Origin of the sequence: Enterococcus timonensis, assembly GCF_900104595.1 — a bacterium.
Classification (GTDB): domain Bacteria; phylum Bacillota; class Bacilli; order Lactobacillales; family Enterococcaceae; genus Enterococcus_J; species Enterococcus_J timonensis.
The window spans coordinates 288,358-345,200 of record NZ_FNVY01000004.1; the positions used below are offsets into that span (position 1 = coordinate 288,358).

Genomic DNA, 56,843 nt, shown 5'->3' on the forward strand with positions numbered 1-56,843 from the left:
CACGATTGGTTTGATGACAAAAGTTGTCTTACCAGGAGAAGTTACACTTTGGAAATCACCCACTGCCGATCCAATGGTGACCTTAACGTTGTCCATGACAGTTATTTTATTAAGTAATTTCTTTGGATTGAAACGCTTTGGAGCAAAAGGTTATTTTATCAATAGTTTCATTAAACCCGTCAGCTTTTTATTCCCTATTAAAATAATGGAGGAATTTACCAACGTATTAACACTTGGTTTACGGTTGTACGGAAATATTTATGCTGGAGAAGTGCTACTGACTTTGGTGGCCCAACTGGCGATGCAATTTCCACCATTCGGCTTTATTTTTGCGCTACCTTTAGAAATGATTTGGATAGGTTTTTCCATTTTCATCGGTGCCATTCAAGCCTACATTTTTACCACCTTGTCCAGTGTGTACATCGGACACAAATTGGAAGTTACCGAAAGTTAATTTCTATTGAATAACGTTTATCCATGATTTGCAAAATAAAAAACATTTTCTAGGAGGAAATTTTACATGAATTACATCGCAGCATCTATCGCCGTTTTTGGTTCAGCCATCGCGGCCGCATATGGTAACGGAAAAGTTATTTCCAAAACTTTGGAGTCTATGACTCGTCAACCAGAATTAGCTGGTCAATTAAGATCCACCATGTTCATCGGAGCAGGTATGATTGAAGCCGTGCCAATTTTAGGAATCGTTGTTGCCTTACTACTCGTTTTACAATAAGCATTTGCTAAAGAGAGCAGGGGTCACTCCTGCTTTCTTTTACTTGTGCAGAAATTTTTAGCGCGTAATTTTTTTACGTCAGAAAGGAGTAGGGACAATGTTTACTTTTTTAAAATTAGGAGAAGCAGGTCCTTCCACCACTTTAGGCACCATTATTTTTGTGCTCTTAGCCTTTTCTATTTTGATGTATCTCATCAAAATTTTTGCTTGGAAACCACTGATTGCCATGATGGAGAAACGGGAAAATAAAATTGCCAATGATTTAGATTCAGCTGAAATCGCGCGGACTTCTGCGCAAAAATTGGAACAGGAACGTCAAGCTGCTTTGCAAAATTCTCGTTCTGAAGCCATGAATATTGTCAATACCGCCAAAACGTCCGGCGAACAAAGTCGTCAAAACATTTTGCAAGAAGCACGAGCTGATGCCGAAAAAATCAAAGAGAAAACGACAGCTGATTTAACTCGCGAAAAAGAACAAACGATGCGAGATATGCAAAAAGATGTCGCTAATATTTCTTTAGAGATTGCCGGCAAAATTTTAAATCAAGAATTAAGTAGTGCCAATCACACCGCTTTAATTGATGATTTTATTGCTCAGTTAGGAACTGACCATGAAACTCGATAAATATATGGTAGGTCGTAGATACGGAAAAGCGTTGTTTGAAGTTGCTGAAGAAAAACAATTGCTTCCGGTGGTCTATGCAGATTTGCGCGAAGTTCGTAAGATTTTTGTTGAACTTGACGATTTAGGAAATATTTTAACTGATGCTCGATTAGAACCGAATGAAAAAGATCATATTTTTGATGCGTTAATTCCACATTTTCAAGGAATCGTTGAAGATTTCTTAAAAGTTGTTTATGAATATAAACGGATGGATGACGTGGTCTTAATGATTGAAGAGTTCGAACGGCGTTATGATGAGTATCGCGGTATTTTATATGGAACAGTGAAAAGTGTTGTCCCATTAACGGATGAACAATTAGCACAACTTCAAGTAAAACTCGCCCCGGTGACGCATTCCAAAGAAGTGAAACTCACCAATCAAATTGATTCATCAATTTTAGGCGGTGTCGTGGTGGAAGCCAGCGGTCGCGTATTAGATGGAAGCTTAAAAACAAAATTAGAAAAAATGAAATTATCATTATTAGACTAAGATTTATGGAAACTAAAAGAGGTGAAAGATTTGGCCATCAAAGCAGAAGAAATTAGTGCATTGATCAAGCAACAAATTGAAAACTATAAGAGCCAACTTTCCGTTGATGAAGTGGGTACAGTTACTTATGTCGGTGACGGAATCGCCCGCGCTCACGGTTTAGAAAATGCGATGAGTGGTGAATTGTTGGAATTTCCAAACGGTTCATACGGCATGGCACAAAATTTAGAAACAAACGATGTTGGGATTATCATTTTAGGTAATTTCGATAACATTCGTGAAGGCGATAAAGTAAAACGGACTGGTCGAATTATGGAAGTACCAGTTGGCGAAAGTTTAATTGGACGCGTGGTAAATCCTCTTGGGATGCCCGTTGATGGTTTAGGCGAAATTAAAACGACGAAAACTCGTCCAGTCGAAGCTATGGCTCCTGGCGTTATGCAAAGAAAATCCGTTAAAGAACCACTTCAAACGGGACTAAAAGCAATCGATGCTTTAGTGCCAATTGGTCGTGGCCAACGGGAATTAATTATTGGCGACCGGAAAACCGGTAAAACTTCGATTGCTATTGATACAATTTTGAATCAAAAAGACGAAAATATGATTTGTATTTATGTCGCTATTGGTCAAAAAGAATCCACTGTTCGCTCGCAAGTAGAAACTTTGCGGAAATTTGGCGCCATGGATTATACCATTGTTGTGACTGCTTCGGCCTCACAACCAGCACCATTATTATATATCGCACCTTACGCTGGAACAGCAATGGGTGAAGAATTCATGTATAACGGCAAACATGTTTTAATTGTTTTTGATGATTTATCAAAACAAGCCGTGGCTTATCGTGAAATATCTTTGCTTTTGCGTCGTCCGCCAGGTCGTGAAGCTTACCCAGGGGATGTTTTCTATTTGCACTCTCGTTTATTAGAACGGGCTGCAAAATTATCCGATGAATTGGGCGGTGGCTCCATGACGGCCTTACCATTTGTGGAAACACAAGCCGGGGATATTTCCGCTTATATTCCAACGAACGTTATTTCCATTACTGATGGACAAATTTTCTTGGAATCAGATTTATTTTATGCTGGGATTCGTCCTTCCATTGATGCCGGACTTTCCGTATCACGGGTTGGTGGTTCAGCACAAATTAAAGCGATGAAAAAAGTAGCTGGGACATTGCGTTTGGATTTAGCTTCTTATCGTGAACTAGAAGCGTTCACCCAATTTGGTTCTGATTTAGATGCCGCAACCCAAGCTAAATTAAATCGTGGGAAAAGAACAGTGGAGATTCTGAAACAAAAACTTCACTCACCAATTCCTGTTGCAAAACAAGTGTTGATTTTATTTGCCTTAACACGGGGATTTTTAGATTCTATTCCTGTTGACGATATTTTAACTTTTGAAAGTCAATTGTTTGGTTTCTTTGATGATAACCATGCCGATTTACTGAATGAAATTAAAACGACTGGCGACTTGCCTGCTGAAGAAAAATTATCAGCTGCGATTAATGAATACAAACAAATGTATTCCGCTGGTAAAAAAACACAGATGTCTACTAGCGAAACAGTTCAAACAATCGAAAAAGCTTAGAAGGGGGACATTGTTATGGCCGGTTCATTAATTGAAATTAAACGGCGGATTGCTTCCACCAAAAAAACAAGTCAAATTACCCACGCCATGCAAATGGTGTCTGGTTCTAAATTAACCCGTTCTGAAGCTGCTTCGAAAAATTTTCAAGAGTATGCCGGAAAAATTCGCTCAGTGGTCACTCATTTAGTTGCTAGCCAACTTCAAGAGATGAACGCCGAAGAAGAAGAAGATCCAGAAAATCCACCGCTTTTTCATCGAAAAAAAGAGGAGTCACCATATCATGATATGCTGACGGATCGTCCCGTGAAAAAAACGGGCTATATTATAATCACTTCAGATAAGGGTTTGGTTGGTGGCTACAATTCGGCGGTCATTAAACAGACGCTACAAATGATTGAACAAGACCATCAAAGCCCCGATGATTATGTTTTAATGTGTATTGGCGGAGTTGGAGCTGACTTTTTTAAAGGTCGAGGTTTCCAACTAGCATATGAACTGCGAGGGCTGACTGATTTCCCTTCATTTGATGAAGTGCGAAAAATTGTCACCACCGCTACAAAAATGTATTCTACACAAATTTTTGATGAGTTATATGTTTGTTACAATCACCACATCAATTCATTAACAAGTCAATATCGGGTTGAAAAAATGTTACCCATTTCTGATCTGGATCCAGCTGAAGCAAAAACGTATGAGCAAGAATATATTTTGGAACCATCGAAAGATGCGATTTTAGATATTTTATTGCCTCAATACGCTGAAAGCCTGATTTTCGGGGCGATTGTGGATGCCAAAACGGCAGAACATGCAGCTGGGATGACGGCTATGAAGAGCGCTACTGATAATGCTAAAAACATTATTAACGGCTTGACTATTACCTATAACCGCGCTCGTCAAGCTGCCATTACTCAAGAAATTACAGAGATCGTCGGCGGTGCCGAAGCGCTCGAGTAGAAATAGGAGGAAACAAGGATGAGTACAGGGAAGATCATTCAGGTCATCGGACCCGTCGTGGATGTAGAGTTTCCACTAGATCAATCATTACCCGATATTAATAATGCCTTAATTGTTTATAAAAAAGATGAACACAAATCAAAAGTTGTTTTAGAAGTTGCTTTGGAACTAGGGGACGGCATGGTCCGGACAATTGCCATGGATTCAACAGATGGCTTGCAACGTGGCATGGAAGTATTAGACACTGGAAATCCGATTATGGTGCCAGTTGGTGAAAAAACTTTAGGACGGGTATTTAACGTTTTAGGTGAAGCTATCGACTTGCAAGAAGATTTTCCAGAAGATGCGAAACGTTCATCTATTCATAGACAAGCGCCAACTTTTGACGAATTATCTACAAGTACAGAAATTTTAGAAACCGGGATTAAAGTTATCGACTTACTTGCTCCTTACCTTAAAGGTGGGAAAGTTGGTTTGTTTGGTGGTGCCGGTGTTGGTAAAACTGTTTTAATTCAAGAATTAATTCACAATATTGCTCAAGAACACGGTGGACTTTCAGTGTTTACCGGTGTTGGTGAACGAACTCGTGAAGGGAACGACCTTTATTTTGAAATGAAAGAGTCTGGCGTAATCGAGAAAACGGCCATGGTCTTTGGACAAATGAATGAGCCGCCAGGTGCCCGGATGCGGGTGGCCTTAACTGGTTTAACTTTGGCTGAATATTTCCGTGATGAAGCTGGTCAAGATGTGTTACTCTTTATCGATAACATTTTCCGTTTTACTCAAGCAGGTTCTGAAGTGTCGGCTTTACTTGGTCGGATGCCATCTGCTGTTGGGTATCAACCAACGTTAGCTACTGAAATGGGCCAATTGCAAGAACGGATTACTTCTACTAAAAAGGGTTCCGTTACTTCGATTCAAGCCATTTATGTACCAGCCGATGACTATACTGACCCGGCACCAGCGACAGCTTTCGCCCATTTGGATGCTACAACCAACTTGGAACGACGCCTAACTGAAATGGGGATTTATCCAGCTGTTGATCCATTGGCTTCTTCTTCAAGTGCTTTAACGCCAGAAATTGTTGGGGAAGAACATTATGAAGTAGCCATGGAAGTCCAACGCGTATTACAACGTTACCGTGAATTGCAAGATATTATTGCTATTTTAGGGATGGACGAATTGTCTGACCAAGAAAAAATCTTAGTGGCTCGCGCCCGCCGTATTCAATTTTTCTTATCACAAAACTTTAACGTGGCTGAACAGTTTACTGGTTTGCCAGGTTCATATGTGCCGGTAAAAGAAACTGTCCGCGGTTTTAAAGAAATTTTAGCTGGTAAATATGATGATTTGCCTGAAGAAGCATTTCGTGCGGTTGGACCAATCGAAGATGTAGTGGAAAAAGCAAAACGGCTTGCCCAATAAGGAGGGAAAAAATATGGCTGAACTCATTAAAGTGAATGTCGTAACTCCTGATGGCATCGTGTATGATCACCATGCACGCATTGTCGTAGCGAAAACGTTAAATGGCGAGCTAGGTATTTTGCCAAAGCATGCGCCAATTATTGTCCCTCTGGAAATTGATGAAGTACGGGTGAAACGCAGCGATGCCGATACCCATGTGGACTGGATCGCCGTTAACGGTGGTATTTTAGAAGTCCGCGATAATGTGGTTTCGATTATTGCCGACTCTGCCGAACGGGAACGCGATATTGATGTTTCCCGGGCGGAACGAGCACGGAAAAGAGCAGAGCGATTAATTGAAAAAGCCAAAGAAACTCAAGATGCCGATCAATTAAAACGCGCAACAGTAGCCCTACACCGCGCAATTAATCGAATAAACGTCTCCAAACATCTATAGAACAAGGTTGTGTTTTGAACGGTTAATGGCGTAGAAAATTAGGAAAATGGTGTATGACTGCAAAACAGTCAGAAAGCATTTTGTCTATTTTCTACGCCATTGTTCAAAACACACCGTCTACTAAGGTTGTGTTTCAGTCGGTTTGCATCGTAAGAAAATAGAAAAATCGTTACGAATGTTTCATTCGGAAAAGATTTTATCTTTTTCTCTAGGTGCAGACTGCAATACACCGTCTATCAAGCTCGTCCACATCTCATCTTTTCCAATCAAAATCGTTGTTTTTATGGATTTTTCCTTAAAAACAACGATTTTTTTTAGAATGATTTTTAGCTATTTTGTTGCCATTTGTAAAGCTACTTTTTAAATCGCAACGAATTTCGGTTGGTTTTCCCGCTATTTTATGGTATGCTAATTCAGTCTTTAAAAATCAGGAGGATGAACGATGAATAGTTTCGGCGTAGATGCAATTGTGCGGATTGTCTGTCACTTTGCTTTTATCTACTTAACGTTTTGGTCGTTACAGGCCTTGCGCATTGATCAATTTTTCAAAAAAAATAATCAACCGCAAATTCGCATGTTCCTCGTTTTAATATCAATAGGAATTGGCTATTTAGCCTCAACTTTTTTCTTAGAAATTTTAGCATTGTTTCGCAATCTTTTTGCAAGCGCGCAAAATTTATTTTAGAAAATTGTTTACTCATTTTCAAAAAATGACCGAAAAATAAAAATGAATGAACTTACTTTAAAAATACAGTAAGCTAAACTTTTCTTGAGTTGCTGGAGGGAAATTATGGAACAAATTGTTGTTCGTGGTGGAAAAAAATTAAAAGGTACCGTTGCAATAGAAGGTGCTAAAAATGCTGTACTGCCGATTTTAGCTGCTGGCTTGTTAGCAGATCAAGGCGTTAGTAAATTTTCAAATATTCCAATCTTGTCTGACGTTTTTACGATGAATGAAGTGATTCGACATTTAAATGTGGATTTGCAATTTGATGAAGAAAATAAAGAAATTACTTTTGATGCCACGCATCCGTTAAATTTTGAAGCGCCTTATGAATTTGTTAGTCAAATGCGGGCTTCGATTGTTGTGATGGGGCCTCTTTTGGCGCGTAATGGCCATGCTCGGGTAGCTATGCCTGGTGGATGCGCGATTGGCAAGCGGCCAATTGATTTACATTTAAAAGGATTCCGGGCGTTAGGTGCGACGATTAAGCAAACTAACGGCTATATTGAAGCATATGCGACCCAATTGAAGGGCAGCCGGATTTATTTGGACTTTCCTAGTGTGGGCGCTACACAAAATATTATGATGGCTGCTGTAAAAGCAGTCGGTACGACAATTATTGAAAATGTCGCTCGCGAACCGGAAATTGTTGATTTAGCGAACGTGTTAAATAAAATGGGCGCGCGAGTTTATGGCGCCGGGACTGAAACAATGCGGATTGAAGGTGTGACAGAGATGCACGCCGTTGAACACGCTATTGTCCAAGATCGGATTGAAGCTGGTACATTTATGGTAGCCGCCGCTATGACTCAAGGCGACGTGTTAATTGAAGATGCTATTTCTGAACACAATCGTCCATTGATTTCAAAATTACGGGAAATGGGTGCTGAGATCACTCAAGAAGAAGAGGGTTTGCGAGTTATCGGACCTGTAGAAATTAAAGCGACCGATATTAAAACCATGCCTCACCCAGGATTTCCAACAGATATGCAAGCGCAAATGACAGCCATTCAATTAGTTGCTTCTGGAACTTCCGTCGTAACAGAAACTGTCTTTGAAAATAGATTCCAACACTTAGAAGAAATGCGCCGGATGAATGCCGAAATTAAAATTGAAAATAATACCGCCATGATTTACGGACCTACTAAGTTACAAGGCGCCCAAGTGGAAGCTACGGATTTGCGGGCAGCAGCGGCTCTTGTTTTGGCCGGACTTAGAGCAGAAGGCATTACGCGGGTTACTAATTTACAATTTTTGGATCGAGGGTATTATCATTTCACGGAAAAATTACAACAACTGGGCGCTGACGTTGAAAGAATTAATGCAACGACAGAGTCAACAGCAGTGGGTGCTTTAGCATAGAGGTGAGCCATGAGTTCAGATAATGTTCGCTACATTTTAGTCACTATTATAAAAGTTTTATTGCTTTTGGTGGGCATGCTCCTTTTTTTCTTAGTCGGAGCGGCATTAGGTTACGGTGTCTTTGGCGACCAACAGGCAATGGATGTTTTTGACGGTGCTGTTTGGCAACATATTTTTAGCTTTTTACAATAAAATGAGAACAAATAAAAATCCCTGGACAGAAATCTTTATTTTTGTCCGGGGATTTTTGTCTTATTTGTTACCTCGTTGTTAAATAAGAGCTGAATAACTGGTAAAAATGGTCAAATATTACAAGAAATTGTCAAAAAATCCAGCAAAAAAGATTAAATTTGACATTATTTTCAAGAAACGTTGTTAAAACAGTGAAGTAAGCGACTAAAAAAAACATCCTTTTAATTTTACAAAATGTTTACAAAACGGTCTGGATTAGATTTTCCTGTCACATAGCTTTAAAGAGTTAGTAATCTACTGCCTCCTCCTTTCTGTTAATCTTTAATTAAGTTATTTCTAGGGAGGAAATTTTACACGATGCGAAAAAATATAATACCATTTGCCATGCTGGGAGCTTTGATGGCTGTTGGTAATACATTAAATGTTTATGCTGAACCACTTCAAAATGAAGCTAATACAACTATTCAAGTAGTTGAAACAAAAGCGAGTGCTACTACTTTAGGTGTGAGCTTAGTTGACTCAGTGAGCCAATCAAAAGCGTTTGTTACTTTAAAAGAAGATGTAGCTGAAAAAGAACGAATTGCCCAAGAGAAAGCAGAAGCTGAGAAAAAAGCCGCCGAAGAAAAAGCAGCAGCAGAACAAGCAGCAGCAGAACAAGCGGCAGCTGCAGCTAAAGCACAAGCAGAAAAAGAAGCAGCAGCCGCGGTTGAAGCAGCACGTTTGGCAGCGAGCCAAAGCAGTCAAAGTATGTCATTGAGCACCTTTTTAAGTACTGGTGTTGTTAACTCCGGTGGCTACAAATTTACTTATTATTCACAATCTGTTTTACCTGGTGGAGGCTTAAGTATCCCCGGGCGCCACGTGAATAGTAATGGATATGTATGTGACGGAGATGGTTATATTGTTGCTGCTAGTTCTTTACCAAAAGGAACTATAATTGCAACGCCTTTTGGCAATTCGGCTAAAGTTTACGATCGAGGTACAGTAGGCAACCACATTGATATTTATATCCGTTAATTTAAAAGACAAACCACGTTAGATTGTGGTTTGTCTTTTTTGTTACATAGCTGTAAATTATGGCGAGTTTTTCCGGATTTTTCCGAGAAATATTTCAACAGAGAAATTTTGCGATTTAAATTTGAAAATAAAAAAACGATAAATATTTATGTAATGCTGTTAAAACGGGGGAATTAATCAATTAAATAACACGATTATTTTTTAAAACGTATGTTACAAAAAATGAATTTCGCTCATTTGTGTTACAAAGCTTTAAATAAACTGCAACCTTCTGCCCGGTTTTCTTTGTTAGGATATGAAAGTACTGAAAGGGAGGATTCTATTTGAAAAAAAATTTAATTGCCATTGCAATGACAGTTTCATTATTTGTTTTTGGACATGTCATCCCGGCTTATGCAGACACCTTGCAAAATGAACCATTACATACTGTCCAAGTGGAAAGTGCTGAAATTCTGGGAGAGAATTTATTAAGTGCTATTGCCAAATCAAAGGCCGTGGATACATTAGAAGCGGATCTTGAAACGAAAGCTGCCGAAAAAGCTGCCGCTGAAAAAGCCGCTGCCGAAAAAGCCGCTGCTGAAAAAGCCGCTGCTGAAAAAGTCGCCGCCGAGAAAGCCGCTGCTGAAAAAGCCGCTGCTGAAAAAGCTGCTGCCGAAAAAGCTGCTGCTGAAAAAGCCGCTGCACAAGAAGCTGCCGCCGAGAAAGCTGCCGCTGAAGAAGCTGCTGCCCAAGAAGCTGCCGCCCAAGAAGCTGCTGCACAAGAAGCGTCCGCACCATCTGGAAGAACTTTGGTGATGGAATCAACTGCTTATTCTTATGCAGAAGGAGCAATTGGTGGAGGAACAGTGACCGCTTTGGGACAAGATTTAACTCAAAATCCAATGGCTGTAGCGGTGGATCCTAATGTGATTCCGCTGGGAACTTTATTATATGTCGAAGGTTATGGACAAGCCGTAGCCAGTGATACAGGTGGTGCAATCAAAGGAAATATTATTGATGTCCACTTTGCTGATCCAAGTCTTCTTGACTCTTGGGGTCGACGGACGGTAACAGTAACTATCTTAAGCTAAATTTAAACACAAGCCAATTCAGATTCATGAATTGACTTGTGTTTTTTGGTATACTAAAGGCAGTTTGAAAAAGAAGGAAAATAGATGAAAAAGATAATTGTTACACTCGTTCACGGTTACCAACGTTTTATTTCGCCAGCGATTCCTAGTCGCTGTCGTTATTATCCTACCTGTTCGCATTATATGGAAGATGCCGTTTTGACCCATGGCGCTTTTAAAGGATTTTTAATGGGAAGTGCGCGGATTTTGCGGTGCCATCCTTTTGTTCCAGGGGGGATTGACTATGTTCCGTTGAAATTTTCGCTAAGACGTAATCTTGATGAAACCTATCATGGACCGTATACGTATCGCCGGAAATAAATTGCTGAAGGTAAATTTTTCATTCAAATAAGTAAATTGATACTAGGTTTAAAGCGAATTCTACGGTACAATAAAGAAAAATATATGGACAATCGAGGGGATTTTTATGCTATTGGTTTTTGACTTAGGGGGATCGGCAGTAAAATTTGGTTTGTGGGACGGAGAAAAGTTAAGTCAGCAAAGTGAATTTAAAACGCCAACAACTTACGATGGTTTGAAAAAAGAAATGTTAAAAGTTAAGGAACAATTTAAAGATTATGGTTTGCAAGGTATTTCCCTAGCAGCGCCTGGCGTGGTGGATGTGGAAAAACAAATGATTCGGGGGATTTCAGCTATTCCTTATATTCATTTTTTCAATATTTTTGAAGATTTAACCCAGACATTTGGCTTGCCAGTTAAAATCGAAAATGATGCCAATTGCGCCGGACTTGCAGAAGTCTATCAAGGCGTTGCTAAAGGTAAAAAAGATGTTCTTTTTGTCGTAGTAGGCACCGGTGTCGGTGGCGCAGTTTTTAATCAAGGGCAATTGTTAAAAGGCGCGCATTTATATGGTGGCGAATTTGGCTTAATGATTTTAGATCAAGGATTTACTTTTTCAGAATTAGGGACGGCTGTGCGCATGGGCTGGCGTTATTGTGACGCAAAAAATGTTTCACACGATCGTTTCACAGGAAAACAAGTCTTTGATTTAGCCGAAGCTGGCGACAAGTTGGCACAAGTTGAAGTCGAAAAATTTTATAATTATTTGGCTCAAGGACTTTTCAGTTTACAATTCACTTTGGATCCAGAAGTTTTAGTGTTGGGCGGCGGGATTTCAGCCAAACCAGGATTAATTGCTGAATTGAATAAACGGGTGAAAGCTTTATGCATTGAAAAAGAATTAACCGATATTACCCCGGAAATTGTCGCTTGCCAATACCGCAATGACGCTAATTTAATTGGGGCAGCGATGAATTTTTCCATCGCTAATAATTTTGAATGGGAGATGCCACATGAGTAAAAAAAATCCACAAGTTGAAGTAAAAGCCAATACGATTACTGAAAAAATTGATGGCCTAGATCAAGAAGTGACAGAGTTAACGATTGGGAAAAAAAGTATTGGGAAAATTATTCCAGTGGAGAAAGGTTTTACCGTTCAATTTCCTAATGCGCAAAGTATTTTTGTCAAAACAGAAGATGAAGGATTTGAAGCTTTGATTCGCAGTTGGAATTTACAAGATTAATTTTCTGAGAAAAAATAAAAAAAATCTTTTAAAAGACTTGAAAACTTTTTTGAAATTCGGTATATTTATAAAGTCGAGTCTGACTCGACTCTTGGAAGAATAGCGAAGTGGCTAAACGCGGCGGACTGTAAATCCGCTCCTTCGGGTTCAGTGGTTCGAATCCACTTTCTTCCACCATTGGGGTATAGCCAAGCGGTAAGGCAAGGGACTTTGACTCCCTCATGCGTTGGTTCGAATCCAGCTACCCCAGTCATGATTAAGATAAAATATTATTTTAAAAAAAAGCAGCCCATGGGTTGCTTTTTTTGTTGGCTCTTAAAACAAAACGATTAGAAAAGAATAATTGTTGAAGCGTTGTTATTTTTGTAAGGAGCAGATTTTCTTTTGAGGAATGTTGAATTCTAGCCGTTTTTCGGCAGTTGAAATCATATCGTTGGTTAAAGATCGTAGTCGATGTTACGCTATTTATATAATAAAAAATAAAGGAGCGGATTATTTATGGTAAACGAGGATAAAATCAAAGGTAAATTGAACGAGCTTAAAGGGAAAGTAACGAACGATGCATCAGAAGAATTAAAAGGGAAAGTACAACAAAAAGTTGGCGATGCAAAAGAAGATGCCGATAAGAAAAAAGATGAAGCCGCAAAAAAAGCAAACGATTATCTAGATCGAAACGATAACAACTTATAAAAAAGAGTGGCCCTCAAGAAATTTGAGTGGCCACTTTTTTTTGATTGCGTTAACGCTTGAACTTTCTAAATTTATCGTGTAAATTAAGGTAGACCAATAATTTTTTTGAGGAGGCCGGCAAAGTGGCTAAAGGAGCAGTTCCAGTATATATCAAAATTCACGATCAGCTTAAAAATGAAATTGAAAAAGGTCTTTGGCAAGTAGGCGATCGTCTGCCCGCAGAACGAGAGCTTGCGGTGCGCTTTAAAGTATCGCGGATGACCTTGCGCCAAGCGATTCAAACTTTGGCTGATGAAGGAATTCTAGAGCGAAAAGTCGGTTCTGGGACTTTTGTCGCCTCAGAAAAAGTCCAAGAAAAAATGACTGGTACCACAAGTTTCACTGAAATTATGTTGTCGCAAAATAAAAAGCCGTCCTCTAAGACGATTGCTTATTATTTGACGAAACCTTCCAGCTCAGAAATGGAGCGACTCCAACTGACTGACGAGTCGAACATTATTCGCATGGAACGGATTCGTTATGCCGATGGAGTGCCGATTTGTTTCGAAGTGGCCGCCATTCCAGCTGATTTGGTGAAAGATTTTAGTAAAAGTGAAGTCACCAATTCTTTTTACCAAAGTTTAGCCAATCATGGATTTACAGTGGGGCATGCGGAACAAACCATTTCAGCGATTACGGCAGCTGAACAAATCGCCGACTACTTAGATATGAAACGTGGCGAAGCTATTTTACGGTTGCGACAAATTTCTTATTTTGAAAATGGTCGACCATTTGAGTATGTGCGGACACAATACGCTGGTGGACGGTTTGAATTTTATTTAGAAAAATAATCAAGTGGAAGGTCCCGTTCAAAATTTTGAGCAGGGCCTTTTTTAATTGTTACCGAACCTTGCAGCAAGTTGGTGAGTTCATTGGCAAATAATTCTTGTTCATTTTCTTTTACCATAATAGTTAAGGTGACGTCGGCTAAATATTGGGTATCTTGCAAATAAAATTCGAGATGCTGGTCAAGAAAATTCGTGACCGTCGCATGCTGACTATAAGAAATTGTTACAATTTGTGCGAAAAAAAGTTCTCTTATAACGAGAGTGGTGGTGGCCAAACTTTCTGAAATACTACCGGCGTAAGCGCGGATTAATCCGCCACTTCCTAGTTTTATACCACCAAAATATCTAGTAGTTACCGCTAAAATATTGGTGAGTTGTTTTTTTCTAAGAACTTCCAACATGGGAAGCCCCGCAGTACCACTAGGCTCGCCATCATCACTGGAGCGTTCCGTAACCGGAATCGTATTAATGATTACAGCCCAGCAAGAATGATTGGCTTTAAGATGATTTTTTTTAATTTCTGCCAAGTGTTCTTGCGCAGATTCGAGATTTTCTACCCGGATAAGTTGCGTGATAAAACGAGATTTTTTGATTATCATTTCATTAGTACTATTTTCTTTAATTGTAATAAATGGTGTCGGCATGATTTCCTCCAGTCATTGGCTCATTTTAAGTTGAAAGATGGTTAAAGTGTTGAAATGAAAATAATTTGTCAAGGGGAAATATTTGACACTGAAGCTGAGGGTTCTATAATTAAAGTAGAAATGAAAAGGAGAGGATTTATTATGGCAAAGAAAACAATTATGTTAGTTTGTTCAGCAGGGATGTCCACTAGTTTATTAGTAAGTAAAATGCAAAAAGCAGCAACTGCTGAAGATTACGATTCAGATATTTATGCAATTTCATCATCAGAATTTGAGGAACAAATGGAAAAACACCCAGCTGACGTTGTTTTATTAGGGCCACAAGTGCGCTTTTTAAAAGATGATTTCACCAAAAAATTGGCACCAAAAGGGGTTCCAGTTGATGTTATCAACATGGCCGACTATGGTTTAATGAATGGCGAAAAAGTTTTGGCACAAGCGAAAGGTTTAATGAAATAATACCTTGCACAGCTAAATTTTTCAAATGCGCAGTCGTGTTAGCTTACTTTAAATAATTTCTTAAGATTCCGTCTAGTTCAATAGGCGGAATTTTTTTTGCGTATTTTTTAGTAAGGAGGTTTTTTATGAAACGATTGCTAGGGCGAAGATTATTAACGGCAGAAATTTCTGATGAAGGATTAAAAAAGCTTGATCAATCAGTCCAAAAAATTCCCGGACTAATCATCGAAGGAAAAATTGCTATTTGTCAGCGTTGTGGATCACAATTTTCCAGCACACTATTTACTTTAGCTGATGGACGGATTTATTGTCCTTATTGTGTGAATTTAGGGCGAGTGACGCAAGGGGATTTTTTGTGGCAACTGCCAAGAGAAAAATATCTCCTCCAATCGGTTCAACCACATTATCCGCATCCCTTAACAAAAGCACAAGCGAAAGTCAGCGAATGGCTACTTGGAAAAGAAAAACAGTCGCCCGCTTGTTTAGTTTGGGCCGTAACTGGCGCTGGAAAAACAGAGATGACTTTTGCATTAATCGCTAAAGTGCTAGCTTCAGGCGGGCAAGTGGCCTGGGCGTCGCCAAGAATTGATGTATGTTTAGAAATCGCCCCAAGATTGAAAAAAAGTTTTCCATCTGTCCCGCAAGTCGTCTTATACGGTCAAAGTCAGGAAAAATATCAAGGAGAAGCGCTAGTCGTTTGTACTACGCATCAATTGGTACGTTTTTACGGAAGTTTATCTTTGTTAATTATTGATGAAGTGGATGCTTTTCCTTTTGCCAATGATGATCTTTTGCAACGAGCGGCACTTACCGCGCTAAAAAAAGAAGGACGATTGGTCATGTTAACGGCCACGCCCACGAAAAATCAACTAAAAAAAATGAACACCGGGGATTTAGCTTATACGATTTTACCGGCTCGTTTTCATCAAAAATCATTAAGCGTGCCAACATTTTTTTGGTGTTGGCGCTGGTCCGAAAAATTATTAAAAAAAATTCCCGCAACAATTTGTCAGCTGCTAGCACAAGATTGCTGGTTGATTTTTTGCCCAGAAATTCTTTGGATGGAGAAATTTTTATTGTGTTTACAAAAATATTTCCCTGAAAAAAAGATTACATCTGTCCACGCCAAAGATCCTTTACGCCTAGAAAAGGTCTTACAAATCCGCGCCCAACAATTTGACCTGATTTTATGCACAACGATTTTGGAACGCGGGGTCACTTTGCCAGGGATTCAAGTATTAGTAATCGGAGCGGAAGAAAGAATTTATCAAAAAGAAGTCCTCGTCCAAATTGCAGGCCGTGTGGGAAGGAGCATAGACGAGCCCACCGGTACAGTTTGTTTTTTACACGGTGGGAAAAGTGCGGCGATGGTCGCGGCCAAACAAGAAATTATTCAGCTCAATCGAATGGCCCAAAAGGAAGGACTACTTAATGATTTGTTGTAATTGTCTAAAAGAGAGTCCTACGCAATTTGCTTTTTTTGAGCTGTTTACAATTCGCAATAAACCGCCGTTTCAGTTATGTTCAAGCTGCCAAAAAAAATTCACTGAAATTCCCCAACCAAGATGTCCTGGCTGTGCCCGCAGCCAAACAACAAAGGAAATTTGTTCTGATTGTTTAAAATGGCAGACTGTCTATAGCCAAAAAGTGCCTCATGAAGCTTTTTTTATGTATGATGCAGATTTTTCGGAGTGGATGGAGCAATTTAAATTTAAAGGGGCGTATCATTACCGCTTTGCTTTAACGGAAATGCTCGCTGGGAAAATCACGATTCCTAAAAACCATCTTTTAGTGCCGATTCCGCTCAGCCGTCAGCGTTACGAAAGTCGCGGATTTAATCAAGTAACTGCCGTATTGGAAAGTGCAAAATTTGCTTACACGCCACTCCTAAATAGAAAAGTAGATTTTACAGCCCAAAGTTTTCAAAAAAAGAAAGAACGGATGAATTTGCCACAAGTTTTTGAAGTGAATGAAAAATTTGCCAATAGCTCTCAAAAAATTATTTTAATTGATGATGTTTACACGACTGGCACCACCTTAGTTAGAGCCCAACAAGCTTGTGAAGGACAAAATTTAAAGGTTGTAAAAACCTTAAGTTTCGCCCGCTGAAAAATTAATTTGCCGATTTGATAGCGATTTACTTTCCAAATCAGTTCCCATTCGCTATAATTGAGTCAAGAAAGGAAAAATAAAGAGTGGTCCTTTATTTTTCCTTCGATTTGGTAAACGAAAGGGGAAATTGTTATGTTCAGATACAATGTCCGAGGCGAAAATATTGAAGTGACTCCAGCGATTCGTGAATATGCCGAAAAAAAAGTCGGTAAGTTGGAACGCTATTTTACTGATGTACCAGATGCAACTGCACATGTGAATTTAAAAGTTTATTCTGAAAAAACTGCTAAAGTGGAAGTTACGATTCCTTTGCCATATATTGTACTCCGTGCTGAAGAAACGTCACCTGATTTGTATGCAAGTATCGACCTTGTAGTGGATAAACTAGAACGACAAATCCGCAAATTCAAAACGAAGATCAATCGTAAATCTCGTGAAGGTGCTGATATTCCAGTACCAACAACTGAGGTGGAAGAAGAAGTCAATGAGTTAGATGTTGTGCGGACCAAACGCCTTTCTTTAAAACCAATGGATTCAGAAGAAGCCGTTTTACAAATGAATATGTTAGGCCATAGTTTCTTTATTTTCGAAGATTCCGAAACGAATGGAACAAGCATTGTTTATCGTCGTAAAGATGGTAAATACGGTTTAATCGAAACGAATTAATTAAAAAAAATTGAGGCAAGCTGTTCTTCTAGTCAGCCATTGACTAAAAGAACAGCTTGTTTTTAAGTTGGATCAAAAATTCAGCTTTATTTTTACATATAAAAATGCTAAACTTAAGCAGATAATGCTACCAGTCTAAAAATTTAGACCGGTCATTGATGAAATTCAGGATAGGAAGGATCATTCCATGGCGAACTTTTTAAAGAAAATAATTGAAAATGATAAAAAAGAACTAAAACGCCTCTCCAAAGTAGCAGACGAGGTGGAAACATTTGCTTCACAGATGGCCGATTTAACCGACGATCAATTACGAGAAAAAACAGAAGACTTCAAAAAACAAGTTGCTGAAGGTCGCGATCTCGACGATTTATTACCAGAAGCTTTTGCCGTTGTTCGTGAAGGAGCTAAGCGGGTTTTAGGCTTGTATCCATATCATGTGCAAATCATGGGTGGACAAGTGTTGCATAATGGCGATATCGCCGAAATGAAAACAGGTGAAGGTAAAACTTTAACCGCCACCATGCCAGTTTATTTAAATGCGCTATCCGGTCGCGGCGTGCACGTAGTTACCGTCAATGAATATTTGGCCACTCGGGATGCCGAAGAAATGGGCGAACTTTATCGTTTCTTAGGATTGACGGTGGGTCTGAATTTAAATGCCTTGTCTTCTGAAGAAAAGCGTGCCGCTTATGCTTGTGATATTACTTATTCTACTAATAATGAATTAGGATTTGACTATTTGCGGGACAATATGGTTGTTTACCGCAATCAAATGGTTCAACGTCCGCTAAATTTTGCCGTTGTGGATGAAGTCGATTCCATTTTAATTGATGAAGCGAGAACGCCATTGATTATTTCTGGTCAAGCTGAAAAATCCACTGCTTTTTATACAAGAGCCGATAATTTCATTAAACGGTTAAAAGAAGACGAAGATTATAAAATCGACGTCCAATCTAAAACAATTACTTTAACTGAAGAAGGTATTGATAAAGCCGAAGAAAATTTTGGCGTGCCGAATTTATACGATGTGGAAAATACTTCTTTAACGCATTATTTAGATCAAAGTTTGCGGGCTAATTATATTATGCTTAACGACATTGACTATGTGGTCCAAGAAGGTAAAGTGCTGATTGTCGATCAATTTACTGGTCGGATTATGGATGGCCGTCGTTATTCTGATGGGTTGCACCAAGCGATTGAAGCTAAAGAAGGCGTGGAAATCGAAGATGAAACCAAAACTATGGCGACAATTACTTTCCAGAACTATTTCCGGATGTATGCCAAACTTTCTGGGATGACCGGGACGGCAAAAACGGAAGAAGAAGAATTCCGGGAAATTTACAATATGCAAGTAATTCAAATTCCAACCAACCGTCCGATTGTGCGTGACGACCGTGCGGATTTATTGTATCCAAACTTGTCATCTAAATTTAAAGCTGTTGTTGAAGACATTAAAGCACGCCACCAAAAAGGGCAACCTCTTTTAGTCGGTACTGTTGCGGTTGAAACTTCAGAATTGCTCAGTGAAATGTTAAATCAAGAAAAAATTCCTCATGAAGTGTTGAATGCCAAAAATCACTTTAAAGAAGCCGAAATTATTATGAATGCCGGACAAAAAGGTGCGGTAACCATCGCTACGAACATGGCTGGTCGAGGAACCGATATTAAATTAGGTCTTGGCGTTAAAGAATTAGGCGGCTTGGCTGTTATTGGTACTGAACGCCATGAATCACGCCGGATTGATAACCAGTTGCGTGGTCGTGCCGGTCGTCAAGGTGACCCTGGGATTACCCAATTTTATTTATCTTTACAAGATGATTTGATGAAACGCTTTGGTTCTGAACGGGTAACGGCTTTTCTTGAACGGATGAATTTGGCAGAAGAAGATGCCATTATTCAATCTAGCATGATTTCAAAACAAGTTGAAGGCGCGCAAAAACGGGTCGAAGGGAATAACTACGACACGCGGAAAAATATTTTGCAATATGATGATGTGATTCGTGAACAACGGGAAATCATCTATGCTCAACGCCAACAAATTATTTTATCTGAAGAAGATTTGACGCCTATTTTAATGAATATGGTGAAACGGACCATCGAACGCTTAGTGGATTCCCACACCCTTTTGGATCCGAAAACTTGGAATTTACAAGCAATTGTTGATTTTGCTGGCAATGCCATTGTTCATGAAGATGATATTACGGTAGAAGATTTGAAAGACAAATCCGCCCAAGAAATTAAAGATGATTTATATGCCCGAGCTGAAAAAGTTTTGGCCGAAAAGAAAAAAGTTCTTAACTCCGATAAACAATTGTTGGAATTTGAAAAAGTAGTTATTTTGCGAGTTGTTGATAACAAATGGACCGATCATATTGATGCGATGGACCAACTGCGTCAATCCGTCAGCCTAAGAAGCTACGGACAAAATAATCCGTTGGTGGAATATCAAACAGAAGGTTACCAAATGTTTGAAGATATGATTGGTAATATCGAGTTTGAAGTGACGCGGTTATTTATGAAAGCTGAAATTCGCCAAAATGTTCAAAGAGAACAAGTGCCAGCGGGTCCTGCTAGACAAGAAGGTCAAGAAGAAGTCGTAGCCGCTCAAAAACCAGTGAAAAAAATGCCAATGGTCGGACGTAACGATCCATGCCCATGCGGCAGCGGCAAAAAATTCAAAAACTGCCACGGCAAAAATTTAGTATAAGGCTGTTTGGGGAGCGATGAACAACGTAGAGAATTAGGAAAATTTTTTATAAATCCTGATTTTGGATTTTAAAAATTTTATCTATTCTCCTAGTTGTTGCTCCCCAAACACCGTCAATAAGGTTGTTTTTGGAGCGGTTTGCGGTGTAGGAAAATAGGGGAATTGTTAAAATCCCGAATTTGGATTTTAAAACAAGGACATCTTTTTCCCTAACCGCAGCTCAAAAAACACCGTCAATAAGGTCGTTTTTGAAACAAAAATAATTACAGGGTGGCTGACACATTGTCACGTCACCCTGTTTTCTTTTTTTAAAAATAATATGAGGTGAGCAAATGGAAAATTTTGAAATAAAAAATCAATTAGCACAAATGCACGAAACAATCGAATCATTTAGGAGGTCTCTTTAACTTCGATCAATTGGAAGAAAGCATTGCTCTAAATGAAAATCAAATGACCGACCCTGATTTTTGGAACAATTCGCAACAAGCACAGCAATTAATCGACGAAACCAATATTTTAAAAAATAAATATGACTCCTTCCATAATTTTGCTACTGAAGAAGAAGAGTTAACGGTTCTTTTTGAAATGGTTCAAGAAGAAGCTGACGCTGAGTTGCAGCAAGAATTAGAAACTAGACTTTTGACACTCCATGAAAAATTGGCAGCTTTTGAATTGAATTTATTACTTAATACCCCCCATGATCATTTGAATGCCATTGTGGAACTACATCCGGGAGCTGGCGGAACGGAATCACAAGACTGGGGCTCGATGCTTTTGCGGATGTATATTCGCTGGGCGGAAGCACATAATTTTTCGGTAGAAACGTTAGATTATCAAGCAGGAGATGAGGCGGGCATAAAAAGTGTCACCTTGTTAATTAAAGGGTACAATGCGTATGGCTTTTTGAAATCAGAACGCGGCGTGCATCGTCTAGTGCGAATTTCTCCTTTTGATTCTAACGCTCGGCGCCACACATCATTTTGCTCGGTGGAAGTTTTGCCGGAATTAAATGATGCCATTGAAATTAATATTAACCCTGATGATTTGAAAATTGATACATACCGGGCTAGCGGTGCCGGTGGTCAGCATATTAATAAAACGGAATCGGCGGTGCGGATTACCCATTTACCAACAGGAACCGTGGCAGCAAGTCAAGCGCAACGTTCGCAATTAAAAAACCGCGAGCAAGCTATGTCGATGTTAAAAGCCAAATTATATCAATTGGAAGAAGAAAAAAAAGCTGCCGAACAAGCAGCCATGCGGGGCGATCAATTAGAAATTGGCTGGGGATCACAAATTCGTTCGTATGTTTTTCATCCTTATGCCATGGTAAAAGATCACCGAACCAATTATGAAACCGGCAATGTCCAAGCCGTGATGGATGGGGATTTAGACGGCTTTATTGATGCCTATTTAAAGTGGCAATTGGCCCAAGATTAAAAAATATTTTCAAATTGACATCTATTTGTAACGGTCTGTTGTCTGAGTGAAATAAAAAGATGCTATAATCACTAAGCATTAAGAAAATGTGGATAGAAAGGAATTTGCTATGATTGAAATGCAAGACGTCATGAAAAAATACGGGAATGGCACGACGGCGATTCGTAATATCACGGTAAAAATCGACCAAGGGGAATTCGTTTACGTGGTCGGACCATCCGGAGCTGGGAAATCAACCTTTATCAAATTAATGTATCGAGAAGAAAAAGCGACAAAAGGCCAACTAAATGTAGCGGGTTTTGATTTGATGAATATAAAAAATAGAGATATTCCATTATTACGTCGAGAAATCGGTGTTGTTTTCCAAGATTACAAATTACTGCCGAAAAAGACAATTTATGAAAATGTTGCCTATGCCATGCAAGTTATTGGACGCAAACCAAGAGATATTAAAAAACGCGTAATGGAAGTTTTAGATTTAGTCGGTTTGAAACATAAAGTCCGGGTTTTCCCAACTGAATTATCTGGTGGGGAACAACAACGGGTGGCTATTGCTCGGGCGATTGTCAACACACCGAAAGTTTTAATTGCCGATGAACCAACCGGGAACCTTGATCCGGAAAATTCTTGGGAAATTATGAAATTACTAGATAAGATTAATACTCAAGGAACGACAGTTGTAATGGCAACCCACAATGCGCAAATCGTAAATACGATTCGCCACCGGGTAATTGCTGTAGAAAATGGGCGAATCATTCGCGACCAAGTAGAGGGGGAATACGGCTACGATGTTTAGAACATTTTTTCGACATATTTGGGAAAGTTTCAAAAGTATCCGACGTAACGGCTGGATGAGTTTTGCCTCTATTTCGGCGGTGACCATTACTCTTTTATTAGTGGGCGCATTTTTGGCGATTATCTTAAATGTCACCAAATTAGCCGACGATATTGCTAACAATGTGAACGTAACTGTTTTTGTGGAAACAAAAACCGCTGAAACTGATGTTGAAGTCGTGGGAACGGAACTAGAAAAAATCAATCACGTAGAAAGTGTTGAATTTTCCAGTAAAGATGATCAATTAAAAAATCTAACGGAATCTTACGGCGATGCCTTTAATGTTTTCGACGGAGACACCAATCCTTTGCGAGATGCTTATATTGTCTCAGCCGATGAACCTGGAAATGTTAAAGAGGTCCAAGAAGCAGCCGAAGAAATTCCTAATGTGGAGCAAGCAGATTACGGCGGAGATTTTTCCGACCAAGTCTTTAATATTTCTTCTAGTGTGCAAAAATGGGGACTTATTGGGACGGTCATTTTGCTTGTGGTGGCGATTTTCTTAATTTCTAATACGATTCGAATTACGATTATGACGCGTAAAAGAGAAATTCAAATTATGCGTTTAGTTGGTGCCAAAAATGGTTATATTCGTTGGCCTTTCTTTCTTGAAGGTGCCTGGGTTGGCATTTTAGGAGCCGTTGTACCAGTTTTAGCGATGGTCTTTGGTTACGATAAAATTTTCACTTTATTTAATCGCGATTTGATGAAAACTGGTTATTCTTTAATGGCGCCAGGAGATCTTGTTCCGCAAGTCATTATTTTAATGGTCATTACCGGCGCGGTAATTGGTTCTTTAGGATCTGTTTTATCAATGCGTCGCTTCTTAAAAATTTAATTTATTTCAATCTGAAAATTTCAAAATTCCGGCAGCTCGCATTTAGTGGGTCGTCGGAATTTTTTTATTTTTCAAAGCGAGAAAACTAGTTTAAAAGATTGAAAATTTATCTGTGAAAATGAGAAATATTTAAGAGCTGTCTTTTTTGTCTTGCCAAATTATTAAAGAATCGGTACTCTTAATTGAGAAAGATGTTTTTCAAAAAAATTCGGAGGTTTATATGAAGAAAAAAATTTTTCTACCGATCCTTTTGAGTTTCTTTTTTTTAAGTGGTTGTGCCGCCTGGATTGATCGAGGCGAGGCGATTACCGCAGTGGGCTCTTCTGCCTTACAACCTTTAGTGGAAACTGTGGGGGAAGAATTTCAATCGGAAAATCCGGGGAAATTTATTAATGTTCAAGGGGGCGGATCAGGAACTGGTCTTTCTCAAGTGCAAACAGGTGCTGTGGAAATTGGCAATTCTGATTTATTTGCCGAAGAAAAAGACGGTGTGGACGCCAGTAAACTAGTGGACCATCAAGTCGCAGCAGTGGGGATTGCCCCAATTATTAATTCAGAAATTGGTATTGAAAATATTTCCATGAGTGATTTGAAAAAAATTTTTACCGGCGAAATTACTAACTGGTCAGATGTTGGCGGCGCTAATTTGCCGGTGGTGTTATTGAATCGGGCAGCAGGCTCCGGCTCGCGGGGGACTTTTGAAAAATGGGTCTTAGATGGTGCGAATGCCAAAACGAGCCAAGAACAAGATTCCACCGGGATGGTGCGACAAATTGTCACCGATACGCCAGGCGCCATTAGTTATGTGGCTTTTTCTTATATTACTGATGATGTGGTGCCTTTAAGTATTGATAACGTAGCACCAACAGATGAAAATGTCACCACCAACGCTTGGGTCATTTGGTCATATGAACATATGTATACTTTAGGCGAACCCTCTGAGTTAACGGCAGAATTTCTAGCTTTTGTTTTAAGTGATGAAATCCAAGAAAATATTGTCGGGGATTTAGGATATATTCCCATTTCTGCCATGAAAGTGGCCCGGGATTGGGAAGGTAATTTGATTACTGAATGAGTGGAGGAATACTTTGGAACATTTAACAGATGAGCAAATTCAAAAAAAGTTATTACAAAAATCTAAAAAAGCCAAACTGGAAATGCGCGGCAAGTTATTAAGTTTTAGTTGTATTGCCTTAATTGTTTTAGTTGTGGTGGCGATTTTTTATTTTGTTGCTTCCAAGGGTCTCGCAACTTTTTTTCAAGATGGCGTAAATCCTTTGAAATTTTTATTTGGTACTAATTGGAATCCTAGCCAGACAGATGCTTCCGGTCAAGTGGAAGTCGGTGCGCTGCCATTGATTTCCGGTTCATTTATTGTGACGATTTTAGCTGCCATTGTGGCCACGCCTTTTGCGTTAGGAGCGGCGATTTTTATGACTGAAATTTCGCCACAAGTTGGGAAAAAATTTCTTCAACCAGTCATTGAACTTTTAGTGGGGATTCCTTCTGTGGTGTATGGTTTTATCGGTTTAACGGTAATTGTTCCTGTAATTCGGCAAATTTTTGGCGGCACAGGTTTTGGGATTTTAGCAGGGACCTTTGTTTTATTTGTTATGATTTTGCCGACAGTAACTACTATGACCGTCGATGCGTTAAAAGCTGTGCCGCGTCATTATCGTGAGGCCTCACTAGCTTTAGGGGCGACTCGCTGGCAGACAATTTACAAAGTGGTTTTGCGTTCGGGAATTCCCGGTATTTTAACGGCGATTGTCTTTGGGATGGCCCGAGCTTTTGGTGAAGCACTAGCCATTCAAATGGTTATCGGAAATGCTGCTTTAATGCCAACAAGTTTAACAACACCAGCTGCAACCTTAACGAGTATTTTAACAATGGGAATTGGAAATACTATTATGGGCACGGTTCAAAATAATGTGCTCTGGTCATTAGCATTACTGCTCTTGTTGATGTCGCTCTTCTTTAATATTATTATTCGCCTGATTGGCAGAAAAGGGGCAAATCAAGGATGAAAGCAAAACGCGCAGATAAAATTGCTACAGGCATTTTGTACGTAGTTTCCGGTTTTATTGTTCTTATTTTAGTTGCTCTTTTAGGTTATATTTTAATTCGAGGCGTGCCTTATATTACGCCGGAGTTTCTAACCCAACCATCTAAAAGTTATCAAACAGGTGGAGGAATTGGGGTCCAACTGTTTAACTCTTTATTTTTACTGTTAGTAACGTTAATTATTTCAGTACCGATTTCTTTAGGCGCCGGTATTTATATGGCCGAATATGCTAAAAAAAATCGGTTGACGGCAATTATTCGATCCGCCATTGAAATTTTGAGTTCTTTGCCTTCTGTCGTGGTGGGGCTTTTTGGATTTTTAATTTTCGTTATTCAAATGGGTTACGGGTTTAGTATTTTGTCCGGGGCTTTAGCGTTAACCTTTTTCAATTTACCGATTTTAACGCGAAATATAGAAGAAAGTTTAAAAGCCATTCATTATACGCAGCGTGAGGCGGGCTTAGCACTAGGTTTGTCCCGCTACGAAACGGTAACAAAAATTATTGTGCCAGAAGCTTTGCCTGGAATTTTAACTGGGATTATTATTTCTGCCGGCCGAATTTTCGGTGAAGCGGCGGCTTTAATTTATACAGCGGGACAATCAGCACCGGCGCTAGATTTCAGTAATTGGAATCCATTAAGTGTTTCGTCGCCGATTTCCATTTTTCGACAAGCCGAAACATTAGCTGTTCACATTTGGAAAATAAATACAGAAGGTACGATGCCAGATGGAGCGGCGGTATCGGCTGGAGCTTCAGCCGTTTTAATTATTGTGGTGCTGATTTTCAACTTTGGCGCTCGATTTATCGGCAATCGTCTCTATAAAAAAATGACTTCAGCTTAAGGAGGGCGTATGGAAAAATATGATTTTAATGACCGCTTTATTTTAAATTTAGACACGCCTGAAGCTTTGCGAACCCATGATCTTCACGTTTGGTATGGGAATAATGAAGCAATTAAAGGCGTGGACTTGCAATTTGAAAAAAATAAAATTACTTCTTTAATTGGTGCTTCAGGTTCTGGTAAATCCACTTATTTGCGGAGTTTGAATCGGATGAACGATGGAATTAGCGGCACGAAAGTAACTGGAGAAATTATTTATAAAGAAGTGGATATTAACGCGCCGGCAGTCGATGTGTATGAAATGCGGAAACATATTGGCATGGTTTTTCAACGGCCAAATCCTTTTTCAAAATCTATTTATGAAAATATTACTTTTGCTCTAAAGCGCCATGGCATTAAAGATAAAAAACTTTTAGCAGAAATTGTTGAAACGACTTTAAAACAAGCGGCACTTTGGGATCAAGTGAAAGACAATTTACATCAATCGGCTTTAGCCTTATCCGGTGGCCAGCAACAACGGCTGTGCATCGCCCGAGCCATTGCCATGAAACCAGATATTTTACTATTAGATGAGCCAGCTTCCGCGTTAGATCCGATTTCTACTAGTAAAGTAGAAGAAACATTGGTCCAATTGAAAGAAGATTACACCGTTATTATCGTCACTCATAATATGCAACAAGCCGCGCGAATTAGTGATTACACCGCATTTTTTTATAGCGGTCAAGTGATTGAATATGATTTGACGGCAAATATTTTCACGCAGCCGCAAAAAAAAGCGACCAACGATTATGTTTCCGGGCATTTCGGTTAGGAGGACAGATGACAGAAATTATCAGCTCGTCAGATTTACATTTGTATTATGGCAAAAAAGAAGCTTTAAAGGGAATTAATTTAACTTTGCACAAAAATGAACTGACTACCCTCATTGGTCCCTCTGGTTGTGGGAAATCTACTTTTCTCCGTTGCTTAAATCGGATGAACGACTTAATTCCTGGGGTCACCATTAATGGATCGGTCTTGTATCATGGGGAAGATATTTATTCTCCTAAAGAAGATGTTGTCAATTTGCGTAAAGAAATCGGCATGGTTTTTCAACAACCGAATCCTTTTCCTTTTTCGATTTATGAAAATGTCGCTTTTGGTTTACGACTAAAAGGGGAAAAAAATAAAAAAGTGATCGATGAAATCGTCGAAAAAAGTTTACAAAAAGCAGCCGTTTGGGACGATGTGAAAGATAAATTACATCAGTCCGCATTAGGATTATCAGGCGGTCAGCAACAACGGGTCTGTATTGCCCGCGTGTTGGCGGTGGATCCGGGTGTGATTTTACTAGATGAACCAACGAGTGCCTTAGATCCGATTTCCACTGGGAAAATTGAAGAAATGCTTTTTACTTTGAAAGAAAATTATTCACTAGTCATGGTGACTCATTCCATGGGTCAAGCGAGCCGGATTTCTGATCGGACGGCGTTTTTCTTAGATGGCCATTTAATTGAATACAATGAAACGAAAAAAATATTTATCAATCCGAAACAGAAAGAAACCGAAGACTATATTTCTGGTAAATTTGGATAGAAAGGACAATTATGTTACGAACACAATTTGATGAAGAACTAAAAGATTTACATGAACAATTTTATGAAATGGGGCTAGCAGTATCTAGTGCCGTGCACAAATCCGTGCAAGCTTTTATTACCCACGACAAAGAATTGGCCAAAGCAGTGATTGTCAATGACGAAGAAATTAACGCCCAAGAATTGCGCTTAGAGAAAAAAAGTTTTGAAATGATTGCCTTGCAACAACCTGTGACAACAGATTTACGAATGATTGTTACCATTATGAAAGCAAGCTCTGATTTGGAACGGATGGGCGATCACGCGGTATCGATTGCTAAAGCAACAATTCGGGTTAAAGGGCATCAGCGGATTCCTGAAGTGGAACAAATGATTACCCAAATGAGTGATTATGTCAAAGAAATGGTCAATGACGTGATGGCCGCCTATGTGGCATCGGATTCTAAAAAAGCGCGAGAAATCGCTAAAGAAGACGAGCATGTCAATGAATATTTTCAAAAAGTTTATGATGCTTCGATTGCCCAAATGCAAAAAGAACCAGCCACCGTTATTTCTGGCAATGATTATTTGCATGTGGCCAGCTACTTGGAGCGGATTGGCGATTATGTGACCAATATTTGCGAATGGATTGTTTATCTTTCCAGCGGTTATTTAACCGAGCTGAATTCTAATCATCATTTGTAAAATGAATTGGCGAGAATTTATTTTAAAAAATTTTTCTAATAAAAACAAAGTGTGTTTGGCTAGTAGTCAAACACACTTTTTTTTTAAAATTTACTGATCAGTGGCTATTTTTTAGCTAGTTTCTAGCACAATCCTTGAGTCGCAGAGAAAGTTCCGTCTTAAGTCCTATGACAAATTTGCCAATCCAAGGCATAATAGTCTTGTAAGAAAGATTATGTATTGCTAAATAAGGAGGCAATTTATATGCAAGATCGTGAAAGAATTTTAGAACTTGTTAAAAAAGGCGTCTTAAGCACGGAAGAAGCCCTCGTATTGTTAGAAAGTATGGCCCAAGATAAAGATGAAAAAAATATCCAAAAAGCGGCCGATAAAGTAAGTACTGAAAAAGTTTCAGCTACAAAAGATTTCGTAGAACCAACCGTTGACCAAAAAGTAGAGTCAACAGAAGATCCCACAGCAAGTGAAGCTGTTGAAAGCGCTGAAGAAAAAGCAGCCAAAAAAGCAGCAATTGAAAAAACTTTAGCACAATTAGCGGAAGCCGCTAATCAAACATCAGCACAACTAGATGGTGTCAATGCTGAAATTTCTAGTTTGAAAAATGATTTAAAAGCCAAACGTGAAGAAAAACAAGTTTTCGACACTATGGATGAATTAGGGACATTGACAGAATCTAAAGAAGCACAACGTCAAGATGTCGTTAATCAAATGCGGGACTTAGATGCGCAATTAGCCCAATTACAAGATGACCAAAAGAAATTAGAAGCAGATTTAAAAAATCTTAATAAAGAACGATTCCACAACACGAAAGAAAAAGTGCAACAAAAATTTGATATTCCAGAGGATTGGAAAGATCAAACAAAAGAAACGATGAATCAAGTCGGCGGCAAAGTTTATGAAGCGTCCAATCAATTAGGTAGTTTCTTGAAAAAAACTTTCAACGGATTAGCTGATGTCGTAAATGATAATGTGGATTGGAAAGAAGTGAATTTCCGCGTCCCAGGTGTTGCGACAACGAAATTCTCCCATACGTTTAATTATCCAGAAAATAAAGCTTCTTTAATCGATGTAAAATTAGCTAACGGAGATATTACCTTTGAAGTTTCTGATAGCGATGATTTAAGAGTTGAAGCTGATATTAAATTATATGGTAAAATGGAAGGTACACCGCTACAAGCCTTTCTTGAAAAATCACAAATTGATGTGGATGATGAAGTGATTTCATTTCAAATTCCAAATAAAAGAGTACGGGCTGATTTAGTATTCTATTTACCTGAAAAAACGTATGATCATGTTTCTTTAAAATTACTCAATGGTGATATTGAAGTTAGTGATCTAAAAGCTAAAGATGTTTATGCAAAATCAACAAATGGAGATATTGATTTTTCTGAAATCACCGCTTCAATGTTAGAAATTCATGGCGTTAATGGCGATGTTGATGTTGAAAATAGCGAATTGTTGGATTTGTCGGTGGAATCTGTAAATGGTGACATTACGACTAAAAAAACCAACGCTAAAACTATTAATACATCTTTAGTTAACGGCGATATTCGTTTGACCGTCTCTTCAGGTGATTTGAGAAGTATTGAAGCAAGTTCAGTCAATGGGGAAGTAAAAATTGCTTTACCAAAAGATTTATCCATTGCAGGAACAGTGAAAACTAGTTTTGGTTCAGTAAAACATCGCTTAAGCCAATTAGATGTCTTAAAAGAAAGAGCAAGTACGTCTTCTTCCTCTAAGAGCCAATATTTAGAATTCGAAAGATTATTAGGTGGAGATGTGGCCAATGTTAATGCCGCAACGACTACCGGATCTATTTATTTAAAAGATACAGAAGAATAATATGAAGTGGCAGGCGCCTGCCTGCCGCCTTTTTTAAAGGAGGGAAAATCATGAATAAAAAATTAACTAAATCAAGTACAGATAAAGTACTAACCGGTACATTAGCCGGGATTGGTGAATATTTGGGGTTAGACCCCACTTTAATTCGGATCATTTATGTTATTCTTAGTTTTGTAGGAATCGGAGCACCAGTTATTTTATATATTTTGCTGGCCATCTTAATTCCTCAAGGTCCAACTCGTCCACCACGTCCCACAAATAACCGTGATTTTACTGATTTTTAATTTTACAAGGAGTGTATGAAGATGAGTAAGAAATTAAAAAAATCCCGCAACAAAGTCCTGACTGGGACTTTAGCCGGTATAGCTGAGTATTTCAATATTGATCCAACGATTTTGCGGGTCATTTATGTCATTATTATTTTAGCTGGTTTTGGTACACCGGTTATCTTGTATTTTGTTTTGGCGCTCATTATGCCAAATGCGGATAACGATACGTATCAAAATAAAAAACGTCCGACTAACGGTGATAATCCGTATTATGATCGGAATCAACGTACTAGAAAAGAAGCTGAAAAAGTTCGCCCGACCCAAGAAAGCAAAGACGATGAGGACTGGAGTGATTTTTAGTGGCTTATTTCCAGCGCTTAATCATTAATTCGTTAACTTTTCTGGCTTTGGCCGTCGTCTTTCAAGGAAATATTTACGTCCGCAGTTTTTGGGCGGCGATCATTGCGGCTTTTGTCTTGTCCCTTTTAAATATGTTAGTGAAGCCAATTTTGACTTTGTTATCATTACCGTTAACTTTTTTAACGTTAGGATTATTTAGTTTCGTTGTCAATGGCTTAATTTTATCGTTAACGAGCCAATTAGTTGGCCAAAATAATTTTGGTTTTTCTTCTTTTTGGTGGGCCATTGTTGCTTCGGCGGTGATGAGTTTTGTCAATATGATTATTTCAGAACATCGTTTAAATAAAATGAATGAATAAGGAGCACTCGATGATTATAACAACGACAAATAACGTCGAAGCCAAAGACGTGATTGGTTATCGCGGCATTGTCTTTGGCGAGGTAATCACAGGAATTAATATGTTTAAAGATATGGGCGCCGGCTTGCGTAATGTCTTTGGCGGACGTTCTAAAGCCTATGAAGGCGAACTGATGCAAGCTAGAGAAGAAGCATTAGCTGAAATGTCCGCGCGGGCTCTAGAAATGGGGGCCGACGCTGTCATTGGTATGAAAATGGATTATGAGGTTTTAGGATCTGATAATGGCATGCTGATGGTCACTTGTTCAGGCACCGCAGTCACGTTAGCTTAAAAAAACTTGAGAAAAATTTTTCTCAAGTTTTTTTTATTTAGCCAAATTTTTTACTGTCTTTGAAAACATTCTTTTACATGGTAAAATGAGTTGAATAAATAAGAGGAGGTTTTTTTGTGGCTGAATCAGTCTCAGTACAAGACTTAGTAGATCATCTACCTTTAAGTGTAGTCAGTGGCACCACGACTAGTTTACAACGAAAGGTAACGATTAGTGATATTTCTCGTCCCGGTTTAGAGTTAACCGGTTATTTTAATTATTATTCCAACGATCGCCTGCAAATGTTAGGGAAAAAGGAAATTACTTTTGCCGAAAAAATGATGCCAGAAGAACGGCTAGTTGTGATGCGGAAAATGTGTTCTGAAGAAACACCCGCTTTTATAGTTTCTCGTGATTTAAATATTCCCCAAGAATTAATTACCGCCGCCAGTGAAGCGGACATTCCGGTTTTAAAATCTAAATTAGGAACGTCGCGCTTATTAGGCGTCATCTCTAGTTATTTGGAAGGGCATTTGGCCACACGGACTTCGATTCATGGCGTGTTAGTAGATGTTTACGGCTTAGGTGTTTTGATTCAAGGTGACTCTGGTATTGGTAAATCAGAAACTGCTTTGGAACTTGTCAAACGCGGACACCGTTTAATTGCTGATGATCGGGTGGATGTTTATAAACAAGACGAGTTGACGATTATTGGTGAGCCGCCGGAGATTTTAAAACATTTGATTGAAATTCGTGGGATTGGCATTATTGATGTAATGAATTTATTTGGCGCCAGTGCGGTTCGCGATAGCATGGAAGTCCAACTAGTTGTTTATTTAGAAAATTGGTCAAAAGATAAACGCTACGACCGACTAGGATCTGATGAAAATGTTGTCAATATTGCTAGCGTATCTGTTCCACAAATAAAAATCCCCGTGAAAACTGGACGTAACGTGGCGATTATTATTGAAGTTGCTGCCATGAACTTTCGGGCGCGCTCCATGGGTTTTGATGCGACGAAAACATTTGAAGATCGTCTAACCCGTTTAATCGAAGAAAATTCAAAGGAGTAAGCGATGTTAATGTATGTTGATCCGATTGCCGTGAAATTAGGCGGCTTAGAAATTCGCTGGTATGCCATTATTATTGTTGCCGGGATTGCCTTAGCTATTTATTTAAGTAGTAGAGAAGCTGTGAAAGTTGGGCTTAGAGAAGACGATGTCGTGGACTTTATGCTGTGGGGCTTGCCGATTTCCATTATTGGCGCCCGTTTGTATTATGTTTTATTTGAACTGCCGTATTATATTAAAAATCCGGGGGAAATTTTTGCCATTTGGAATGGCGGTCTCGCTATTTATGGGGCATTGATTGCCGGCGGATTGACTTTATTTTTCTTTTGTCGCCACAATTTTATTAATTTTTGGACCTTTCTTGATATTACCGGCCCAAGTATTATTTTAGCCCAAGCAATTGGTCGCTGGGGAAATTTTATGAACCACGAAGCTTTTGGACCAGATACGACGAGAAATTTTTTAGAAAAACTTCATTTGCCAAATTTTATTATTGATAATATGTATATTGATGGGATTTACCGGACGCCTACATTTTTATATGAAAGTGTTTGGAATGTTTTAGGATTTATCGTTTTAGTATTGTTGCGGCGTAAGAAAAATTTCTTCAAACAAGGAGAGATTTTTGCCGGCTACGTGATTTGGTATAGTTTTGGTCGCTTTTTTATTGAAGGATTGCGGACAGACTCGCTATATATGTTTGGTACGATCCGCGTGTCACAATTTCTCAGTGCTTTATTATTTGTCGGCGGGATTTTATTTATCGTTTTACGGCGCAAATTAAAACCCAAACTCGCCTTTTATGATCGCACACAAAGAAAAGAGGGAGCAAAATGAAACAAACGATTGCTGTATTAGGGCCAGGTTCGTGGGGAACGGCATTAAGCCAAGTCTTAGCTGAAAATGGACACCAAGTAAAAATTTGGGGAAATGATGCTACTCAAATTCAAGAAATTGATCATTATCATACGAACCGTCATTATTTACCAGACATTAAAATTCCGTCCTCGATTCATGCTACAACTGATTTGGCTGAAGCGTTGGCTGATTGTCAGGCGATTTTATTTGTTTTACCGACGAAAGCTATCCGTCAAGTAGCCCAACAAGTGGCCAAATTAATTGCTGGAAAACCAGTAATTATTCATGCTTCAAAAGGTTTGGAACAAAATACGCATGAACGGATTTCTGAAATTTTAAAAGAGGAAATTCCAGCTGAAAAACGTGGCGACATTGTTGTTTTATCAGGTCCGAGTCACGCTGAAGAAGTCGCCGTTCATGATTTAACGACGATAACAGCCGCAAGCGTCAATTTGTCGGCAGCTATTTATGTGCAAGATTTATTTATGAATGAATATTTTAGAATTTACACGAATGATGATGTAGTAGGCGTGGAATTAGGGGCGGCGCTAAAAAATATTATCGCCCTTGGCACCGGAGCCTTAGCTGGTCTTGGTTACGGGGACAATGCCAAAGCAGCCATTATGACGCGCGGTCTAGCAGAAATTTCTCGGCTAGGTCAAGCATTAGGCGCGAACCCGCTAACTTTTATCGGATTATCAGGAGTGGGCGATTTAATTGTGACTGGAACAAGTAAACATTCTCGTAATTGGCGGGCTGGATTCCAATTAGGAAAAGGCGTTCCTTTAGATAAAGTTTTAGATCAAATGGGAATGATTGTTGAAGGTGTGGCAACAACGAAATCCGCCTACGAATTAGCGCAAGCCATGCAAGTAGAAATGCCAATTACTGAAACTATTTATCATGTACTCTATGATGGTGCGGATGTTAAAGAGGCTACTCGCGCGTTAATGTTACGGGAAGGTAAGCAAGAGCGAGAATAGGAGGAACATGGATGAAAGTCAAAAAAGCAGTGATTCCAGCCGCCGGGTTAGGCACGCGTTTTTTGCCAGCCACTAAAGCGATGGCTAAAGAAATGTTACCGATTGTCGATAAGCCAATGATTCAATTTATTGTGGAAGAAGCTTTGAAGTCCGGAATTGAAGATATTATTATTGTCACTGGGAAAGCTAAGCGACCGATTGAAGATCATTTTGATGCCAATATTGAACTAGAAGCCAATTTAAAAGAAAAAGGAAAAACCGAACTTTTGAAATTGGTTGAAGAATCTAGCGAGGTGAATTTGCATTTTATTCGTCAGTCTCATCCGCGCGGGTTAGGTGATGCCGTGTTGCAGGCGAAAGCTTTTATCGGTAATGAACCCTTCGTCGTTTTACTAGGAGACGATTTGCTAGAAGAAAGAAAAGGGACAGATCCGTTGACCAAGCAGCTAATTGATGAATATGAAAAAATTCATGCTGCTGTTTTAGGCGTAATGGAAGTCCCAGCAAATGATACTGCAAAATACGGGATTATTGATCCGGATTTAGAAGTAGCACCCGGACTTTTTAGTGTTAAAAGATTTGTAGAAAAACCACAACCAGAAGATGCTCCAAGTAATTTAGCGATTGTGGGCCGTTATTTACTGACCCCAGAGATTTTTCCGATTTTGGAAAATCAAAAACCCGGCGCAGATGGCGAGGTTCAACTTACCGATGCAATCGATTATTTAAATAAAACGCAACGAGTTTTTGCCCATCAATTTTCAGGGATTCGCCATGATGTAGGAGATAAATTTGGTTTTTTGAAAACAAATATTGAATATGGTCTGACCCATCCGGAAGTAAAAGATGATTTAAAAAAATATATTATTTCTTTAGGAAAAGAATTAGACAATACTTCTATAGAAATAGTTGAAACGGTGGACGAAAAGAAAAAATAAAAAAATATTTTTAAGTCTTATAAAACTTTAAAAAAGAGTCCCTGGGGCTCTTTTTTTCATAAGATTTGAAGAAAATTTCAGAGAGTGCTATTCTTGAGTTGTAAACATTTTCTTTCATAAGGAGTTGGCGAAATGACAGCAGGAGCAGTGGCTGGTTTAATTGCCGCATGCGCGTTTGCGGTGCTAGTGGTATTTATTATTTTATTATTACTTAAAGTAGGAAAAACGGTGGACAAGGTCAATAAAACGGTGGACGAAACGACAAAAACAATTACCGTTTTAACAGGCGATGTAGATTTGTTGAGTCGGCAAGCGGAAAGTTTGCTAGTAAAAACCAACGAACTATTGGCTGATGTCAATGGCAAAGTCGGGACCATTGATCCATTATTTCAAGCGGTGGCTGATTTATCAGCTAGTGTGACGGATTTGAATTTAGCAAGTCGCCAGGCAGTTTCTAAAGTTACAGGCTTTGCCAAAAAATCTGGGACAGCAGGACTGGCAGCAACAGCTGGGAAAACAGCTTTTAAATTAATTCGCCCAGGGAAAAAGTCGGCAGAGTAAGTAAAATTCAATTTTCTTGGTACAATAAAGTTAGTAAATTAGAGGAGGTATTTTCATGGGAAAAAAAGGTGGATTTTTATTAGGTGTCATCGTCGGAGGGACAATTGCTGCAGCGGCGGCTATTTTATTGACGCCTAAATCAGGTAAGGAAATGCAAAAAGACTTGGAACACAAAACGGATGATTTCTTAGATAAAGCACGGGACTTTACAAGCTCAGCTTTTGAAAAACCAGGCGAATTTGGCACAGTTGTCAAAGACAAAGCAAAAGAGTTGACCGGCCAAGCCAATGACTTAAAAGACTACATGAAAGAGCACCGTGAAGAATTACTGCAACAAGCCAAAAATATTTCCAGTGATTCACAAGACTTTTTGAAATCTCAGAAAAATGATTTGGCCCATCGTTTTAAAAAAACGACCGGAGAACTTGCTGACGATAAAGATGATTTAACCGATGAGGCACAAGATATTATTATTGATGTAAAAGATGGCCTCGGTGAAGCTGCAGAGTCTGTTAGTAAAGGGGCCGATAAAGCAGGCGACGCCGCTAAAGATACGGCAAAAGAAGTTAAAAAAACTGCTGAAAAAACCGCCGATGAAGTAAAAGAGGGCGCCAAAAAAGCAGCCGATACAGTTGATAAAGGATCTGACAAAGCGGGTAAAGCGGCTGAAGAAGCTAGCGATGATGTTAAAAAAGCTGTCAAAGAAACAACTGATGAAGTAAAAGAAGAAGGATTAGAAGCTGCTGACAAGCTAGCTGAAAAGTTAGAAAAAAAAGCCAAAACGGATCCTGAGTTAAAAAAATCATAAGATAATCATAAAGAAGCTATCGTTTTGTTAGATAGCTTCTTTTTTTTTGTTAAAAACAAGTTATAATGGATTTATGAAACGTAAAGGAAGAGAATATGAAAACACAAATGAAAGAAATTTTACAATCTGATCGACCGTTATCTGAAAAAATCCGTTATTTTCTTGGCTATCATTTTAAAACGATCTTAGGCGTTTTGGCGGGAATTGTGGTCATCGTAGCGATTGTTTGGCAAATGCTTCATCCAGCGCCTCAACCGGAATTAACGGCCGCTGTGGTGGGGAGCGATGAGAATCTTGCCGTTATGAAAAAAGTCGCCAGTGAAGATCCTATGTTGGAAAAATTATTAACGCCTTCTGACAGTCAACAAGTGTATTATGTTTCCGATGCCGATGCCGACGTGCGCCAAAAATATGTGTTACTTTTAGCTGCTGGCGATATGGATTTGGTAATTATGAATAAAACCGAGTTAGACATGCTAGAAGCAGATGGTGGGCTAGTGAATTTAGCTGAAAAACTTCCAGAACTAAAAGCTGATGATCCGGACACTGACCCATACGCACTATCGGTAAATTATTGGTTAGACACTGAAGAGCTAGCTGATTTTTACTTAGTAATTCCGGTAAACAGTCAAAATATCGAAAAGACATTAGAAAAAATTCAATAAAAATAAAAAATAAAAAAGCTGGACCCCAAAAAATTTGGGGTCCAGCTTTTCCTAATTCTCTACGTCACAAGACGCTTTTTTTATAACCTTATTGAGCGACTGTTACTTCGCCGGATACAGAGGCGCCTTCTTCATCTAAGACAGCGGAGTCTTGATTTTCTTGGCTAGCGAAAGTAATGTTACCTTCAACTTTAGCGCCATTTAAAACAAAACCATTTGCTGAAACTTCGATATCGCCAACAACTGTACCGTGAACGATGTTGAAGTTTTCAGATTCAACGATTAATTTAGGAACAGTCATAGTGAATTCACCAGTTACTTTGTGGTCAGCATCTTGAGTGTATAAAGCAAGTTTACGATAAATTGCTTCAGCGTCATCGCCTTTGTCATGGAATTCGCCAGTAACAGTTACGTCGTTATCAAACGTAACGTCGTCAGTTGCAGCAACAATCCAGTTACCGTCAGCGCCTAATGCTGTTTCTAAAACGGCAGAATCGTCAGATACGGAAGCTGTAGAAACAACTTCAGCAGCACTTGATGATGTTGCAGTTGATTCAGAAGTTGCAGCTTCTGAAGATGATGAGCTGTTTGAAGAATTGTCGTCAGAAGAACATGCAGCTAGTAAGCTACCTGACACGAGCAAGGTTGCTAATACAGCAACTAATTTACCTTTTTTCATAAAAAAAATCCCCTTTTTCTTGAAAATATTTTTTCCATTTTCATGGCAAGTTTTATATTAAGCCAATATTTTTTTTTAGTCAAACAAAAAGGGCCAAAAAAAATAATTTTTGTGAAATGTATCCTTTGAATTTTAAATAAATAATCGGCGGACTAGTGAGATAACTCGCTTACAAAAAAATATTTTTAAAGAAAGTATGTGAAATGTTTTTAAAAAAAAGAAAGCCGAATGAAATCGACTTTCTTACATTTTATAAAGTGCGGGGTGTGCCAATGGAAAATAGCGCGATACAGCCAAGACCTGTGTGGCTGGAAATGGTGGCGCCCATTGGATAAATAAGGACATCTTTAATCGGCAAACGAGCCATTAACTGTTCTTTTAAACCAGTTGCGCTAGCCAAATCATCAGCGTGGGCAATAAATAATGTTTGATTTTCTGGATGTTGAATAGTAGCAACGGTATCTTCAACAAGACGATCCATTGCTTTTTGATTGCCACGAGCTTTAGCAACATTTTGCAATTTTCCTAGTGAATCCATCACTAGTAATGGTTTAATATTCATTAAATTTCCTAAAACAGCGGCCGTTTTAGAAATTCGTCCGGAACGTTTTAAATGTTCTAGGTCTTCAACTTTAACGAAGGAATGAACGGCAATCGCATTTTTTGTTACCCAGTCAATAATTTCAGCTAGTGGTTTTTGTGCTTCTTGCATCAAAGCCGCATAATAGACCACCAGTCCTTCACCTAGACAGGCGTTTTTTGTATCAAAAACGGTGACATCAGCATCAGGATATTCTTCTTTTAGTAATTCTACTGCTTGCAAAGCGCTTTGATAAGAACCTGACAGACCTGAAGAAAAACATAAGTAAAGGAGTGGAATATTTTTTTCAGCATACGGGCGGAAAAAATCTAAATAGCGACCAGGAGAAATTTGCGAAGTGGTCGGCATTTTGCCAGCAGCCAATTGTTCATAAAGCCAAGCTGGTTTGAAATTTTCGCCAAGATCATCAAAATATTCTTGACCGTCTACAATGACCGTCATAGAAATAAACGGAACATTTTTTTCTTTTAGGAAAGTGTAAGGTAAATCGCAGCAAGAATCCGTTACAATTTGATAAGTCATGGTTTCCTCCAAAAAAATTAATATAGTGCTCCCTTCATTGTAAAGAACCGCGCCTCACTTTGCAAGCTTTCTTACTATATTGGCCGTGGGTTTTCCAGTAAAAAAACGAAATCTTCAACCATTTCTCGATAAGAAATTTCCGCATCCACGTCTATTTGCTGAAAATAACCTAGAAAACTAAGGGAAATATAGCCGTGGAGTAAGCTGCGCAATTCTCGTGATTTATGAATGACTTGATCGCCGGATAGTTGATAGGCGCGCAAAATTTTTTGAATAATTAAGTTTAGCTGTTGCGATTTTTCAAATAAAATTTCGGAGTGGGTGTGGGGAATATTAATAAGCAATTCGTAGACGGCTTCATTTTCAAAAGCAAAATTCAAATAAACTTGACAATAAGCCCGCACCGCCTCGCTGCGAGATAGGCCCACCAGGTTATCGGCCAGTGTCTGGGTAAGTTCTTCCAGTAAGCGGCCGGTTAAAATCAGTTTTAATTCTTTCATATTTTTAAAATGGTTATACAAAGAAGGATATTTAATATCTAATTTAGCAGCTAGATTTGGAAAATTTATTTGGGCCAGGCCAATTTCTTTAGCCAGTTCAACGGTGGCTTGTAAAATTTTTTCTTGCGTCAAATTGCGCTTTTTTGTCATGATTTGCTCCGTTTTTCAAATTTTTTTTCAGAAAGGACGATAATCTACAAAAAATAGTTTATAATAAATAACGGAAAAAGAAAAGGAGATGCAGGCATGAATCAAATAAAAACACGAATCTTTCGCAAACGGGAAAATTGGGAGCGAAATTTACTTGTTTTGTGGTTTGGTACATTTATGGCAGGCGCTGGCTTTAGTCTGGTCATGCCGTTTATGTCATTATATATTGATACATTAGGAGATTTTAGTGCTAGCCAATTAAATTTTTGGTCAGGAATTACTTTTTCGTCAACATTTCTGGTGACGGCTCTTATCTCACCGTGGTGGGGAAAAATCGCCGATCAAAAAGGACGAAAATTAATGCTGATTCGGGCAAGTCTGGGCATGGCGGTAGTTATTGCGGCGATGGGACTGGCAACGAGCGTCTACCAATTAGTAGCATTACGTTTGTTGCAAGGATTTTTTTCCGGCTACATTAGTAATGCCAATGCCCTAGTTGCCACTGGGACCCCGAAAGAAAAAAGCGGACAAGTTTTAGGAACACTAGCTACCGGATCAGTAACTGGGAATTTATTAGGACCATTAATGGGCGGCATTATCGCTTCGGCATTTGGTTATCGCGTGACATTCTTTATAACTGGATCGATTTTATTATTAGTCTTTTTCTTAACTTGGAAGGCAGTTCATGAAGAATTTGTTCCAGTGAAAAAAGAAGAAATGTTACCGGCCAAACAAATTTTTAAAAATTTGGAATATCCCTACGTAATTATTGGGATGTTTGTCACCACCATGATTATTCAAGCGTCAAATACGAGTATTAGTCCGATTATCTCGCTTTATATTAGACAGCTTTTGCACGGGGAAGGGAATGTGACTTTAATTTCCGGCATTGTCGCTTCGATTCCCGGGATCGCCACTTTAATTGCGGCGCCGCGTTTTGGAGCCTTAGGAGATAAAATAGGTTCGGAAAGAATTTTAGCAATCGGTCTTGTGTTTGCCATGATTGTTTTTTTACCCATGTCTCTGGTGCAAAATGTTTGGCAATTAGCGATATTACGATTTTTAATTGGTATTAGTGATGCTTGTTTGTTACCGGCAGTCCAGGCGCTTTTGACTAAATATTCACCACATAGTGCAGCCGGGCGCATTTTTAGTTACAATCAATCGTTTCAAGCAGCCGGCAATGTTATGGGGCCGATGATTGGTTCTGGCGTTTCTAGTTCGTTTGGCTACGGCGGCGTTTTTGTTTCCACTTCGGCGCTCGTTTTAATTAATTTTATTTGGGTGCGGAAAAATACCGCTGAAATTAAAGTTAAAGAAGCGATGAAAAAAGTACAAAAGCAAAAGAATTTATTAGCGCAAAGTGTGGAACAAATAGATGAAAAACAAGATCTCCCAGCTGAAAAAGTTGCTGAATATTTGGCGGAAATGCCTGATGATGTGACTTCTTCTCATCATTCAGTAAAAAAATAACAGGTAAAAAATGACGGAGGATTTTTAGTAAAAGGAGGAAAACAATGATTGAACAAATGATGCACCACCAGACGATTCGAAATTTTACCGGAGAAATAATAACCGATGAAACAAAGACTAAGTTAGTGGCGGCTGCTAAAAGAGCGGCCAGTTCTCAAAATATGCAAAGCTTCTCGATTATTGGGATAACAGATCCAGAAATTTTACAAGAAATTATCGGGATTACGAAAAATTATTATTTGGATAAAAGTGGGGCGCTCTTTGTTTTTGTCGCCGATCAACATCGGAATGCATTTATTGTTGGTCAAGCTGAAAAAAATAACCAGCCAGCGTTGCGGACATTTGACCGATTTTTAGCGGGAGCTTATGATGCTAGCTTAGCAGCAGAAAATTTAGTTTTGGCGGCGGAAAGTTTAGGTTATGGGACAGTAATTTTAGGAAGTATTTTAAATGATGCGCCGAAAATGATTGAGCTACTGGATTTGCCAGAGCTGACTTTTCCTTTATTTGCCGTTGCTGTTGGGGTGCCGGCTGTTTCTGAGGAACATTTGAAACCGCGTCTGGGGCAAGATACGATGTATTTTGAAAATCAATATGTAAAACCGGCGAGCTACCAAGCATCTTTAGCTGAGTATGATGCGACGGTTTTAAAATATTACCAAGCGCTTGGCTACAGTACGCCGGTGACTTTTTCTCAAACGTTAGCTAAGATTGGTGTTCATTCTTTAGAAACACGAAAAAGTTTGCTGAAAATAATTGTCCAACAAGGATTTTTAGTCGATGAAAAATAAAAAAGATTCGCTGAAAATCATCAGCGAATCTTTTTTTGAATTGTTACATATCAAACGTTGCTTCGTCGTCAGTAATATGACGGACAATATTTGCTAAAAAGCTTTCTAAACTATCTTCCATTGCTGCGATGACTTTTAAATTGCCATCGGTAAAACGGTATTGCCCGGCTTTATTTTCCAACAAATAATAATCTTTTTCCCCTTCAATATACAAAGCTTTGGCTTCGTCAGGAAACTCGATGACTTTGTTGACAATCGTAATTCCGGATAATTTACTAGTAAAATAATCTTCTAATTCAACAACTGTAAATTCTTTCATTTTTCTCGCCTCTTTTATCAATTTTATTTTAACACTATTTAAAAAGAATGGTATAATAGAAGCACTATTGGAGGTGTATTGGTGAAAAAATTTCGCAAAAGTAATGTTATTTTAATTTTGGCCCTTCTTTTGTTGATTGTGGGGGGATTTTTGCTTTATTTTAAGGATCGTTACCATTATTTTGTCATCGATCTCCAATTTCAGCAAACTATAAAAGAAGTTAAGAATACTTGGCAACTGGAGGCGGTGGTGGATGAGGAAAGTATGACTGTTCAAAATACAGTGGACAGTGCGGATTTTTCTCATGAGTTAAGTTTTCAGACTGGAAAATCAGATCAGAAAGAAACCACTAAGCTAGAAGAAAATTTTGGCCAGTCGATTCCTAAATCTGCTCAAGATTTAATTTTGATAAAAAATTCTACTGACCAGCAACTGGCCGGTTTTGGTTTGAAAACATATGCTAGCCGTCAATTTGCCAAAGAACAAGATTTGCCAGAATATGAATTTTTAAAAAATATCGAAACAGCGCAAGAAAAAGTAGAGACGCTATTAAAAATCTATGACGCCCAAACGGTGACCGATTTTTCCCATAGTTTTTATTTTTACACGAATGGTCAAGGAAATTTCTTAAATCTCGATCGTTCAGATTATTTATTTTGGTACAATGGAGAGAATTTAGCAATTTATAGACAGGAAGATGACCGTGAGTAAAGTTGAAATTATGACAGCAACAGAGGAATTTGTCCCAGAAATGGCTATTTTGGCGCAAAGAATTTGGAAAGAAACTTACACGCCGCTTATTGGAGCGAATCAAGTGGCGTATATGGTGGAGCATTTTCAAAGTGCTAAAAAAATTGCCCAACAAGTGAAAAGCAAAGACTTTTCATATTTGATCGCCGTAAGTGAGAAAATAATTGTTGGTTATTTGGGTTGGCAGGAAAAAAATGATGAAATTTTTATTTCCAAATTGTATATCGAAAAATCAAGTCGTCAGCAAGGAGTTGGCCAACAATTATTTCAAGCTTTACCAAAAGACAAAAAAATGCGCTTAACGGTGAATAAACGAAATTTCTCTGCTCAAAAAGTTTATGAAAAATGGGGATTTTCAGTAGTAAGTAGCGTAAAGACGGCGATTGGCGAAGGATTTTTTATGGACGATTATGTCTACGCCTTGCCTCAAGGAATCGATATTAGCAAAGTAAAAAGTTCGGATGAAAAAGTAAAATCATGGCGAAAAAGCCCGCAACCAAAAACAAAAAAAGTCCGAGAAAAGCAAGAGACTGAAGGTGTTTCAGGAGTTAATCCTGGAGTTATTAATGGAGTTAGCTCAGAAGTTGCGCAAGAAAAAGTGAGCAATTCAGCAGTTTCGTTAGAATCCAAAAAATTATCAGCGATTCCCGGCTTACTAGAAACACCTGAAGCAATCAGATTGCAAGAATCATTTGATTTAGCAGATCTTTCATCAACAAAGGATTTACCAGCGTTAGCTCAAGCAAAAGCTGCACCGAAAAAAGAAAAGAAAAAAAATCTCGATAATGCTCTTTTGACAAAAGATTATGCGCCACAAGATATGCCTTATTTTTTGTAAACCTTAAAAATAACTTTAGCTTGCGATAATTATTTGGCAAAAAACGCAAATTTTTGTAAACTAGAAAAGAATTGTTTGCAAGAGGGGGAGTTTTTTGCTGTATATATCAAATATTGGTCAACAATTTCTCGCTGGATTTGTGCCGCTAGCGGTTTTGCTATTGTTTTTTTATCTTTTGAAAAGAAAATCTTATACCACAGGGCACCGAATCGGCGGTTTTCTACTAGCGGCAACGGTTATTCTTATTTTGATTCTGACGGGCATTCCAAATCTTTTTGATTGGCATTTTGACCCGCATCTTAATTTCACTCCGTTTCGCGATTACACTTTTAACGCCACATCGTATCATTTAAATATTGTTTTGTTTTTTCCAATTGGTTTTTTATTGCCACTTTTTTGGAAAAGATTCGGTAATTTCTTTGCGACGATGTTTACGGGTATCTTTTTTTCAGCAGCAATAGAAGTTTTACAAATGTTCGCCGGCCGAATTAGCGACGTGGATGATCTGATTATGAATAGTCTAGGAACTTTGCTAGGTTTTATTATTTTCTTAATGATCCGCTTGATTTTCCCACGGTTTCGAAAATATTTGGCCGCTAGTAACACTGGCGAAGTGGGACTGATTTTTTTGTTCGGCTTTTTGGTGATGTTTATTTTGCAACCGATAATAATGAATAATTATTTTTAAAAAGGATTTCTGCCAGTGGGTGGAAATTTTTTTTGAGTTAATCGTTGACAGATGTAAACCAAAGAGCTATGATTACAAATGTAAACAAGGAGGCGGTCAAATGTCATTAGAAACCATTACTGATGCTGAGTGGGAAATTATGCGGATAGTCTGGACGAAAGGCGAAACCACGTCCACAGAAATTTTCGAGCTCTTGCAAGAAAAAATCAACTGGAAACCTTCAACCGTGAAAACTTTGTTGAATCGTTTAGTTGAAAAAAATTATTTACAAACGGAAAAAAGTGGTAAACGTTTCTTATATACAGCACTTGTCGCTGAAAACAAAGCGACTAGTGATTTAGCAACCGAAGTCGAAGGAAAAATTTGTGCCATGAAAATTCCTGATTTTCTCGCACAGTTGCTGGAAGATTCGCAATTTACAAAAGAAGATTTAGCGCATTTTGAAGAAATTATTAATAACAAAAAAAAGACGACAGTGGAAAAAATTGCTTGCAATTGTTTGCCAGGAAATTGTCACTGTTAAACGGAGGAATTATGATGGAAAAAATATATACAGTTAACGGAATGAAATGTGACGGGTGCGCTAATACGGTCACAGAAAAATTATCAGAAGTTTCAGGAGTGGAACATGTTGAAGTGGATTTAGCCGCCAAAACAGCAACAGTCACCGGAAACGCCAAACCAAGAAAATTAGCAGCGAGCTTAAAAGATACTCCTTATTCATTGGCCTAATTCACCGCTTCGAAAAACCTCAAAATCTGACATTTCTGCCTAATTTGTGCTACTATAAAAGGCGAAAAGTCAGAAAAGTCAGGTGAAAAAATTGAATCCATTTCATGAAAAAAGGAAAGTCGGTTTGCTGCTGACATTTTTAGGTGGGGCGATGGATGGGTATACGTATATCCATTACGACGTCTTTGCTTCAGCGCAAACCGGCAATCTCGTTTTAGCAATTATTCAAGGAAGCAACGGTCAGTGGGGAAACGTGCTAAAAAAATTGTTGTCGACTTTATTTTTTTTCGGCGGCATTTTATTGGCTAAATTTTTGAAACAATTATTTGATGAAAATAAAGTGTACTACTGGCGCTTGTACGTTTTGTTTTATGAAGCGGCAATTTTTGCTTTTGTTGGTTTATCGGCGATCAATATCCATCCGGCGTTAGTGACGGTGATTATTTCCTTCTCGGCGTCTATTCAGTGGATTTCTTTTGATAAAATTGACGGGCGAGCCTACACGAATTTATTTACCACCGGCAATCTTAAAGGGATGACGGTTGGTTTTTATGATTATTTTGTCGGGAAAAAACAGGAAGCAAAAGATGTGTTCTATCATTATTTGTGGGTAGTTGTTGCCTTTATTCTCGGAGTAGTGACGATTGTTTTTGTTTATCATCAAGTGGATCGTTACGCGGTTTTTCTAATCAGTGCCTTATTTTTATATTTGGCGGTGAGTCAGACTTGGAAAGTTTGGAAATTTTATCATCAAGAAAGACCAATCATTTCAAAAAAATAGAGCTTACGAGCTCTTTTCTTTTACAAATTGAGTCTACAAATGTAAACTTAGTCTTGGGAAAAGAAATTCAATATGGAAAGAAGGATTATTATGAATGAAGAAAAAAATCAGCACAAGGATCATCCATCAGAAAAAATGAATCATGACATGCACGATATGAAAAATATGGCAGACATGAATCACGACATGAAAAATATGAACCATGATCATGCGCAACACGATCATAGCGAACACAGTATGCACGACATGGAAAACATGGATCACGATCATAGCGAACATGAGATGCACGACATGCACAATATGAATCACGATCATGCGAATCACGACATGAACAATATGAATCACGACCATGCGAATCACGACATGAACAATATGAATCATAATCACGCCCAACACGACATGAAACATATGGATCACGATATGTCGGGGATGGATCACTCGATGCACATGGGAAACTTCAAACAAAAATTCTGGCTTTCCTTAGTTTTAGCCATTCCAATTATTATTTTATCGCCTATGATGGGCATCTCTTTACCTTTCCAATTTACTTTTCCAGGTAGCTCGTGGGTAGTCTTAATTTTAGCGACGATTTTATTTATTTACGGTGGACAGCCATTTTTATCCGGCGCTAAAATGGAACTTTCCATGAAAAATCCCGGCATGATGACTTTAATTGCTATGGGGATTTCCGTTTCTTACGTTTATAGTTTGTATGCTTTCGTGATGAATCTTATGGCGCCGCAGCAACACGTGATGGATTTCTTCTGGGAGCTAGCCACGCTAATTGTCATTATGTTGCTGGGCCATTGGATTGAAATGAACGCGGTGACCAACGCTTCTTCGGCTTTGAAAAAGTTAGCCGAATTATTACCGGATTCTGTCGTCCGTCTAACGAAAACGGGCGAAGAAAAAATTTCATTAACAGAGGTTGCTAAAGGCGATCAGCTAAAAGTTTTAGCAGGAGACAAAATGCCGACTGATGGTGTGGTGATTTCTGGAAATACCACGGTTGATGAATCGGCAATTACTGGTGAAGCAAAAGGCGTGAAAAAAAATTCTGGCGATAAAGTGATTGGCGGATCTGTTAACGGGCAAGGAACTATTACGATTGAAGTTTCTGCTACGGGTGCAGAAGGTTATTTGGCCCAAGTAATGGAACTGGTTCGTCGGGCGCAACAAGAAAAGTCACGCCTCGAATCTCTTTCAGATCGTGTAGCCAAATGGTTATTTTATGTCGCTTTAATTGCCGGCATTGCAGCTTTTCTAGTTTGGCTGCTGGTCGCTGATTTATCGACGGCTTTAGAGCGAATGGTGACGGTCTTTGTAATTGCCTGTCCCCATGCTTTAGGCCTGGCGATTCCATTGGTGGTGGCGCGAAGTACTTCAATCGCCGCGCAAAATGGTTTATTATTGAAAAAACGTTCCGCTTTAGAAACCGGCGAAGCGATTGATACAGTGGTTCTAGATAAAACCGGGACATTGACCGCTGGAAAATTCACTATGCAAAAATTAATTTTAACTTCTGATCAATTGTCAGAAGACGAGACACTAGCATTTCTCGGCGCCTTGGAACAAGATGGCAATCATCCGATTGCTATTGGCATGATGAACGAGCTGAAAAATAGAAATGTGACGCCACATAAAGCTAGCGAAGTGGCAAATTTATCCGGGATTGGTTTATCTGGAACAGTTGACGGCAAAAAAGTTGAAATTATTAACGAAAAAGAATTAGATAAACGCCAAATTACTTTTGATGAAAAATTAATTACTGATTTTAAACAAAAAGGTTCAACGTTAAGTTTCCTTTTAATTGACGGAAAATTAATGGCGATTGTCGCTTTAGGTGATGAAATTAAACCAGAAGCAAAAACATTTATTAAAGCTTTGAAAGAACGGAACATCACACCAGTCATGTTGACCGGGGACAATGAACAAGCGGCCAAAGTAGTTAGCGAATTTTTAGGAATCGATGAATATTTTGGCGGCTTATTGCCACAAGACAAAGAAAAAATTGTCTCGAAATATATTTCAGAAGGCAAAAAAGTTATGATGGTGGGCGATGGAATTAATGACGCGCCAAGTTTGGCCAAAGCAACGATTGGGATGGCGATTGGTGCCGGAACCGATATTGCCATTGAGTCTGCCGATGTGGTGTTGACCAACTCGAATCCTGAAGATATTTTGCATTTTCTTGATTTAGCGAAAGTTACTAAGCGCAAAATGATTCAAAATCTTTGGTGGGGAGCCGGCTACAATATTATTACGATTCCACTTGCCGCTGGAGTTTTAGCTCCGATTGGGATTATTTTAAGCCCGGCAGTCGGTGCGGTGTTAATGTCGTTATCCACTGTGGTAGTGGCGATTAATGCCATGTTATTGCGATTGAAAAAATAAAAAAAAAGACTTGCCGAAAATTTTTCGGCAAGTCTTTTTTTACGATTCGAGATTTTCTTTCGTTTGTTCATCTAACAATTCCCGTAAAGGTTGCAGACGGGAATCTGCAAAAAACTTTTTCCCATAATTTAAATTAAATTCATAATCAAAATTCTCGGGGTTCTTTCCTTGATTGTGCTGCAAAATCGTTTCCGCTTTATCTAACGCTTTAATTAAATGAGCTTCCGGACTGGAATTCGTTTGATATTCAGCAAAAATTTCTCGGAATTTTTTTTGCATCTCTAACGGTAGGGCATTTGTTATTTGTTCAAACACTTGATTTTCTTCTTGGTCTTTCATTTTTTTATCTGGAAGACTGGCCGCAGAAATATCACCGGTGACACTCTCAGCTAAGTCATGGATTAAGGCCATCACTAAAGCTTTTTGTCCATCAACTTCTGGAAATTGCGGCAAAAAACAAGCGGTCATCAGCGCTAGACGCCAAGAATGTTCCGCTGTTGTTTCTTGACGACCGTCATGATCCCATGCTGTGCGCAATGTTTTTTTCAATGGTTCCACAAGTTGTAAAAAGTCGAGAATGGCAGCGTCGTTCATTTATTCCCGTCCTCGAAAGTCAACGATGCCCACATTGCCATCTACTAAGCCGGAGACACTATTTAAAACTAGATTTTGATAACGAGGATTGACGGTTAAACTTGGACTTTCGCCGATGTAATCAGCAGAATATCCTTTAATGCCAATCGGTCCCACCTCAGAATCAAGCTGCGTGCCGTAATCTTTGAGATCTTGCGTTTTATCGACAACTAAAATGCGAAAAGAAATATCTAATGAACAAATACCGAATTTGGAAAATTTTCCGACGCCATCGTCAAGATCAAGTAAAAGGGCGGTCTCGTCGTTTAAATAAGGTTGTAATTTTGCAACTGCTTCTGGACTTAATGTAATTTTCATATTGATCCCTCCTTGCCCTAATCATACGAGGAATAAGCGGACTTGCAAAGATATTTGCCTAAGATTTTGGTCCTTGAAAAATTTGCGAAATAGCGGTAAAGTGAATGTGTTCTCAATTACTGATGAATATTCTCAATTGGAGGCTTTATGAAAAAAATTAATTTGCAAACGAGTGTCTATGATTTGATTAAACAAGATCCAGAAATACAAAATATAATGGTTGAACTAGGATTTTCTGATTTGAAAAATCCGGCGATGTTGAACACTGTCGGGCGCTATATGACTTTAGCTAAAGGGAGTCGCTTGAAAAAAATTCCCATGGAAAAAATTACCGTAGCTTTTTTAGCGGCCGGTTTTGAAATAGAAGGAGCAGACCATGAATAAATTAAATACAGTCGAACGGCAGAAAAAAATTGTCGAGATTTTACAACTCCTTCACCAAGGAGGCGAATTTGAAGAAGCAAAACGAATTTTCAACGAGTCTTTTGACGGCGTTGATGTGACAGAAATTACCGCCGCTGAACGTGAATTAATTCAAAGTGGCTTAAATCCTACCGAAATCCAAAAATTATGTAACGTCCATGCCGCCGTTTTTAAAGGTTCGATTACCGATATTCATCGTTCTAACTACGAACACGAGCAACCGGGGCATCCTGTCCATACGTTGAAATTAGAAAATCGCGTCATTACTTCTTTATTAAATGACGAAATTCGCGAAGATTTTGCCAAAATTCAAGACGGTGACTGGTCACAAAAAGAACGACTAGTTGCCGCCTTAACCGATCTTTTACAAATCGATAAACATTATGCGAGAAAAGAAACTTTATTTTTCACTTATATGGAAAAATACGGGATTTCAGCGCCGCCTAAAGTGATGTGGGGCGTAGATGATCGCGTCCGCGAACAAATAAAAGACGCGCTAAATTATTTGCAATCGCCAAAAGCCGCTGTCAATCCTCTGGCGGAAAAATTGGAAGTCGCTTTAACAGAAATTGAAGAAATGATTTTTAAAGAAGAAGAAATTATGATTCCCATGTGTTTGGATGTTTTTTCGCTTGACGACTGGCAAAAAATTACTGAAGATTCGGCGGACATTGGTTATTCATTTATTCCCGAACCTTTGCCTTGGAAACCAAGCAAAGACGCTTTGGCCAAAGAAGTTGATTTTGAAGAGCAACGGCAAGAAAATATTAAACGAGCTAAAATGACCACCGATGCGATTCAAGAAAATTTGCCCCAGACTCCTGAGCAACAACATTTCGACTGGGAGCAAGAAGAAAATTCTGCTAAACAAATTGTTTTTGAAACTGGGATTTTACAATTGGATCAACTTTTAGGATTGTTTCAAGTCTTACCAGTCGATTTAACTTTTGTCGACCATAAGGACCGCGTAAAATTTTATTCTGAAGGACACAAGCGCGTTTTCCCACGGACAAAATCAGTGGTAGGACGCCTAGTAGTGAACTGTCATCCGCCAAAAAGTATGCATGTGGTGCAAACCATTCTTGACGATTTCCGCGCCGGAACTAGAGACGCGGCTGATTTTTGGATTGACCTTAAAGGAACGATGGTTTACATCCGTTACTTTGCTGTTCGGGATGCCGATCAAAAATATCTCGGCTGTCTAGAAGTAACCCAAGATATTACAGAAATTCAAAAATTAAAAGGCACCAAACGTTTGCTTGAAGAAGACGCCGCTACTGACGCTGCCGCAGAAAAATAAAAAAAACAAATCGCCGAATCCAATTTTTCGGCGATTTGTTTTTTATTTTAGGCAGATAAAATTTGTTGATCGCCTAAGTCTTGACCAGCTTTTTCACTAAATAAATCCATGACTTCTTTTGGCGTCAATGCTTTTTTACTACTTTCATCGAGGTCCAAAATAACTTCCCCTTGGTTAAGCATTAACAAACGATTGCCATATTGAATGGCATCTTTAATATTATGGGTCACCATAAACGCCGTCAGCTGTTTTTCAGCGATTAACTGGCAGGTGAGTTCCATAACGACTTTGGCGGTTTTTGGATCTAAGGCGGCGGTGTGTTCATCTAACAATAATAATTCAGGCGCTTTAATCGTGGCCATTAATAAGGTTAATGCTTGCCGTTGTCCACCAGAGAGCAAGCCCATTTTCATTTTTAAGCGAGATTCTAAATCAAGATTTAAGCGAGCAACTTGTTCTTGAAAAATTTTTTGGTTTTCTTTTTTCAAAGCTTTCGTCAATTTTTTTCCCGAACCTCGAAGAGAGGCTAAAGTTAAATTTTCTTCAATTGATAAATTAGCCGCAGAACCTAATTTTGGATCTTGGAAAACGCGAGAAATTTTTTGCGCTTTTTCTAGTGGAGAATAGTGACGTAAATTTTTCTCTAAAAGTTCTACCGTGCCGCTAGTTGGTGTCATGAGCCCAGCAATAGTCGAAAGTAAGGTGGATTTTCCTGCGCCATTGCCGCCGATAATTGTCACAAATTCTCCAGGAGCTAAAGTTAAATTAATATTTTTTAGCGCTTGGTGTTCATTTTCCGTACCCGCTTCAAAAACTTGTTGGACATTTTCTAATTTTAAGACGTTCATCACTATTCCTCCTAATTTTTTTTGCGTAATTTTAATCGTGGCAAACTTAAAGCTAAAATCAAAACTAGCGCTGAGGCTAATTTTGTATCGGTTGGTTCGACGTTAAATTCAAAAACAATTCCTAAGATCAAACGATATAAAACTGAACCTACCACAATGGCAATCATTTGCCCTAAAAGACCGGCTTTTTTAAATAAAACTTCTCCAATAATCACCGAGGCCAGTCCAATAACAATCGTGCCAATGCCCGAATTTACATCGGCAAAGCCATTATTTTGAACGAGAAGAGCGCCGGATAAAGCGACGAGTCCATTAGAAATCATGTAGCCAGCAACGCGCATTTTTTGATTGCTGATGCCATTGGTTTGCGCCATCATAGGATTGTCGCCGGTAGCTCGTAAAGACAAGCCCAGTTCCGTTTTAAAAAACCACTGCAGAACAATTAACACCAAAATTGCCAATAACAAACCAATAATAATAACGGCAACTTGTTTTGTGAGACCAGCATTTTGAAGAAAACTAAAAATTGTATTTTCGCCTAGCAAAGGAATATTTGGTGCGTTCATAATTCGCGAAGTTATGGAAAAAAGTCCCGTCATAGTAATAATCCCTGCTAATAAGGCGGGAATTTTTAAAACTGTGTGTAAAAGGGCGGTGACAAGTCCAGCAATAGTTCCGCCTAAAAGTCCTAAGAGCGTGGCAACAACAGGCGAGACGCCACTTGTAATAGCTACAGCCGCAATTCCGCCGCCTAAAGGAAACGATCCTTCAGCTGTCATATCAGGAATATCGAGAATACGAAAAGTAAGAAAGACACCTAAAGCCAAAAAGCTCCATAAAAGTCCTTGAGCTGTTGCTGATGAGAGTAAAGTAATAATAGTTTCCATAATGACCTCCTAAAAATTTTTTAAAAACAAAAAAATCCACCTAGATAAACTAGGTGGATTGCACAGAAGCCACCTAGAATCTACGTGGCCGCAAAAAAAGATTAGCTCACCGTAGATACAAACGCATTGTTTGTATCCACAGTTTCATGAATACAAACCTATCTAAAGTAGCTAAAGAAAAAGTTATTTTGTTGGTTGAGGTTTGTTTTCATGAGATAAGCTCCTTGCTTGAATTTTTATTTAGTATACCACCTGTCAGAAATTCGTCAAGAGTTTTTATGAAAATTTTCAGGAAATTCTTGAAAGTACCACGTAATTTGGGGAAATTTGCGAAACCCTATTTTTCGGCATAAAAATATGGCATAATGGAACGTAATGATTATTTTAACTAAAAAAGGGAGGTTGCTTGATGAATACTTGGCAGGTGAAAAAAATTTTCAAATCAATTTCTGCGCCGGTTTTTGCCTTGAGTTTAAAAAAGCAAAAGCCTCCGAACAAAAATAAATAGTTTTGCTTCATCAAAAATAAAACAACTAAAGGAGAATGAACATGTTATCAGCAAGCGAACTTAGAGCAGGTATGACCTATGAACAAGATGGAAAATTAATTAAAGTATTGGAAAGCTCCCACCACAAACCAGGAAAAGGCAACACCGTGATGCGTTTGAAATTAAAAGACGTCCGCACTGGATCCGTTGTTGACACCACGATGCGTCCAGAAGAAAAAGTAGAACAAGCGATTTTGGAAACAAAACCTGTTCAATATTTATACACAATGGACGACACAGCCAACTTTATGGATTTGGAAACTTACGAACAATATGAAATTCCTGTTGAAGATATTCAAAATGAATTGAAATTTATGTTGGAAAACATGGAAGTAAAAATTCAATTTTACGGAACAGAAGTCATCGGCGTCATCGTGCCAACGACTGTTGTTTTGCAAGTAGTAGAAACCCAACCATCCATTAAAGGCGCCACTGTAACAGGGTCCGGCAAACCGGCCACTATGGAAACAGGCGTCGTAGTAAACGTCCCTGACTTCATCAGCACCGGCGAATATTTAGAAGTAAACACCGTCGAAGGAACGTATCAAAAACGCGCCACGAAATAAAGTGATGTGAAAAAAAGGATGTCGAAAGTGCGTTGAGCGGTGTAGAGAATTAGGAAAATTTTTCGAAAATCCCGATTTTGGATTTTTAAAAATTTTATCTATTCTCCTAACCGCTGCACTTGAGACACCGTTAAAAAGGATGTCGAAAGTGCGATTAGAGACGTAGAGAATTATCTTTTTTCCTAGTCACTGCGCCTAAGACACTGTTTATCAAAGTTAGTAGGAGTCTGAAAAATAATGATAATCAGAATTGCTCAGTTATCTGATACTAAGTACATTCAAAAAGTAAATAATGAGGAGTTGCACTACAACTATTCGTTAGAAAAAACGAAAGAAAAAGTTGAGTTGTTACTTTCGTTAAACTGGCAAGTGATTTATGTCGCTGAAATCGACGGAGAATTTGCCGGCTACATTCAAGCACAACAATATATTGGTACGTTTGCCGATTTATTTGTCAATATTATGGGACTGGCTGTTTTGAGCAAGCACCAAGGTCATGGTGTTGGAAAAGCGCTGATGGTTAAATCCGAGCAATGGGCTAAAGAAATTGGTGCTGTCGGGATCAGATTAAACTCCGGAGCCAAGCGGACTGAGGCCCACAAATTCTATGAAAAAATTGGCTATGAAAAGTCCAAATATCAAGCGAAGTTTCAAAAAATTTTTACTGAAGTTTGATTAATGAAAATGAAAATTTTTAAAGGCGAAGACATTATTTATTCATGTCTTCGCCTTTTTTTGTGAAATTTTGTATGTTTTTGCCGGATCAAAGAGCGTCTATTCTTTTTTCTTCTTTAAGGAAATGGTCGTCAAAGTAATGGCGATGATTCCAAGTAAAAAAATTGTCAGCATCATGCCGGTAGAGCTTAAATATGGTGAAATAATCAGCATCGCCGCACCAACTAATTTGCCTAGTTGGAAAATAGTACCATTTAAAGCGAGGTAAGCCCCGCGATTGTTCATATCTACTAATTCAGCCAACTTTGCTTGCCGAGTGGGAACGTACAAAAGTTCCCCGATGGACAACACAACGCTTGATAACACCACAATCCAAAAATTTGTCGTAAACGCCAGCAAGCCAAAGCCTAATGCAAATAAACTGACACCCATTTTAAAAATTTTCGTTGGATTTTGTTTACTGATTAATCTAGCAACAGGAGCTGTTAAAATAACAATCAAAAAAGTGTTAATGGTCGTTGAGAGGCTGAGCATTTTGACACCGTTCAGAACGATACCGGCAAAGTCCATTGGCTGAAAATTTCCAGCCAGATGAACGGAGATATAATTATTTCGTTGGTTTTCAATTCCTAAAATCGCAATGCCACCTAGAGTGAAAATAAGAAAACGATGATCCCGGGCAACTTCGCGATAACTTCTTAAAACGGCGCCCAATCCTAGCATATGACTTTTTTTGCTGACCGCATGGGTTTCATTAATAAAATGATAAGTAAGATAAGTGGTAAGAAGATTGATAACTAATAAAAACAGCAACAAAACAAAAAAATAATCTTCAAAGAACCAACCACCAATCATAATACCTAACATCAAAGAAAGATTGCTAGCCCAATAACTAATTGCATACATAAATGACCGATTTTCCTCAGTCGACACGTCCACCAGCATCGCCTCACTGGCGGGATTAATTAATCCGGAAGCAAGATTTTGTCCTAGCATCATCACAAATGTCAGCGCAGGATTATAAAACCAAGGGGAATTGACGACGATAATGCCAACGGTTGTAAAACATTTGACAAGTTCACCGCCAAATAAAATTTTGCGGCGGCCAATAACATCGGTTAAATGCCCGCCATAGACACCAGCTAAAAATGAAGCGACGACATTAAACATCACGAGTGTGCCAGCGACTTCAACTGAGTAAGCTTTGGTAAAGTAAATCGCCATAAAAGGAAAAATCAAGGAACTGCCGAAGCGACTTAAAAACTGAATTTCAATTCTGGTACGAATATTTGGATGCAAAGTTTTCCACATAATGGTTGCAAACCTCCCTTTTTGTAATATTATAAAAGAGACAAGTTCTTTTAAAAATAGACAATTTAAAAATTTTATGTCCACTTTTATTAAGTAATGGCAGGTGGAAACTTGTCAGTAAGCTAATTTTTGTCCAGCCAGCAGTCGTTTTAGAAAATGAATTGAACAATTAGTATTTCAAAAGGGGAAATCATTTATGCAAGAATATTTTAAGTTGCGACTATTCTTTAAAGAAAATAGTACCACTTTTTCATTAAGCGAGTTGGCTTTTTCTTGGGAAGTTTCGACAAAACAAGCCCGGCGCCGTCTGCAAAAATTTCAAGAAGAAAACTTGCTAACTTTTACTCCTGGACTCGGTCGCGGCAATCTTTCGAAAATTAGTTTTAATAGTTCGTTTCAACAAGAGTATAGCGAGGCCGTCGCTTTTGCCTTAAATCAGGAAAATTTTAAAGAGTTGAGTACGCTGTTAGATTTGCC

Annotated in this window: 66 protein-coding genes, 2 tRNA genes and 2 pseudogenes (2 of these 70 only partly in view); 60 read left to right on the top strand and 10 right to left on the bottom strand. The window is 38.7% G+C overall.

Translation table 11 applies throughout. The features are described 5' to 3' along the window. The 20 genes from atpB to BQ5341_RS06000 form a co-directional block, all read left to right on the top strand. Positions 1–454 carry the 3' portion of a F0F1 ATP synthase subunit A gene (gene atpB / locus BQ5341_RS05905; protein ID WP_071131113.1) on the top strand. It extends 269 nt beyond the left edge of the window, so only the last 454 of its 723 coding nucleotides appear in the window; the start codon falls outside the window, past its left edge; the stop codon is at positions 452–454. Positions 455–520: 66 nt separating this feature from the next. After that, a complete protein-coding gene (atpE, locus tag BQ5341_RS05910; RefSeq protein ID WP_071131114.1) occupies positions 521–733 on the top strand; it encodes a F0F1 ATP synthase subunit C in 213 nt (70 codons plus the stop codon). A 97-nt stretch (positions 734–830) separates the two neighbouring features. Continuing rightward, entirely contained in the window at positions 831–1,358 is a 528-nt protein-coding gene (atpF, locus tag BQ5341_RS05915; RefSeq protein WP_071131115.1) for a F0F1 ATP synthase subunit B, read from the top strand. Further along, the gene (gene atpH / locus BQ5341_RS05920; protein WP_071131116.1) at positions 1,345–1,887 is read left to right on the top strand and encodes an ATP synthase F1 subunit delta; all 543 of its coding nucleotides are present in this window, start codon (positions 1,345–1,347) and stop codon (positions 1,885–1,887) included. Before atpF ends, atpH begins: the two co-directional genes overlap by 14 nt. A gap of 30 nt (positions 1,888–1,917) precedes the next feature. Further along, positions 1,918–3,474, top strand: a complete 1,557-nt coding sequence (atpA, locus tag BQ5341_RS05925; protein WP_071131117.1) for a F0F1 ATP synthase subunit alpha — start codon at positions 1,918–1,920, stop codon at positions 3,472–3,474. Between the two features lie 15 nt (positions 3,475–3,489). Continuing rightward, on the top strand, positions 3,490–4,428 hold the full coding sequence (locus tag BQ5341_RS05930) for a F0F1 ATP synthase subunit gamma (protein ID WP_071131118.1): 939 nt from the start codon (positions 3,490–3,492) through the stop codon (positions 4,426–4,428). 18 nt (positions 4,429–4,446) lie between these two features. Beyond that, complete coding sequence (gene atpD / locus BQ5341_RS05935; RefSeq protein WP_071131119.1) at positions 4,447–5,853, top strand: F0F1 ATP synthase subunit beta; 1,407 nt, start codon at positions 4,447–4,449, stop codon at positions 5,851–5,853. Positions 5,854–5,866: 13 nt separating this feature from the next. Continuing rightward, a complete protein-coding gene (locus tag BQ5341_RS05940) occupies positions 5,867–6,289 on the top strand; it encodes a F0F1 ATP synthase subunit epsilon (protein WP_071131120.1) in 423 nt (140 codons plus the stop codon). 442 nt (positions 6,290–6,731) lie between these two features. Then, on the top strand, positions 6,732–6,974 hold the full coding sequence (locus BQ5341_RS05945) for a DUF1146 family protein (protein WP_071131121.1): 243 nt from the start codon (positions 6,732–6,734) through the stop codon (positions 6,972–6,974). Positions 6,975–7,079: 105 nt separating this feature from the next. Next, a complete protein-coding gene (murA, locus tag BQ5341_RS05950) occupies positions 7,080–8,375 on the top strand; it encodes a UDP-N-acetylglucosamine 1-carboxyvinyltransferase (protein WP_071131122.1) in 1,296 nt (431 codons plus the stop codon). Between the two features lie 9 nt (positions 8,376–8,384). Next, complete coding sequence (locus BQ5341_RS05955) at positions 8,385–8,567, top strand: DNA-directed RNA polymerase subunit beta (RefSeq protein ID WP_071131123.1); 183 nt, start codon at positions 8,385–8,387, stop codon at positions 8,565–8,567. A gap of 357 nt (positions 8,568–8,924) precedes the next feature. Then, positions 8,925–9,584 carry a hypothetical protein gene (locus BQ5341_RS05960; RefSeq protein ID WP_071131124.1) on the top strand — a complete coding sequence of 220 codons (660 nt, stop codon included), beginning with the start codon at positions 8,925–8,927 and terminating at the stop codon, positions 9,582–9,584. Between the two features lie 323 nt (positions 9,585–9,907). Further along, positions 9,908–10,654 carry a 3D domain-containing protein gene (locus BQ5341_RS10735; protein ID WP_328585389.1) on the top strand — a complete coding sequence of 249 codons (747 nt, stop codon included), beginning with the start codon at positions 9,908–9,910 and terminating at the stop codon, positions 10,652–10,654. Between the two features lie 84 nt (positions 10,655–10,738). After that, positions 10,739–11,014, top strand: coding sequence for a membrane protein insertion efficiency factor YidD (gene yidD, locus BQ5341_RS05970; RefSeq protein ID WP_071131125.1), 276 nt, complete (start codon positions 10,739–10,741; stop codon positions 11,012–11,014). Positions 11,015–11,120: 106 nt separating this feature from the next. Continuing rightward, positions 11,121–12,014, top strand: coding sequence for an ROK family protein (locus tag BQ5341_RS05975; protein WP_071131126.1), 894 nt, complete (start codon positions 11,121–11,123; stop codon positions 12,012–12,014). Beyond that, the gene (locus tag BQ5341_RS05980; RefSeq protein WP_071131127.1) at positions 12,007–12,237 is read left to right on the top strand and encodes a DUF2969 family protein; all 231 of its coding nucleotides are present in this window, start codon (positions 12,007–12,009) and stop codon (positions 12,235–12,237) included. The genes BQ5341_RS05975 and BQ5341_RS05980 overlap by 8 nt, the downstream gene beginning before the upstream one ends. Before the next feature lie 93 nt (positions 12,238–12,330). Next, positions 12,331–12,414: transfer RNA gene (locus BQ5341_RS05985), tRNA-Tyr, on the top strand. Position 12,415: 1 nt separating this feature from the next. After that, positions 12,416–12,487: transfer RNA gene (locus BQ5341_RS05990), tRNA-Gln, on the top strand. A gap of 248 nt (positions 12,488–12,735) precedes the next feature. Continuing rightward, positions 12,736–12,927, top strand: coding sequence for a CsbD family protein (locus BQ5341_RS05995; protein ID WP_071131128.1), 192 nt, complete (start codon positions 12,736–12,738; stop codon positions 12,925–12,927). 122 nt (positions 12,928–13,049) lie between these two features. Next, complete coding sequence (locus BQ5341_RS06000) at positions 13,050–13,757, top strand: GntR family transcriptional regulator (protein ID WP_071131129.1); 708 nt, start codon at positions 13,050–13,052, stop codon at positions 13,755–13,757. On the opposite strand, the gene BQ5341_RS06005 is transcribed toward BQ5341_RS06000, so the two are convergent. Next, positions 13,742–14,398 carry a YigZ family protein gene (locus tag BQ5341_RS06005; protein WP_071131130.1) on the bottom strand — a complete coding sequence of 219 codons (657 nt, stop codon included), beginning with the start codon at positions 14,396–14,398 and terminating at the stop codon, positions 13,742–13,744. The two genes, BQ5341_RS06000 and BQ5341_RS06005, sit on opposite strands and share 16 nt — an antisense overlap. Positions 14,399–14,539: 141 nt before the next feature. On the opposite strand from BQ5341_RS06005, the gene BQ5341_RS06010 reads away from it, so the two are divergent. The 26 genes and pseudogenes from BQ5341_RS06010 (at position 14,540) to BQ5341_RS06135 (ending at position 37,640) form a co-directional block, all read left to right on the top strand. Further along, the gene (locus BQ5341_RS06010; RefSeq protein WP_071131131.1) at positions 14,540–14,857 is read left to right on the top strand and encodes a PTS sugar transporter subunit IIB; all 318 of its coding nucleotides are present in this window, start codon (positions 14,540–14,542) and stop codon (positions 14,855–14,857) included. A 125-nt stretch (positions 14,858–14,982) separates the two neighbouring features. Beyond that, entirely contained in the window at positions 14,983–16,302 is a 1,320-nt protein-coding gene (locus BQ5341_RS06015) for an ATP-dependent helicase ComFA (protein WP_071131132.1), read from the top strand. 250 nt (positions 16,303–16,552) lie between these two features. Further along, positions 16,553–16,966: a ComF family protein gene (locus BQ5341_RS10495; RefSeq protein WP_158661749.1), complete on the top strand. Its 414-nt coding sequence runs from the start codon at positions 16,553–16,555 to the stop codon at positions 16,964–16,966. Positions 16,967–17,101: 135 nt separating this feature from the next. Then, positions 17,102–17,635, top strand: a complete 534-nt coding sequence (gene hpf, locus BQ5341_RS06025) for a ribosome hibernation-promoting factor, HPF/YfiA family (protein ID WP_071131134.1) — start codon at positions 17,102–17,104, stop codon at positions 17,633–17,635. Positions 17,636–17,822: 187 nt separating this feature from the next. Next, on the top strand, positions 17,823–20,342 hold the full coding sequence (gene secA / locus BQ5341_RS06030; protein WP_071131135.1) for a preprotein translocase subunit SecA: 2,520 nt from the start codon (positions 17,823–17,825) through the stop codon (positions 20,340–20,342). A gap of 332 nt (positions 20,343–20,674) precedes the next feature. Then, positions 20,675–21,782 (top strand): peptide chain release factor 2 gene (prfB, locus tag BQ5341_RS06035; protein ID WP_106396178.1). Its coding sequence is split into 2 segments (ribosomal slippage): positions 20,675–20,746 and positions 20,748–21,782, totalling 1,107 coding nucleotides; the frame shifts between segments, so codons are not numbered across the junction. A gap of 109 nt (positions 21,783–21,891) precedes the next feature. Beyond that, positions 21,892–22,578: a cell division ATP-binding protein FtsE gene (gene ftsE, locus BQ5341_RS06040; RefSeq protein ID WP_071131136.1), complete on the top strand. Its 687-nt coding sequence runs from the start codon at positions 21,892–21,894 to the stop codon at positions 22,576–22,578. Further along, on the top strand, positions 22,571–23,455 hold the full coding sequence (gene ftsX / locus BQ5341_RS06045; RefSeq protein WP_071131137.1) for a permease-like cell division protein FtsX: 885 nt from the start codon (positions 22,571–22,573) through the stop codon (positions 23,453–23,455). The genes ftsE and ftsX overlap by 8 nt, the downstream gene beginning before the upstream one ends. A 220-nt stretch (positions 23,456–23,675) precedes the next feature. Further along, complete coding sequence (locus tag BQ5341_RS06050) at positions 23,676–24,530, top strand: phosphate ABC transporter substrate-binding protein PstS (protein ID WP_071131889.1); 855 nt, start codon at positions 23,676–23,678, stop codon at positions 24,528–24,530. A gap of 82 nt (positions 24,531–24,612) precedes the next feature. Continuing rightward, positions 24,613–25,482, top strand: coding sequence for a phosphate ABC transporter permease subunit PstC (gene pstC / locus BQ5341_RS06055; protein ID WP_071131890.1), 870 nt, complete (start codon positions 24,613–24,615; stop codon positions 25,480–25,482). Next, positions 25,479–26,363, top strand: a complete 885-nt coding sequence (pstA, locus tag BQ5341_RS06060) for a phosphate ABC transporter permease PstA (protein ID WP_071131138.1) — start codon at positions 25,479–25,481, stop codon at positions 26,361–26,363. Before pstC ends, pstA begins: the two co-directional genes overlap by 4 nt. 9 nt (positions 26,364–26,372) lie before the next feature. Then, positions 26,373–27,173 carry a phosphate ABC transporter ATP-binding protein PstB gene (gene pstB, locus BQ5341_RS06065; RefSeq protein WP_071131139.1) on the top strand — a complete coding sequence of 267 codons (801 nt, stop codon included), beginning with the start codon at positions 26,373–26,375 and terminating at the stop codon, positions 27,171–27,173. 8 nt (positions 27,174–27,181) lie between these two features. Next, entirely contained in the window at positions 27,182–27,937 is a 756-nt protein-coding gene (gene pstB / locus BQ5341_RS06070; protein WP_071131140.1) for a phosphate ABC transporter ATP-binding protein PstB, read from the top strand. A gap of 11 nt (positions 27,938–27,948) precedes the next feature. After that, entirely contained in the window at positions 27,949–28,620 is a 672-nt protein-coding gene (gene phoU / locus BQ5341_RS06075; RefSeq protein WP_071131141.1) for a phosphate signaling complex protein PhoU, read from the top strand. A 243-nt stretch (positions 28,621–28,863) separates the two neighbouring features. Beyond that, positions 28,864–30,459, top strand: coding sequence for a daptomycin-sensing surface protein LiaX (liaX, locus tag BQ5341_RS06080; RefSeq protein WP_071131142.1), 1,596 nt, complete (start codon positions 28,864–28,866; stop codon positions 30,457–30,459). Between the two features lie 50 nt (positions 30,460–30,509). Continuing rightward, positions 30,510–30,686: pseudogene (locus tag BQ5341_RS06085) on the top strand (PspC domain-containing protein); the annotation flags it as partial. Between the two features lie 78 nt (positions 30,687–30,764). Continuing rightward, entirely contained in the window at positions 30,765–31,088 is a 324-nt protein-coding gene (locus BQ5341_RS06090; protein WP_071131144.1) for a PspC domain-containing protein, read from the top strand. Further along, entirely contained in the window at positions 31,088–31,447 is a 360-nt protein-coding gene (locus BQ5341_RS06095; RefSeq protein WP_071131145.1) for a phage holin family protein, read from the top strand. Before BQ5341_RS06090 ends, BQ5341_RS06095 begins: the two co-directional genes overlap by 1 nt. A 10-nt stretch (positions 31,448–31,457) precedes the next feature. Then, positions 31,458–31,778, top strand: a complete 321-nt coding sequence (locus BQ5341_RS06100; RefSeq protein ID WP_071131146.1) for a putative heavy metal-binding protein — start codon at positions 31,458–31,460, stop codon at positions 31,776–31,778. Positions 31,779–31,894: 116 nt separating this feature from the next. Next, the gene (gene hprK / locus BQ5341_RS06105; RefSeq protein ID WP_071131147.1) at positions 31,895–32,830 is read left to right on the top strand and encodes an HPr(Ser) kinase/phosphatase; all 936 of its coding nucleotides are present in this window, start codon (positions 31,895–31,897) and stop codon (positions 32,828–32,830) included. 3 nt (positions 32,831–32,833) lie between these two features. Then, positions 32,834–33,664: a prolipoprotein diacylglyceryl transferase gene (lgt, locus tag BQ5341_RS06110; protein ID WP_071131148.1), complete on the top strand. Its 831-nt coding sequence runs from the start codon at positions 32,834–32,836 to the stop codon at positions 33,662–33,664. Continuing rightward, positions 33,661–34,668: an NAD(P)H-dependent glycerol-3-phosphate dehydrogenase gene (locus tag BQ5341_RS06115; protein WP_071131149.1), complete on the top strand. Its 1,008-nt coding sequence runs from the start codon at positions 33,661–33,663 to the stop codon at positions 34,666–34,668. The genes lgt and BQ5341_RS06115 overlap by 4 nt, the downstream gene beginning before the upstream one ends. Positions 34,669–34,679: 11 nt before the next feature. Then, positions 34,680–35,606 carry a UTP--glucose-1-phosphate uridylyltransferase GalU gene (gene galU / locus BQ5341_RS06120; protein ID WP_071131150.1) on the top strand — a complete coding sequence of 309 codons (927 nt, stop codon included), beginning with the start codon at positions 34,680–34,682 and terminating at the stop codon, positions 35,604–35,606. A gap of 132 nt (positions 35,607–35,738) precedes the next feature. After that, on the top strand, positions 35,739–36,167 hold the full coding sequence (locus BQ5341_RS06125) for a DUF948 domain-containing protein (protein ID WP_071131151.1): 429 nt from the start codon (positions 35,739–35,741) through the stop codon (positions 36,165–36,167). 55 nt (positions 36,168–36,222) lie between these two features. Next, positions 36,223–36,975, top strand: a complete 753-nt coding sequence (locus tag BQ5341_RS06130) for a YtxH domain-containing protein (protein WP_071131152.1) — start codon at positions 36,223–36,225, stop codon at positions 36,973–36,975. 95 nt (positions 36,976–37,070) lie between these two features. Continuing rightward, entirely contained in the window at positions 37,071–37,640 is a 570-nt protein-coding gene (locus BQ5341_RS06135) for a hypothetical protein (RefSeq protein ID WP_071131153.1), read from the top strand. 88 nt (positions 37,641–37,728) lie between these two features. Here BQ5341_RS06135 and BQ5341_RS06140 read toward each other — a convergent pair whose 3' ends face one another. From BQ5341_RS06140 to BQ5341_RS06150, 3 genes are all read right to left on the bottom strand, one after another. Beyond that, positions 37,729–38,319 carry a bactofilin family protein gene (locus tag BQ5341_RS06140; protein WP_071131154.1) on the bottom strand — a complete coding sequence of 197 codons (591 nt, stop codon included), beginning with the start codon at positions 38,317–38,319 and terminating at the stop codon, positions 37,729–37,731. A gap of 250 nt (positions 38,320–38,569) precedes the next feature. Continuing rightward, positions 38,570–39,442, bottom strand: a complete 873-nt coding sequence (locus BQ5341_RS06145) for a DegV family protein (protein ID WP_071131155.1) — start codon at positions 39,440–39,442, stop codon at positions 38,570–38,572. 74 nt (positions 39,443–39,516) lie between these two features. Continuing rightward, on the bottom strand, positions 39,517–40,092 hold the full coding sequence (locus tag BQ5341_RS06150; RefSeq protein WP_071131156.1) for a TetR/AcrR family transcriptional regulator: 576 nt from the start codon (positions 40,090–40,092) through the stop codon (positions 39,517–39,519). A gap of 96 nt (positions 40,093–40,188) precedes the next feature. Here BQ5341_RS06150 and BQ5341_RS06155 point away from each other — a divergent pair. Further along, positions 40,189–41,448 (top strand): annotated as a pseudogene (locus BQ5341_RS06155) (multidrug efflux MFS transporter); the annotation flags it as partial. 161 nt (positions 41,449–41,609) lie between these two features. Further along, complete coding sequence (locus BQ5341_RS06160; protein WP_071131157.1) at positions 41,610–42,356, top strand: nitroreductase family protein; 747 nt, start codon at positions 41,610–41,612, stop codon at positions 42,354–42,356. Between the two features lie 43 nt (positions 42,357–42,399). Here BQ5341_RS06160 and BQ5341_RS06165 read toward each other — a convergent pair whose 3' ends face one another. Beyond that, entirely contained in the window at positions 42,400–42,675 is a 276-nt protein-coding gene (locus BQ5341_RS06165) for a hypothetical protein (RefSeq protein ID WP_071131158.1), read from the bottom strand. Positions 42,676–42,756: 81 nt separating this feature from the next. Here BQ5341_RS06165 and BQ5341_RS06170 point away from each other — a divergent pair, with 81 nt between their 5' ends. The 7 genes from BQ5341_RS06170 (at position 42,757) to BQ5341_RS06200 (ending at position 48,858) form a co-directional block, all read left to right on the top strand. Then, positions 42,757–43,386, top strand: coding sequence for a hypothetical protein (locus BQ5341_RS06170; RefSeq protein ID WP_071131159.1), 630 nt, complete (start codon positions 42,757–42,759; stop codon positions 43,384–43,386). Beyond that, the gene (locus tag BQ5341_RS06175) at positions 43,379–44,263 is read left to right on the top strand and encodes a GNAT family N-acetyltransferase (protein ID WP_071131160.1); all 885 of its coding nucleotides are present in this window, start codon (positions 43,379–43,381) and stop codon (positions 44,261–44,263) included. The genes BQ5341_RS06170 and BQ5341_RS06175 overlap by 8 nt, the downstream gene beginning before the upstream one ends. Positions 44,264–44,357: 94 nt before the next feature. Then, positions 44,358–44,951 (top strand): VanZ family protein, encoded by a 594-nt coding sequence (locus BQ5341_RS06180; protein WP_071131161.1) that lies wholly within the window; start codon positions 44,358–44,360, stop codon positions 44,949–44,951. 100 nt (positions 44,952–45,051) lie between these two features. After that, entirely contained in the window at positions 45,052–45,474 is a 423-nt protein-coding gene (locus BQ5341_RS06185) for a CopY/TcrY family copper transport repressor (RefSeq protein WP_071131162.1), read from the top strand. Between the two features lie 11 nt (positions 45,475–45,485). After that, positions 45,486–45,683, top strand: coding sequence for a heavy-metal-associated domain-containing protein (locus BQ5341_RS06190; RefSeq protein ID WP_407920126.1), 198 nt, complete (start codon positions 45,486–45,488; stop codon positions 45,681–45,683). 82 nt (positions 45,684–45,765) lie between these two features. Further along, positions 45,766–46,464, top strand: coding sequence for a YoaK family protein (locus tag BQ5341_RS06195; protein WP_205408740.1), 699 nt, complete (start codon positions 45,766–45,768; stop codon positions 46,462–46,464). Between the two features lie 186 nt (positions 46,465–46,650). Continuing rightward, a complete protein-coding gene (locus BQ5341_RS06200) occupies positions 46,651–48,858 on the top strand; it encodes a heavy metal translocating P-type ATPase (protein ID WP_158661771.1) in 2,208 nt (735 codons plus the stop codon). Positions 48,859–48,897: 39 nt separating this feature from the next. Here the strand turns inward: BQ5341_RS06200 and BQ5341_RS06205 are convergent, their stop codons facing one another. Both BQ5341_RS06205 and BQ5341_RS06210 read right to left on the bottom strand, forming a co-directional pair. Next, a complete protein-coding gene (locus BQ5341_RS06205; protein WP_071131165.1) occupies positions 48,898–49,452 on the bottom strand; it encodes an HD domain-containing protein in 555 nt (184 codons plus the stop codon). Next, positions 49,453–49,809, bottom strand: a complete 357-nt coding sequence (locus tag BQ5341_RS06210) for an iron-sulfur cluster biosynthesis family protein (RefSeq protein WP_071131166.1) — start codon at positions 49,807–49,809, stop codon at positions 49,453–49,455. A 147-nt stretch (positions 49,810–49,956) separates the two neighbouring features. On the opposite strand from BQ5341_RS06210, the gene BQ5341_RS06215 reads away from it, so the two are divergent. After that, on the top strand, positions 49,957–50,193 hold the full coding sequence (locus tag BQ5341_RS06215; RefSeq protein ID WP_071131167.1) for a DUF1858 domain-containing protein: 237 nt from the start codon (positions 49,957–49,959) through the stop codon (positions 50,191–50,193). Then, positions 50,186–51,532 (top strand): DUF438 domain-containing protein, encoded by a 1,347-nt coding sequence (locus BQ5341_RS06220; RefSeq protein WP_071131168.1) that lies wholly within the window; start codon positions 50,186–50,188, stop codon positions 51,530–51,532. The genes BQ5341_RS06215 and BQ5341_RS06220 overlap by 8 nt, the downstream gene beginning before the upstream one ends. Before the next feature lie 47 nt (positions 51,533–51,579). Here the strand turns inward: BQ5341_RS06220 and BQ5341_RS06225 are convergent, their stop codons facing one another. Together BQ5341_RS06225 and BQ5341_RS06230 are read right to left on the bottom strand one after the other, a co-directional pair. After that, complete coding sequence (locus tag BQ5341_RS06225) at positions 51,580–52,383, bottom strand: ABC transporter ATP-binding protein (protein ID WP_106396179.1); 804 nt, start codon at positions 52,381–52,383, stop codon at positions 51,580–51,582. A gap of 8 nt (positions 52,384–52,391) precedes the next feature. Beyond that, the gene (locus BQ5341_RS06230; RefSeq protein ID WP_071131170.1) at positions 52,392–53,267 is read right to left on the bottom strand and encodes an ABC transporter permease; all 876 of its coding nucleotides are present in this window, start codon (positions 53,265–53,267) and stop codon (positions 52,392–52,394) included. A 549-nt stretch (positions 53,268–53,816) separates the two neighbouring features. Here BQ5341_RS06230 and efp point away from each other — a divergent pair. Both efp and BQ5341_RS06240 read left to right on the top strand, forming a co-directional pair. Continuing rightward, the gene (gene efp / locus BQ5341_RS06235; protein WP_071131171.1) at positions 53,817–54,380 is read left to right on the top strand and encodes an elongation factor P; all 564 of its coding nucleotides are present in this window, start codon (positions 53,817–53,819) and stop codon (positions 54,378–54,380) included. Positions 54,381–54,617: 237 nt separating this feature from the next. Then, positions 54,618–55,055 carry a GNAT family N-acetyltransferase gene (locus tag BQ5341_RS06240; RefSeq protein WP_071131172.1) on the top strand — a complete coding sequence of 146 codons (438 nt, stop codon included), beginning with the start codon at positions 54,618–54,620 and terminating at the stop codon, positions 55,053–55,055. A gap of 99 nt (positions 55,056–55,154) precedes the next feature. Here the strand turns inward: BQ5341_RS06240 and BQ5341_RS06245 are convergent, their stop codons facing one another. Beyond that, positions 55,155–56,366 carry an MDR family MFS transporter gene (locus BQ5341_RS06245; protein WP_071131173.1) on the bottom strand — a complete coding sequence of 404 codons (1,212 nt, stop codon included), beginning with the start codon at positions 56,364–56,366 and terminating at the stop codon, positions 55,155–55,157. A 196-nt stretch (positions 56,367–56,562) separates the two neighbouring features. Between BQ5341_RS06245 and BQ5341_RS06250 the strand changes: the two genes are divergently transcribed. Continuing rightward, on the top strand, positions 56,563–56,843 hold the start of the coding sequence (locus BQ5341_RS06250; RefSeq protein WP_071131174.1) for an ABC transporter substrate-binding protein. Its footprint extends 1,417 nt past the window's final position; the window shows 281 of its 1,698 coding nt (coding positions 1–281); its start codon is at positions 56,563–56,565; its stop codon lies off the right edge, out of view.

Coding starts and splice junctions, on each gene's coding strand:
- atpE (WP_071131114.1), top strand. CDS start 521: ATGAATTACATCGCAGCATCTATCGCCGTTTTTGGTTCAGCCATCGCG.
- atpF (WP_071131115.1), top strand. CDS start 831: ATGTTTACTTTTTTAAAATTAGGAGAAGCAGGTCCTTCCACCACTTTA.
- atpH (WP_071131116.1), top strand. CDS start 1,345: ATGAAACTCGATAAATATATGGTAGGTCGTAGATACGGAAAAGCGTTG.
- BQ5341_RS05930 (WP_071131118.1), top strand. CDS start 3,490: ATGGCCGGTTCATTAATTGAAATTAAACGGCGGATTGCTTCCACCAAA.
- atpD (WP_071131119.1), top strand. CDS start 4,447: ATGAGTACAGGGAAGATCATTCAGGTCATCGGACCCGTCGTGGATGTA.
- BQ5341_RS05940 (WP_071131120.1), top strand. CDS start 5,867: ATGGCTGAACTCATTAAAGTGAATGTCGTAACTCCTGATGGCATCGTG.
- BQ5341_RS05945 (WP_071131121.1), top strand. CDS start 6,732: ATGAATAGTTTCGGCGTAGATGCAATTGTGCGGATTGTCTGTCACTTT.
- murA (WP_071131122.1), top strand. CDS start 7,080: ATGGAACAAATTGTTGTTCGTGGTGGAAAAAAATTAAAAGGTACCGTT.
- BQ5341_RS05955 (WP_071131123.1), top strand. CDS start 8,385: ATGAGTTCAGATAATGTTCGCTACATTTTAGTCACTATTATAAAAGTT.
- BQ5341_RS05960 (WP_071131124.1), top strand. CDS start 8,925: ATGCGAAAAAATATAATACCATTTGCCATGCTGGGAGCTTTGATGGCT.
- yidD (WP_071131125.1), top strand. CDS start 10,739: ATGAAAAAGATAATTGTTACACTCGTTCACGGTTACCAACGTTTTATT.
- BQ5341_RS05975 (WP_071131126.1), top strand. CDS start 11,121: ATGCTATTGGTTTTTGACTTAGGGGGATCGGCAGTAAAATTTGGTTTG.
- BQ5341_RS05980 (WP_071131127.1), top strand. CDS start 12,007: ATGAGTAAAAAAAATCCACAAGTTGAAGTAAAAGCCAATACGATTACT.
- BQ5341_RS05995 (WP_071131128.1), top strand. CDS start 12,736: ATGGTAAACGAGGATAAAATCAAAGGTAAATTGAACGAGCTTAAAGGG.
- BQ5341_RS06005 (WP_071131130.1), bottom strand. CDS start 14,398: ATGCCGACACCATTTATTACAATTAAAGAAAATAGTACTAATGAAATG.
- BQ5341_RS06010 (WP_071131131.1), top strand. CDS start 14,540: ATGGCAAAGAAAACAATTATGTTAGTTTGTTCAGCAGGGATGTCCACT.
- BQ5341_RS06015 (WP_071131132.1), top strand. CDS start 14,983: ATGAAACGATTGCTAGGGCGAAGATTATTAACGGCAGAAATTTCTGAT.
- BQ5341_RS10495 (WP_158661749.1), top strand. CDS start 16,553: ATGGAGCAATTTAAATTTAAAGGGGCGTATCATTACCGCTTTGCTTTA.
- hpf (WP_071131134.1), top strand. CDS start 17,102: ATGTTCAGATACAATGTCCGAGGCGAAAATATTGAAGTGACTCCAGCG.
- secA (WP_071131135.1), top strand. CDS start 17,823: ATGGCGAACTTTTTAAAGAAAATAATTGAAAATGATAAAAAAGAACTA.
- ftsE (WP_071131136.1), top strand. CDS start 21,892: ATGATTGAAATGCAAGACGTCATGAAAAAATACGGGAATGGCACGACG.
- ftsX (WP_071131137.1), top strand. CDS start 22,571: ATGTTTAGAACATTTTTTCGACATATTTGGGAAAGTTTCAAAAGTATC.
- BQ5341_RS06050 (WP_071131889.1), top strand. CDS start 23,676: ATGAAGAAAAAAATTTTTCTACCGATCCTTTTGAGTTTCTTTTTTTTA.
- pstC (WP_071131890.1), top strand. CDS start 24,613: ATGCGCGGCAAGTTATTAAGTTTTAGTTGTATTGCCTTAATTGTTTTA.
- pstA (WP_071131138.1), top strand. CDS start 25,479: ATGAAAGCAAAACGCGCAGATAAAATTGCTACAGGCATTTTGTACGTA.
- pstB (WP_071131139.1), top strand. CDS start 26,373: ATGGAAAAATATGATTTTAATGACCGCTTTATTTTAAATTTAGACACG.
- pstB (WP_071131140.1), top strand. CDS start 27,182: ATGACAGAAATTATCAGCTCGTCAGATTTACATTTGTATTATGGCAAA.
- phoU (WP_071131141.1), top strand. CDS start 27,949: ATGTTACGAACACAATTTGATGAAGAACTAAAAGATTTACATGAACAA.
- liaX (WP_071131142.1), top strand. CDS start 28,864: ATGCAAGATCGTGAAAGAATTTTAGAACTTGTTAAAAAAGGCGTCTTA.
- BQ5341_RS06090 (WP_071131144.1), top strand. CDS start 30,765: ATGAGTAAGAAATTAAAAAAATCCCGCAACAAAGTCCTGACTGGGACT.
- BQ5341_RS06100 (WP_071131146.1), top strand. CDS start 31,458: ATGATTATAACAACGACAAATAACGTCGAAGCCAAAGACGTGATTGGT.
- lgt (WP_071131148.1), top strand. CDS start 32,834: ATGTTAATGTATGTTGATCCGATTGCCGTGAAATTAGGCGGCTTAGAA.
- BQ5341_RS06115 (WP_071131149.1), top strand. CDS start 33,661: ATGAAACAAACGATTGCTGTATTAGGGCCAGGTTCGTGGGGAACGGCA.
- galU (WP_071131150.1), top strand. CDS start 34,680: ATGAAAGTCAAAAAAGCAGTGATTCCAGCCGCCGGGTTAGGCACGCGT.
- BQ5341_RS06125 (WP_071131151.1), top strand. CDS start 35,739: ATGACAGCAGGAGCAGTGGCTGGTTTAATTGCCGCATGCGCGTTTGCG.
- BQ5341_RS06130 (WP_071131152.1), top strand. CDS start 36,223: ATGGGAAAAAAAGGTGGATTTTTATTAGGTGTCATCGTCGGAGGGACA.
- BQ5341_RS06135 (WP_071131153.1), top strand. CDS start 37,071: ATGAAAACACAAATGAAAGAAATTTTACAATCTGATCGACCGTTATCT.
- BQ5341_RS06140 (WP_071131154.1), bottom strand. CDS start 38,319: ATGAAAAAAGGTAAATTAGTTGCTGTATTAGCAACCTTGCTCGTGTCA.
- BQ5341_RS06145 (WP_071131155.1), bottom strand. CDS start 39,442: ATGACTTATCAAATTGTAACGGATTCTTGCTGCGATTTACCTTACACT.
- BQ5341_RS06150 (WP_071131156.1), bottom strand. CDS start 40,092: ATGACAAAAAAGCGCAATTTGACGCAAGAAAAAATTTTACAAGCCACC.
- BQ5341_RS06160 (WP_071131157.1), top strand. CDS start 41,610: ATGATTGAACAAATGATGCACCACCAGACGATTCGAAATTTTACCGGA.
- BQ5341_RS06165 (WP_071131158.1), bottom strand. CDS start 42,675: ATGAAAGAATTTACAGTTGTTGAATTAGAAGATTATTTTACTAGTAAA.
- BQ5341_RS06185 (WP_071131162.1), top strand. CDS start 45,052: ATGTCATTAGAAACCATTACTGATGCTGAGTGGGAAATTATGCGGATA.
- BQ5341_RS06190 (WP_407920126.1), top strand. CDS start 45,486: ATGATGGAAAAAATATATACAGTTAACGGAATGAAATGTGACGGGTGC.
- BQ5341_RS06200 (WP_158661771.1), top strand. CDS start 46,651: ATGAAAAATATGAACCATGATCATGCGCAACACGATCATAGCGAACAC.
- BQ5341_RS06205 (WP_071131165.1), bottom strand. CDS start 49,452: ATGAACGACGCTGCCATTCTCGACTTTTTACAACTTGTGGAACCATTG.
- BQ5341_RS06210 (WP_071131166.1), bottom strand. CDS start 49,809: ATGAAAATTACATTAAGTCCAGAAGCAGTTGCAAAATTACAACCTTAT.
- BQ5341_RS06215 (WP_071131167.1), top strand. CDS start 49,957: ATGAAAAAAATTAATTTGCAAACGAGTGTCTATGATTTGATTAAACAA.
- BQ5341_RS06220 (WP_071131168.1), top strand. CDS start 50,186: ATGAATAAATTAAATACAGTCGAACGGCAGAAAAAAATTGTCGAGATT.
- BQ5341_RS06230 (WP_071131170.1), bottom strand. CDS start 53,267: ATGGAAACTATTATTACTTTACTCTCATCAGCAACAGCTCAAGGACTT.
- efp (WP_071131171.1), top strand. CDS start 53,817: ATGTTATCAGCAAGCGAACTTAGAGCAGGTATGACCTATGAACAAGAT.
- BQ5341_RS06240 (WP_071131172.1), top strand. CDS start 54,618: ATGATAATCAGAATTGCTCAGTTATCTGATACTAAGTACATTCAAAAA.
- BQ5341_RS06245 (WP_071131173.1), bottom strand. CDS start 56,366: ATGTGGAAAACTTTGCATCCAAATATTCGTACCAGAATTGAAATTCAG.